The sequence below is a fragment of the Pseudomonas sp. LBUM1640 genome (assembly GCF_059716225.1).
Genome location: NZ_CP166816.1, coordinates 2,924,116 through 2,980,472, shown reverse-complemented (window position 1 = coordinate 2,980,472; position 56,357 = coordinate 2,924,116). Strand labels below are relative to the sequence as shown.

The following is a 56,357-nucleotide window of genomic DNA, read 5'->3' as shown; positions in this document are numbered from 1 at the left end:
TGAATGTTCTTCTGGTCGGTAGTGATCGCCTTTGTGCCAGCCATTGCGGATCCGGCGCGCTCTTTACGCACCTGCTCGACCCAGCGGCGCAAAGCCGTAGGGCCGATATCCAAACTCGCGCAAATTTCGGGAACAGGCAGGTTTTGATCAAGCACCATGCTTGCGGCGTTGACTTTGAACTCGCTGGAATAGGACTTTCGCATCATCTGCACACCCAAGGTTTGGGCGCCATCATATATGCGTGCGATCGACCCAATGCCACTCGCCGGCGTATTGGCCGACGCGTGAGCGTGTCCTTCAAATAAGCTTATGGATCATCCAGCCGTGCATCGCATGCAGGGAAACTGCGGTTTCTCTGCGCCGTACAGGCTTACGAATGTCAGGTTCACACTCACGGACTCCACCCTCAAGCTCGTACGCAGTGATGTCGTGCTGCGCCTTTTCGATGACCCAAGACACTCATAGCTGTACGAAAAAACAGCATTGGACATTTTGTCTTGCAGTGGATTGGCGATCAATTGCGGCATCTCGTACCAAACATAACTGCCAGGTACGGAACACATGCCAATTTTTTTGAAAAAAGAAAGTCAAGAATGATGCAGCCGGCATCGGTTTTACGTGGTCATTCAGCGATCAGCATGCCAATCGATACTGAAAGCCCATGGTTTTAGCGGCCTGCGCAGGGCTACTGCATGCCCGGATAAATTGTTTGAGTGCGACCCCAGCTTTGCGCAGGCGCTGCGCGCAAAGGCGCCATCACGACCGCCCCACACCTCAATCTTTAGGAAAGTTCTTACAACAAAAATAGACAAAACCCGCATCTAAATTATTTGCTCACCCAAACACAGTGATAATTGTTACAGGAATATACCCAGCCATTGAGTCACTCCCGAACCTGAAACTAATATCCACCGTCGTAATTAACTTCTACCGTCGCACCGATGGCAAAACATCAACGCCCCCTCACTGACGCCTCAGGAGTTCGACAATGCGAACACATATTCTTGCCTTTACTGGCGTGTTTCTTATAAGTGCACTCAGCTCGTCTGCAAGTTACGCCAAACCCGTTGAGCCTGTATCGGACGCTCACGCGCTGGCCACCTCGCCTCAATGGTTGACCACCAAGGTCTATATCGAGGGCGAGCCGGAACGGGACGTCAAGGCCAATTACCCCGGCGTGGTGGGGATATCGATGTGGGACCCGCAGCGCAACCGTTATGAATTCTTTTATACCGACACAGGCCGGTCAAAACACGCCGATGGCGGTGGCGGTTACTTCCTGGTCACCGGCGACAAGAAGACCCATATTCTGGTCCCTGACCTTGGACCGAACAGAACCATCGTGCGAAGGTTGGAAAAACTTGATGACCATGAATTCACTTACTCCCGCGAAGTGCCTCGCGACATGGTGGCCACCAACCCCTCCGTTCGAATTTATGTGGTTCACGCCCCTTACAATGGCCCGATAAAGACGGCAATGTCGAACTAGTCAAACATTCAATACGTCCTAAACGCAACTTGGCCATCCTCCAACAATAACAAGCGAGTTACTCAAGATGACTATAAGTAGCCCAATCAAGTCGCTGTTCATTCCTGCACTGCTGGCGGCCACCCTGCTACCAGGCGCGGTCACCGTACAGGCCAACCCCGCCCCTTCCGCAAATACTATTGCTGTCACACCCGATAACGCCGTCATGTTGACCGTGTTCCTCAAGCACGACCAGTCACGACCGTTAAGCGCGTTGAAAACACAACTTGCCGAGCAGGCATTTCATAAAGTTTTCCCGCCCGCCGGGGTGGAGGTTGTCAGTTGGAATGTAACCATGGGCATTGGCCAGGTGATCGTGCTGCGCCTGCCGGCGCGACGTCTTGCCGAAGTTAATCTGGCGATTGAAAACTCCGCCTGGGGTGTTTACACAACGGAGTTCTTTCCGACATACGACTTCATGCCCATCGCACAGCGAGAGCAAACCAAGGCGCGACAGGTTGGCGCTACGCAGGAGTGATAGCCCGGCGGCTGCAAGATTAGGCCGGTCAGCGCCCCTCTATCGCCATGGACGGCGCTTTTACAGACTTCAGCACCCCCTGAATAATACATTCCCCAACAAATCTATTTTAGACCGGCTGTTATTCCTGTACTTTCAGACAGCACCCGTATTTACCCTGAGAGCCCCGCCATGCCTCGCGTTTCCCGCAAACAAGCCGAACTCAACCGTGAAATCATCGTCGAGGCTGCCACGCACCTGTTTCGTGAGCGCGGGCTGCACGGTATCAGCCTGTCGGATGTGATGGCCGCCGCCGGCCTGACCCACGGAGGTTTCTACGGGCACTTTGCGTCCAAGGAAGCCTTGGCCACCGAGGCCTGCCAGAAGGCATTCGAGCAATCGAACCTGGGCTGGCAGGAAAAACTCGAGCGCAGTGAGGGCCCGCAGTTCGCACGCGAAGCGATTCTGGGCCATTATTTTTCAGCCACCCACCGCGACAATCCCGGCGACGGCTGCCCCATATCGGCCTTCACCCCGGACATGTGCCATGAGCCTGCTGACACGGCGTTACACCGCGCGTTTGTCGATGGCGTTGAACAGTCACTGGATATCTTTGCGCAGGTTCAGAATGAAGACCGCCAGGCCATGCTGGCCAAGTACGCGATGATGATCGGCGCCGTCACTCTGGCGCGTGCGACACGCGGCAGCAGCCTGTCAGACGAATTCCTGGAGGCCGCGCGAAACACACTGTTGCCCGAGAAGAAACCGGATGCACCCGTTGACAGCCGCGCGCCCAGCCCAGCATGATCGGGGCATGAACCTTATTCAGCTGCACCTCACCCGCACCACCACCACGACCGCTTATGGCGGGTCGTGCGGTTGCTGTGGGGGCTTGAACTAGAAACACCCCGGATTCAACCCAAGGCCCCGCCAGCAATGGACGGGGCCTTTTTTATGGCCCTCCGGCCCCTTCAGAGCCTCGGCGACGGGCGCTTGGCGCCACGCGGCAAACCGGCGCCGGCACGCGGGTCAGAGGGGCTCGTTGGTTCCTGCGGCCTTGCCAGCCACCCTGCGGTCTTTTGTGCCTGCTCCACGTAGCGCTCAAACAAGCGCTTCATCCCGTGGATGTCGAGCATCAGGAAAGGCTGACGGGTCCACACAATGATCTTCTTCTGCTCCACAATCGCGCCGGTCAGAATCGGCGGGTGATCCAGCCCCAGCAGGTTGGTCTGCAGGAGGATCGCCAAGGTCTGCGGATCGTCGAAGCGCTCGGCGGAAATCGGCAGCAAACAACTGACGGTGAGAAAGTCGGGGGGCGATTCGCGCAGCTCAACCTTCAGGCCGCCTTCCAGGGTCATGACATAGTCGGGGCTTTCCTCCAGCCCACTGGCGTCGATTTTCATCAGTTGGAAAACCGGCTGCAGGATTTGTTTCAAGCGGCTTTGCATGGGGCAGGCTCCTGGGTTGCGACAACGGCCTGTAACGGCGTATTTCGATAGGCAGTGAGTGGTTAAAGGACCGGTTGGGTTCCCGCTTTCCAGGGCTGCTCCCTTGCAGGCATACCTTTCAACGCCCAGATGACCTCTTGGCCCTCGCCCCCTTGCGCGCCGAAAATGCAATTACAGAATAATCAATCAACATATAATCAAATATTTTAATAATTAACATATAACCAAAAAGAACTTCACAGCCGGTTTTTATGAGCATAACGTGAACCTCTCACCGACCCCTTCTCCAGGCAGAGGTAGCCAAACCCTCATTCGATCTGCCTGGAGCCTGCATCCCATGGTTTTTGTTTCCCCCTTCAAACGCCTGCTCCTGGGCACCGCCGAGTCTGTAAACTTCATTCCTTGAAGAAGCTCAAAGATGGCTTCTGGTGCCTCTGTGTAATCTTCTAAAATCCGTGCGACCTCCTCGGCCGAGAGCTCTGCGCGCTCAAGGCACTGCTGTAGGGGGATAACCGCGCGTCCTCGGTTTTTGCGCCGCTCGATTTTTTCCAAATTTTCAATAACGTCTGGTTTCTTGCTTGCTGCCACCCCAAGGAAAAAGTGGACGTGAGCTGGCTCGAACACGGTCGCTGACTTTTGAAGGTTCGCTCCCGGACGACATGGCACACGACCATCGGGTATGGGGCCTGATCGGCATGTTGCGCGGTGCGGAGTTTTCCCAAGGTTTTGAACGGGCGCCCGATGGCGGCCTGGTGGACGAAGGCAAACCGGTCCAACTGCTGCCCGGCCAGGTTGAGGCGGTGTCGCCCAAGGTCGGGGATATCCATCAGGTCAGCAATGCCCACAGCGACCAGGTGTCGATCAGCATTCACGTGTACGGCGCCAATATTGGTGCCGTGCGCCGTGCGGTGTATCAGCCCGACGGCAGCGAGAAACTGTTTATCTGCGGTTATTCCAACGCCTACCTCCCGAACATCTGGGATTTGTCCAAAGAAAAGAGCTCTGCCCTATGACCACCGTATCGAACCGCAGCTTCGCCCAGATTCGCCAGGCCCTGTTGGACCGTGAAGAAGTCGCCTTGGTCGACGTGCGCAAAGAAGCGCCCTTTGCCGAGTCGCACCCGCTGTTCGCTGCGAATATCCCACTGTCCAAGCTGGAGCTGGAGGTGTATTCGCGCATTCCCCGTCGCGATACCCAAGTGACGGTCTACGACAATGGCGAAGGGTTGGCCAAACGCGCCGCCGCACGCCTGGTTGCGTTGGGCTACACCCAGGTCAGCCTGCTCGAAGGTGGCCTGGACGGCTGGCGGCGCGCCGGTGGCGAGTTGTTTATCGACGTCAACGTACCGAGCAAGGCCTTCGGCGAGTTGGTTGAGAGCGAGCGCCACACGCCCTCGTTGGCCGCCGAAGAAGTGCTGGCGCGCGACGGCACCCACGGTTTCTACGTGATCTGAGCCGCCCACGCCTGCCTGCATCCCTAATAGGGTGCAGGCTAGCTCTTCGCGATGGTGGTTTCGATCAGCGGTTTATTATCAAGCGAGCGCATCCGACTCTGCCCCAGGGCCAGAGCGTCCTTTTCACCTTCGAAGGCAAATCCCATCACCGGCCCAGGACGCATGTCACTGGGCCCATTTGCATCGCCTGTTCGAAAGTGAGTCGCGCCGCCCCACACAATCGCCTTGCTCATGGATGCGCTTGACAGCTCTCGGACAAGCGCCATGTCCCACGCACCATTCAACGCCAGCCTTTTTCTCATGTAGGCCAATGACTCACGCAGATTGGTAGGTGCCGGCCCCGCAACAGCGCGGTCGATGCCGACTACTTTTATGCCGGCATTCTTTAAGTCACAGATCGCCTTGGCCACGCGACCGGTCCATTCGTAACCATGCTTGCCCCAGTCCTTATTCAAAAAATCCTGAACGGCGCCCTCGCCATGGGCCAAGGCAGCTTGAAAGGCAGCATTCTCTGAATACTTGACGAACTCAACCCCGGCCATTTCGACCCCAGCCTCTTTGAGTTTACTGGCCGCCCCGCTGACGAATGCTGGAATCCCAAGTTTGCCGTGGGTGTCAGCCAGGTAAGTCACCTCATTCTTCGCGCACAGGCTCGCCAATATTTCCTGGGCGGGCATATCGATATGCCCGCTTCTATCGACTGGAAACTGCGGAACAACAACCTTGGAAGCAACGGGTGATGCCTTGGGTGTGCCAACGCTTTGCGATGCAATCGCAGGCTGCCTAAAAACGTGGTTTACAGGACCAACAGGGTTCATCGAATTGCCTCACTAGGTGGGAACATCGGGAGCGCTTCGCCGCACAGTTTTTTCAAGCATTTCCGTGAGTGGGTAACCACGCAGATGGGTTCCCTGAGACTTGCGCCAGAACGCAGGCATCACTGCGCAGTGGCGCCGCGCCTATTTCGCCCGCAGCCAGGAACCTGACCCCGGTTTTCCCCACTCATTTAGATTTGAATGGCTGAAAACTGAAGGTAAGCAATGAACTACCAAGACTCGTTTCAAAAACTGGTCAATCACCTGTTCCTGATGATGCGCCGCCCTGCACCGACGCTTGAGCATGGCGCGTGCGTTGACCTCGTTTTGGCCAACGGCGCAACGATCCAGATCCACCTCGCCGACGCCAACGTCACACTCAGCACATCAACCCCGCTTCACCGTGGCTACAGCGCTGACTTCCTCCTTGAACTGCTGCAGATCAACCTCAACGTGGACGCCGCACACAGCATTGTTGTGAGCGCACTGGCTGCCGAGGAGCTGATTGTGGTGTGGGGCAAAGAGTCGCTCTCGGCACTCACCCCGGAAGGTTTCGTGGAGTACTTCGACCGGTTCTGCCATCACGTCGACGTCATCACCCGGCACAACGTTGCAAAACCACGGGACAAACAGACCTCCGCGGCCAGCGACCTGAACAAAAGTCTGTTGACCCAGCAAAGCATCACACTCAAGTAAACACGCCACAGGACCTCTGCAATGAGAATTCAAAACAGCGTCATCGCCCCACACATCCTCATCAAGGCTCATGACCAGGATGACTACAACAAAGCCGAGTCAGCCCTTACCAAGCTCGCGAGCAGGCCCAACGGTAGAAGCCTGATTGCTGAAATTGGCAAGCTCAGCACCAACGGCAGAGCCATGACGATCAGCGTGGTTGATGCCCATACCAATACCACCGCACGGCCCAAGCTCACCACGCAACAGGCCGCTGCCAACGGTGTACCAGACTCAGAGTTCAGCCAGGAGAACAACGCCATAGCCTCAAAGCTTGCGTTTAAAAGCGGAATGCAAAAAGGCACTGGCACGAGCACCAACGTGGACTTCAACCATAAGCAATATGTGGCCGTCGACGAGGCAGGCATGCCGTTCCTGGACTCCAACAAAAAACTCTCATTCGTCTCCCTGGCCCACGAAATGGTGCACGGCTATCGGATCATGAAAGGTACTTACACCGGCGGTGTGGGCGACCGCTATACCGCAGGTACCCCGGCTGCGAATGAGGAAGAACGCGCCGTCGGCCTGGGCAAGTACAAGAACGAAGCGTTTACCGAAAACAGCATACGGACAGAACATGGACTTCCCCTGCGCAACCAATACGCGGCCGACAGCTCTCGCGGCTGATACACAAGCAAAAAAAAGCCCCGGGAGCGAACCCTCGGGGCTTTTTTGAACTCGCCGATCAGACCTCGGAGCCACCTTGCGGATCAACCCCCCGCGCCGGGCGCTGGCGTAACCGGTTCGCCAACCCGGCGACTGTATTGGCACCCGCCTCGGCGGCCGACGACAGACCTTCGGCCACAGCGGTTGCCGCACTCATCGCCTTGGCTGGCACGTCTTCTTGCAACGTCTTGGTCGCAGCCTTGCTGGCCGGATCAGTCAACACACCCAACGCTCCGTAAGCACCAAACGTCATCGCCGACATGCCAACGTTGGTGGCGCCGTCTGCGGCAGCGATGGCCGCTGGCGAGAACCCCGCCTTGGCCGCAGCGCCCTTGACCAGGCTACGGGCTACGGTTGCCAAGGCTCCGCCACCGCCCAGCGCCAAACCGTTAGCCGTTGCACTGCTGGCTGAAATGACGCCCCTCAGGGACTTGGCCGTATCCGTCATGATGTCCAGCGGCAGTTTGGCCAAGCGCTTGCCACTGTTGATCAACGGGTCGCGCGTGGGGCTGCAATCCCTGAGGGTTTCATACTGCTTTTTCCAATCCTGGCGCCCGAACAGGTATTCGGGGCCGGCGCGGTGGGCGTGCAGGTCACTGCGGCGCGTGGCCACCGCATACCCGGCGCCAGCCGCCATGCCGCCGGCCGAACCAAACACCGTATTCGCCGCCGCAGCCGCCTTGGGGTGGCCGGTGCCCATCAATGCCGTTGCCACCAGGCCCCGGGCGACGTTACTCAAACTGAACGTCTGATTCGCCAGCGCCGAATCCAGCGCATGTCGGCCCAGGTTCTCCGACCCCCTGGCCTCCTGTGCGTGCTGCATCACCGGCTCAAGCACCTCTGCCGGCGCTTTGAGCCACATTGAATCATGGGTAGTACGCCCCAGCACGCCATTGGCTGCGGTGTCGATCGCGCCCGAAAACGCACCCGCAATAAACCCGGTATAGGACGGGTTTCCAGCAGCCTTTTCAGTGATGTCCGGCACCTTGTCGAGCAGCACCGAGGCCACTGCAAAAGGTGCCGAACCCATCGCCCCCAATGCCGGCAATGTTACCCGATCCATACGCGTGGCCTTGTCGAGCAAACGCTCCACATCGGCCGCCGTCTGCCCCATCGCCTGCAATTGCCCGGCGCGGTCCTTGACCAATGCGCCAAGAGCCTGCTTGTTGTCGGGCGTTTCATGCGGGGCAAAAATATCCGCCATCTTTTGCTCCAGGTCCAACAGCACCTGGGGATCATTGACGCTACTGACCGGCGCGGCGCCGGCTGTCGCGCTATGGCCCAGCGGCTGCATCTGGATGCCCTGGTTGCGTCGCTCTACTTCAAATGCCAACTCTGGCAATACCGGTGGATGAGAACTGATTCTTGGGGGATTACTCATAGTTACAGCCTCCTGCCAAATCGGGTAGCAAAGTACTGCCTACACGGGTGAATAATGTTTTTAAGCCGGTAATTGCCCCTGGCCGCTGCCGATGATCTGGGCGAAGTTCTGCACGTTTTTCACGTAGTCCGGGTCGCCCACGCCGCCGACGTCCGCCAGGTTATTGCGGTTGACCTTGTCCGGCCCCGAGTTGTACGCACGCAGCGCCGCACCGATATCACCGCCAAACGCCTTGCTCTGGTCACGCAGATAGAGCGCGCCGGCCATGATGTTGTCGTGGATCGCGTTGCCGTTGAATTTGTCCGGGTTCTCGCTCTTCATTTGCGCAGCAGTGTCGGCGTTGACCTGCATCAAGCCGCCATCGGTCTTGCCGTTGACGTTGGTGCTGGACGCATTCGAATCGCCACGGGATTCGGCCCAGATCTGCCCGGCGATAACGCTGGCGGGCATCCCGGTTTTCTGTGCGGCTTCCTGGATGTCGGCGCGATACGGTTCCAGTGCCGGCGGCAGGTGCAAGTCACCGCTGCCAGTCACGCTGGTGTTGCCCGACGCAGCGCTCGCAGGCGCGTTGCCGGCCGCCGGGGCAGCTTGCGCTGGAGCAGCAGCGCCACCGCCCTGGTTAGCCACGCCGCTACTTGGAATTTGCGGGGCAGGCTTGGACGAGCCAGAATCGCCGCTATCGGACCCCGAGTCGCCATTTTTTTGCATCAGTGACTGCAGGAACTGCATCACCACCTTGAGGATGTCTTCGATCATCTGATTGAGCGAACCACTCTGGTCCGCGTCACTTTTCTGATCAGCCGACTTGGGCTGTGTGGTGGTCGAGGAAGGGTCTGAAGGCGTGCCGAAGTCGATAGGTTTATCCGGGCGTGCAGCAGTCAGCTCCTTGGCCCCGGCAGGCGCGCCCTGCCCAGCTTGCCCATGCTGCGCTGAGGCAGGCTGGGCACCCTGGCCCAGCACTTTCTCAAGGTCTTTCTCAATGTCTTGAATCGCGGTCCGCAGCGACGCAGGGGAAATATTCAAAGCAGTACTCCTTGGTGACTAATCTCAGGAACGAGGTGTGTTGATCAATGCGGTTTGGGGATGCCGAACTGGTTGAGCGTCGGGTCGACGTTATGGTCGAACGCCTTGGCTTCTGCGTGCTTCTTCACCGCCGCAATGATCGCGGCGATGGCCAGGCCAATACTGGCAAGGGCATCCACAGCCCAGCCGATAGGGCCGGCAGCGGCGCCGATAACGCTGGCAGCCATGGCCCCGGCAGCTTCTGCACCCACTGCCACCCCCACGCGAATCGCCGCACCGGCCGCCATGCGGCCCAGGCCCACGGTGGCTTCGTGGCCCGCCATCGAGCGCACCGCGTCCACACCGTCCTTGACGCCGCTGATGCCCTTCTTGACGTCATCCACGTCGTCTTTGACGTTCTGCGCCTTTTGCGTGGCCGTCATCGCCAGGGTCGCGGTGGCAGTTGCATCCCCATTAGCCGCGCTGTTGAGGAAGCTGCGACCGGCCTTGGACTGCTGCAAGGCATCGAGGGTAGAACTCTGGAAGCCCGCCTGCTGGCCGCCGACAAACGCGGGCGGCAATACGCTTTCATAGGCCGCGCGGTGATCGTTCACGGTTTGCAGCGCCTGGGTGGCGTCGGGTTTCTTGCCACTCAGGCCCTGCTGCAACTCGCCGCCCTGGGTGAAGTTGGCCTGGTAAGCGTCCTGCATTTTCCATTGCAGCGCAGGCTGGTTGCCCAGCACCTGCTGCGCCGTCGGCACCTTGGCGTTGGGGCCAAGCAAATCCTGCTGCAACTGCAACTGGGCCGACAGGCCGTTGGCCGCGCCGCTGTAGTCGGGCGCCGCGGCACCCTTTTTCATGTTCTTCTCGGCCGTTCCCATATCCGCGCTCAGGGCCGAGCCGTTGTTGACGTTCTTCATCTGGTCGTAAACCGCCTTGGTCAGCGAGGGGTCGCTGGCTACCAGGGCTTTTTCCTGTTCCGGCACGGCTTTTTGCAGATAGGCCTGCACGTCCGGGTCGTTTTGCAATTGGCTGATATCGTCGGACAGGGCTTTTTCGGTATCGCCGGTTTTGCGCAGGTCGCTGCCTGCATCGACGCTCAGTTTGGTCTGTTGCAACTTGACCATCACCGCCGCTTTTTGCGCGCCGGAGTAATTCTGCGGGTTCTTGAAAACGTCGGCGCCCAGCTTGCTGATATCGACGTTGGCCGCCGCATTGATGGTCGCGGCATCGCTGACCATGCTGGCGAATTCGCCGCCATTTTTTGGCGCCTGGTTTTTAATCCAGCCACTGATATTTGCCGCGTTGAACAAGCCATCCGGGCTATGGGCCGCCAGCGCGTGACCCGACAGCCCGCCTTGATCGAGCAGGTTGAAAAAGCCCGGTTGCGACCAGGTCTTGGCGGCTTGACGTGTCACACCCGCCAGCCCCGGGTTGCTGTTTTGCAACGCGGCCAGGCCGGCCTGATCGGTGAGGCCATCAACCTTGGTCTGGCCGTTGGCACCTGCGGCGTGCGCCGGGTCCGCAGCGGCAGTCAAGGGTTCGTTGGCGCGCATCACCGACGCGGAGATCACCATTTGCAGCGATTGCTCGTCGGCGTTCGGGTTGGCCTTCTGGTACGCCGCCAGGTCCTTGCTGGCGCCGTCGGCGGAGCTTTGCATCTGGCTGACGAACTTGCTGAGGTCTTTGTTGTTGATGATCCCGTCGGCCTTGGGGTTGATCGCGGTATCGATGGCATTTTTCAGCGCCGGGTTGGCCTTGATGAACGCCATGGCCTGCGCACCATTGGCCCCGCCTTCCTGGGCCATCTGCGCGGCGGCGATGGGTCGGTTGAGTTCTTTTTCGGCTTGCAACTGCTGGTCGGGCGGCAGGTTCGCGACCATCGGCGCCCAGCGCTTCAAGGCATCCGGGGTGTTGTATTTGGAGTCGTCCAGGAACTTGCCGCTGTCACTGGCAGGCGCTACCGAGCTGGTCGCTGGTGCCGCGGGTGGTGCTGCCGGGGCCGCGCCTTGCACGGGCGCTGCCGCCGTTGTCGGCGCAGATGCTGTTGCAGGCGCAGCGCCTGAAGCTGCGCCTGCCCCTGGCGCCGACGCAGGGCCGGGTGCCGACTGCGGGTCAGCCGGCGGGTTGAACAAGTTCTTCATGAACTGATCAATCTGATTTTTGAACGAGTTCAACTCAGTGCCCAGCTGCTTCTCGAAATCCGCGATCTGGGCGTTGCCCGCATTCAGCGTATCTTGCGTTTGCTTCAGGAACTCCAGCGGCTGAGCCTGGGAGCCGAACTGCACGCCGCCGCTTTTGGCAGGCCCAGCATCGCCCTGAGCGTCCGACGCTGCGGGCGACGCCTGGGAATCTGCGACAGAGCTGCTACTGGAAAACGGGGAATTGGAAATGCGCATAGGGGCCGCCACTTTCTGTTGGACATTTGTAATGCGTGGGACCAGAGCCACAAGAGGTTCCCTCCTCCTGTGTAATTAATTGGCCATCTGTGCCGCGCAGATCAAAATCCGCTGGAGACTCGCCGCTTGAGTTGCTCACGCGCCCGCGACAGCCGCGAGCGCACCGTCCCCACCGGCACCCCGAGTTGCGAGGCGGTGTCCAGGTAGTTGCCCTCCATTTCCATTGAGACGTGGATGATCTCCTGCATGTTCAGCGGCAAGGTGGCGATGGCACCCACCACCCGCACCAGTTGACGGCTGCCGTTGACCTCGCTGAAGACATCGCTCTGATCGGTAATATCCAGCACTTCACGCTCCTCCAGGCAGGCCTGGAATGGCTGGTTGTAGAGCTGGCGAAAATGGCTGCGAATCAGGTTCATCGCGATACCGCACAGCCAGGTCAGCAGCAGCGATTCATTGCGAAATTTATGCTCGTTTCGCAACGCTTCAAGAAAGGTGCCTTGCAGCAGGTCCTCGACATCATCGGGGTTCATCACCTTCTTTCTGATGAACAACCGAACCTTCTGCAACAGCGTCTCATCGAGTTGGCGAAGCGCGGAGATATGAGTGGAAAACGTCAGCGAATCGATCACACACATGGACAAATACCATTTCAAGATATGTCCGGCTTATAGAGCGATATACATGCCATAAATACACAAGGCCTATCTGGCTGTTTTATAAGCATATTTTTTCTAAGGCTTTTGAAAAAATGCAAGATTCTGCACAAACGTATCTTGATCAATACATATTTATGCACACTTTTTCTATTGCCTTATTAAGTGGAACCTGTTTTCAAAAACTCCCACTCACTACGCATGATCCCTTGCGTTCAGTGCCGCGCCATGAAAATTTCCGCGTTCAACCCCATCGTCGCGATCCAGCCTGTTTTCCCGGTTACGCCAAGGCCCGAAGCCACGTCTGCGGCGATGGCGCCGACGATCGCCAAAGACCAGGGCAGCACGCCGCAGCAAGTTGCCCGATTCACCTCGGCACTGATCCAGCAAAGCCAGTCACTGAGCCAGCGCGACCTGGTGATCAGCAGCACGGCGCTGCAGTCCAAAGCGATGAAACTGGGTGAGCTGTACCAGTTGCTGATGGGCACCCAAGACTTGAACCTCGATTCCGTGGTGCGCAATTTGCGCAAGGAACTCAAGCGCAAGGTGATCGACAACAGCATCCTCGATGAGGTGCTGCGCTCGGCCGGCGGCGATGCGGCAAAAGCCCATGTGATGCTGCAAGCCGCCGCGCGCCAAGCCTTTAACGAAGGTGCCAGCGAGGAGCACGTGCTGCTGTCACAGCAACTGCGGGTGCTGCGTCACCAACACGGTAACCGCGCACGCGCGGGCATCAACACGGCCCGCGCCTTTGCCCGCTCCAGCCTTAACCCACGCCGCCGGCAAACCCTGCGCGACCTTTACTACAACGGCGTAGTGGGCCAACCCACGATTTCCAGCCTGATCGACACCCTCCTCGGCCAGGAAGAAGGCGAGCACCACTTCGAGCCGACCCTGCGCGACCTGCGCAGCGCGATCGCCGACGACATGGCCGCCTTCACCCCGTCCAGCACCCGCCAGCAACTGCGCACGCTGATGCACGGCCTTAATACCGCCCGTCATGTATCCACCTTGTTGCACAACTGCGAACACTTGCTGGGGCGCATGCGCGGCAAGAACCCGGCGTTGCAGCTCAACGCACCGACCTTTCTCAAGCACCTGCTGGTGTTGTCGGGCAAGGGCATGAACGTGCATGAAACCCTGCAGCTGACGCAATTTATTGGTGGCTCACAACTCAAGCATCAGCTGTCGTTTCTCAATGGCCTGCGTCCGATGCTGCAACAGTTGCCGATCCTGTTGTGGAAAGACCTCAAGGCCCGTCAGAACGCCCTGGGCAACTTGCTGATGCTGATGGCCGAGTTGACCCAGCAAGAGCAAAAACTGGCCAAGGGGCGACCTGTCTGATGCACAAGATCGTCAACCTGCTGAACCAGATCGCCCTGGCGGCCATGCGCCGCTCCGAGATCGTGGGGGCATTTGTGGTGCTGGCCATCGTGTTCATGATGATCACGCCGCTGCCGACCTGGCTGGTTGATATCCTGATTGCGGTCAACATCTGCATCTCCTGCCTGCTGATCATGCTGGCCATGCACCTGCCCCGGCCCCTGGCTTTCTCGACGTTTCCGTCGGTGCTGCTGATCACCACCATGTTTCGCCTGGCGCTGTCGATTTCGACCACGCGCCTGATCCTGCTGAACCAGGATGCCGGCCACATCGTCCAGGCCTTCGGCCAGTTCGTGGTGGGCGGCAACCTGGCGGTGGGCATGGTGATCTTCATGATCCTCACGGTGGTCAACTTTCTGGTGATCACCAAGGGCTCGGAACGGGTTGCCGAAGTGGGCGCACGCTTTACCCTCGATGCGATGCCCGGCAAGCAAATGTCCATCGACAGCGACCTGCGCGCCAACCTGATCAACGTGCAGGAAGCCAAGCGCCGGCGCTCTGAGCTGGGCAAGGAAAGCCAGCTGTTCGGGGCCATGGACGGAGCGATGAAGTTCGTCAATGGCGACGCCATCGCCAGCCTGATCATCGTGGCCATCAACATGATTGGCGGCATCTCCATCGGCGTTATCCAACATGGCATGAGCGCCGGCGATGCGGTGCAGCTCTACACCGTGCTGACCATCGGCGACGGCCTGATCGCGCAGATTCCGGCCCTGCTGATCTCCGTGACCTCGGGCATGATCATCACGCGCGTGAGCAACGACAACGCGGCGGCCGACGCCAACATCGGCCGCGAAATTGCCGAACAGATCACCAGCCAGCCCAAAGCGTGGATCATCGCCTCGGTGGCCATGCTCGGCTTTGCCGCCATGCCGGGAATGCCCACCGCCGTATTTATCACCATCGCCATCATTTGCAGCCTTGGCGGTTTCCTGCAATTGCAGCGGGCCAAACCCAAGGTGGTGACCGAACAACCGGTACACGTCGCCCCCGAGAACAATGGCAAGGAAGACTTGCGGATGTTCCTGCCCAGCCGGCAGTTTGTGCTGCAATTTCACCCCTCACAGAACCGTGCACTGGTGGAATCACTGGTCAGCGAGATCCGTCAGCGTCGCAACCGCCTGGTGGTCAATTACGGCCTGACGTTGCCCTCGTTCATCATCGAATACCTGTCCCATCTCGAGCAGGACGAGTTCCGCTTCGTGGTCTACGAAGTGCCGATGTTCAAGGCCACCCTGAGCCAGACCCATGTCGCCATTGACGGCCAGGCACAAGTCGTCGATCAGCTGGAACAGGCCATCACCGGCACCGTGGACCGCCAGGAAAGCCAATGGCTGTGGATGCCCGTCGACGCGCCACAGTTGCAGAGCCTGCCGGTGGTGACCGCCAGCACATTGATCATCGAGCGCATGGAGCGCGCCTTGCAGGTATGTGGGCCACAATTTATCGGTTTGCAGGAAACCAAGGCGATCCTCGGCTGGCTGGAGTCGGAACAACCGGAAGTGGCCCAGGAGCTGCAGCGCGTGGTGCCGCTGGCGCGTTTTTCCCAGGTGCTGCAACGCCTGGCATCGGAATGCGTACCGCTGCGCGGCGTACGGGTGATTGCCGAAACGCTGATCGAACACGGCCAGCACGAACGCGACGTCACCGCCCTAAACGACTATGTGCGCATCGCCCTCAAATCCCTGATCTACAACCAGTATTGCAGCGCGGTTGGCCTGCAAGTGTGGCTGCTGACCCCGGAAAGCGAAGGCATCCTGCGCGACAGCTTGCGCCAGACCCAGACCGAAACCTTTTTTGCCCTCAACAGCGAGTCCAGCCTGTTGCTGGTACAGCAACTGCGCATGGCGTTCCCGCTGCGCTCCACCGAGCGCGCGGTGATGTTGGTGGCCCAGGATTTGCGCAGCCCGCTACGCACGCTGCTGCAAGATGAATTCCACCATGTGCCGGTGCTGTCCTTCGCCGAAATCAGCAATGCCGCCGAAGTCAAAGTGCTGGGTCGCTTCGACCTGGAAGACGAGTATTCCCCACAGGAAGAAGACGACTATGCCGCCTGACACCTGGAGCCTCTGCGATGTTTGAACTGCGCGTACTCAATGGCCTGCACCAGGGCGCCGCACTGCCGCTGATCGGCGAGCAATGGCTGATCGGCGCCCATGCCGACCATGACCTGGCGCTGTACGACCCAGGCATCGCTGCGCTGCATTGTCGCCTGAGCCGTACCGAAGCGGGCTGGGCGCTGGACGCCGAACAAAGCCTGATCAACGACGCCGAAGGGCATGCCCTCGCCACCACCGTGCTGACCCCCAACCAGACCTTTGTGCTCGGCAATGTGTGGTTGTGCCTGGCGCCTGCCGAAGAGGCGTGGCCACAAGTGCCAATGCTGGTGGCGCCGACCCGGCCGCCGGTGCACGAGCCGATCGCCGCACCGCGCCCGCTGCCGCCGCCGCGCGTGTCGCGGCTAAAGCTGGCGTGCGGGGTGCTGGCCGGTTTGGTCGTCGGTGCGGCAGGCGCCTCTTGGGGCTTGAGCCGCACTGTGGCCGCACCGGCGCCAGCGGCCGTCGCGCAACAGCGCCCGCCCGCCGCAGCACCCGCCAAACCCGTGCAGGCGCCAGCATCGGACAAGATCAACCTGACCAGCCGTGATGAAGTACGGCGCCGCCTCAGCACCTTGCTCAGTGATCGCCTGCTGACCGAGGTCAGTGTGGAGGACAGCGACGACGGCCTGGTCCTCCAGGGGCACCTTAAAGACGACGCGCTGCCGATCTACACGCGCATGCTCAAGGGCTTCAACGAACGCTTTGCATCGGCTGTGCCGGTGCTCGACAAAGTCACCGCCGTGGGCACCGGCCTGCCGTTTGCCATTGTGCAAATCATCTCGGGCAACAACGCGCACTTGGTAACGGCCGACGGCCACCGGATGTACATCGGCGACCAGTTAAAGGGGCTGCGCCTCACGCGCCTGGATGAGCAGCACATCGAGTTCGACGGCGACCAGCACATCGAGATGCACTGGTGAACCCCGCCCTCGCCCGCTGGACCGAGGAGCAGCGCACACGCCTGGCCCACTGCTCGGCCGTGCGCATCAGCGGGCGGGTGTCGGCGGTCAGCGGGATCTTGCTGGAGTGCCAGGTACCGGCGGCCAAAATCGGCGACCTGTGCCAGGTCAGCAAGGGCGACGGCAGCACCATGCTCGCGGAAATCGTCGGCTTTACCCCCCAATGCACCTTGCTCAGCGCCCTTGGCACGCCCGAAGGCATCCAGGTCGGGGCGCGCATAGAACCGCTGGGCATGGCCCATCGCATTGGCGTGGATGACCAACTGTTGGGGCGCGTGCTCGATGGTTTCGGCCGACCGCTGTTGGGCGATGGCGACGGCGCCTTCGCCGGCTTGCACGACCCGCGCACCACCACCCCGGTGATTGCCGCCGCGTTGCCGCCGATGCAGAAACCACGTATCAGCAATGCGCTGCCTACCGGCATTCGCGCGATTGACAGTGCCATTCTGATCGGTGAAGGGCAGCGCGTCGGCCTCTTCGCCGGCGCCGGTTGCGGCAAAACCACGCTGCTGGCGGAGATGGCCCGCAACATCGACTGCGACGTGATTGTTTTCGGCCTGATTGGTGAGCGCGGGCGCGAACTGCGTGAATTCCTCGACCATGAACTGGATGACGAACTGCGCCAGCGCTCGGTGCTGATCTGCGCCACTTCCGACCGTTCGAGCATGGAGCGTGCCCGCGCGGCCTTCACCGCCACGGCCATTGCCGAAGCCTACCGCCAGCGCGGCCTGAAAGTGCTGTTACTGATCGACTCGCTGACGCGTTTTGCCCGCGCCCAACGGGAAATCGGGATTGCCGCCGGTGAGCCCCTGGGGCGCGGCGGCCTGCCGCCGTCGGTGTACACCTTGCTGCCGCAGCTGGTGGAGCGCGCCGGCATGAGTGAAAACGGCTCGATTACCGCGATTTATACGGTGCTGATCGAGGCCGACTCGATGAACGACCCGGTGGCCGACGAAGTGCGCTCGCTGCTGGACGGGCACATTGTGTTGTCGCGCAAGTTGGCCGAACGCGGGCACTACCCCGCCATCGACGTGCCGGCCAGCATCAGCCGGATCCTGGGCAATATCACCAGCCGCGAACACGTGCGCAACAACAACCGCCTGCGCCAGTTAATGGCCGCCTACCGACAAGTGGAAATGCTCCTGCGCCTGGGGGAATACCAGGCTGGGACGGATCCGGTCACCGACTGCGCGGTGCACCTGCACGAAACCATCAACCAGTTCCTGCGCCAGGACCTGCGGGAGCCTGTGAGCCTTGACGACACCCTGGCGCGCCTCGATTACATCACCTCGCAATTACCGGATTGAACATGGACGAAGACCTGGAAGTAGAGCTGGACCGCGCTGCATTGGAGCACGCTATCGGCGTCCTGAAACCGTTGCGACAACACCGTCAGGCAAGCGCCGAGCGTGCTCGCCGGCAAATCGATCAGGAGCTGCACCAGCTCCACGAGCAGTTGCTGATCAGCACGGCTTCGCTCAATCAGGAACGCGATAACCAGAAGCTGCGCCGCCGACAGCTGTCGGACACGCACCTGGAAAGAACCATGGAGCTGAGCGACATCGACCGTTGGCACGAAAAGGAGCGACGCATGCTCGACCGCCTTGCGCACATCCGTCAGAGCGTCAGCCAGTTGCGCGGGCGCATCGAGGAGCAGGAACACCAACTGCAGCAGGCGCAGCAAGCCGTCAAGGCGCGCCAGCGTGCGGTGGAAAAACTCGCCTGCATGAGTGAGAGCCTTGATGAGAACTGAGCCGATCAAGCACCTGGCACCGCCCCCGGCGCCGGCAAAAACCGCCGCCGTGCCCGCCACGCCTTATCCGCCCGGCAACCCGCCGCCCAAGCGCAGTGACGCTCTGCGCAACCGTCAGGCCGACAGCCGAGTGCTGAGTGACAGCAGCCCGCAGCTGGACGCCGACGGTGTGCTCTTTGAGCAATTGATCGCGCCGCTGCCGGGCGAGCAGGACGATCAGTCCGGCTCACAGGACGGTGGGAGCAGCCATTTTTCAATGTTCACGCCCATCGAGGGCGTCCCGACACAGCTGGTCGATGAACTGGCACTGCGGCTGCCAGACGTGGGCAATCGCCCGTTCAGCGCCACCCTGCTGATGCCCAACCTGGGCAAGGTGCAGATCCAGGCGCAAAAAAATCCCGGCCATTGGGCGATCCGCCTGAGCTTCTCGCGTCGCGATGTGCTGGAGCGCCTGGGCCGCCATCAGCCCGCCTGCGAGGAGGCGTTTTCCCAGGCCCTGGGCCATGCCGTGGAGCTGTCTCTACAGCCGGCGGGTGATGCATGAAAGCCCTGGTACTGCGGCGCATGTCATCGACGATGGCGAACGCGTGCCAGGCGCTGGGGCGCGGACGCTGGCTGGCGTATGGCAGCGGCGAAACGTCCGGGTACCTGACCCTGGGCCCTTTGCTGCCGCCTGGCAGCTACCCCGATGACCTGCGCCTGAACCTGTCGAGCAAACACGGCCCGCTGCAACTGAGCAACGCCGACGCGCTGTTGAGCCTGCTGGGGGAAACCCCGGTCATTGCCGCTGGAGAACTGCAAGCGTGGTACTGGCAGTTGATCAATCAACAGTTTCCAGACGCTATTTACGACCTGCTTTCGCCTCTCGAACCCTTACCGCAGGCTCGCCCACCGCTGGCCGAGTGCCTGGAGTGCCGCATCAGTGTCGAGCGCGGCGGCGAGCGGGTCCACGGAGTAGTGAAGTGCAGCGCCGACACCCTGCTACAGCTGTTCGATGCCGCCCCTTGGCACTACCTCGAACAGCAATGGCCGCAGGACTGGCCCTTGCACTACCCGCTGGAACTCGGCCGCTTGCAGCTGAGCGTCAATGAACTGCGCTCATTACGCCCCGGCGATGTGTTGCTGCCCGCCACCCCGCGCTTCGACCCCCAGGGCCAGGGCCGATTGCAGTTGGGTGAGCGCCTGTGGCGCGTACACAGCGAAACCTTGAACGACCATTTGCAGCTGCGGCTGATTCACGAGGAAGACCTGCACCATGAATGAGCCACACTTTGGGGCCGACAGCGACGTGGGCGAGGAAGAAGCCAGTGTCCCGTTCGACGAAGAACCTGGGCAACCCTGGGACGACCACGCCCCGACAGACATGCCAGCTCACGACGCCGCGCCCGCCTCGGCGCTGAACGGTTTGAGCCTTGAACTGACGGTACGCGCAGGCGCTGTCAGCCTTACCCTCGACGCGCTGCAACGCCTGGCGCCGGGTTCGGTGGTGGGTATTACCGGCATCGCGCCAGGTGAAGCCACCTTGTGCCATGGCGAACGTGTGGTTGCCCACGGTGAGCTGGTAGACGTAGATGGGCGCCTGGGCCTGCGGATTACCCGTGTGGTGTTTGATCGATGATTCTGGACGGCATGAACCCGATCATGCTCGCGCTGTTTTTGGGCGCGCTGTCGTTGATCCCGCTGTTTCTGATCGTCTGCACGGCGTTCCTGAAGATCTCCATGGTGCTGCTGATCACCCGCAACGCCATCGGCGTGCAACAGGTGCCGCCGAACATCGCGATGTATGGCATTGCCCTGGCCGCGACGCTGTTCGTCATGGCCCCGGTGGCCCATGAGATTCAGCAACGGATCAACGACAACCCGCTGCAGATCGGCACCACCGAAAAGCTCGAGGCCAGCGCCAACACGGTCATCCAGCCGTTGTTGCACTTCATGACCCGCAATACAGACCCGGATGTGCAGGCCCATCTGCTGGAAAACACCCACCGCATGTGGCCGGCCGAGATGGCCGATAAAGCCACCAGCAACGACCTGCTGCTGGCGATCCCGGCGTTCGTGCTCTCGGAGCTGCAGGCCGGGTTTCAGATCGGCTTTCTGATCTACATCCCGTTCATTGTGATTGACCTGATCGTTTCCAACCTGCTGCTGGCGCTGGGCATGCAAATGGTGTCGCCGATGACCATTTCGCTGCCCCTCAAGCTGCTGCTGTTCGTGCTCGTGCAAGGCTGGTCACGCTTGCTCGACAGCCTGTTCTATTCCTATCTGTGAGTGTGGCCGTGGAAGCGTTGGAGCTGTTCAAGCAAGGCATGTATCTGGTGGTGATCCTTACCGCCCCGCCGTTGCTGGTGGCGGTATTGGTGGGCGTGCTGACCTCGCTGTTGCAGGCCCTGACGCAGATTCAGGACCAGACCCTGCCCTTCGGCGTCAAGCTGGCCGCCGTGGGCCTGACCCTGGCCGCCACCGGGCGCTGGATCGGCGTGGAGCTGATCTCGTTCATCAACCTGGCGTTCGACCTGATCGCACGCACCGGTGGCGCGCATTGATTCCGTTTGACGGCGAGCATCTGTTCGAGCTGATGCTCGGCACGGGGCTGGCCATGGCGCGGATTCTGCCGTGCATGATCCTGGTGCCGGCGTTCTGCTTCAAATACTTGAAGGGGCCGCTGCGCTACGGCGTGACCATTGCTGTCTCACTGATCCCGGCGCCGAGCATCGGCCGGGTGCTGGCGGCACAGAACGACGACTGGTTTTTAATCGCCGGCCTGCTGGTCAAGGAGTCGGTGCTGGGCATCTTCCTGGGCCTGTTGCTGTACGCGCCGTTCTGGATGTTTGCCACCGCCGGCGCCCTGCTGGACAGCCAGCGCGGCGCCCTGAGTGGCGGCCAGCTCAACCCGTCCCTGGGGCCGGACGCCACGCCCCTGGGTGAGTTGTTCCAGGAAATGCTGATCATGCTGGTGATCCTGTCGGGTGGCCTGTCGCTGATCACCCAAGTGATCTGGGACAGCTACGTGATCTGGCCGCCCACCGCCTGGTTGCCCGGCATGGATATCCAGGGCCTCGACGTGTTTCTCGGGGAGCTGAACCGCACCCTGCAGCACGCCCTGCTGTACGCCGCGCCGTTCATTGGCTTGCTGCTGCTGATCGAAGCGGCCTTCGCCATCGTAGGCCTGTATGCCCAGCAACTCAACGTGTCGGTGTTGGCGATGCCGGCCAAGAGCATGGCCGGTCTGCTGTTTTTGCTGGTGTACCTGCCGACCTTGCTGGATTTTGGTAACGGCGAACTCAAGCACTGGCTGGACCTGAAGTTCATCCTCGGCCAGATCGTGCACGTGCCATGAGTGAAAAAACCGAAAAGGCCACGCCCAAGGCCGAACGCGATGCGCGGGAAAAAGGCCAGGTCGGGCAGAGCCAGGACCTGACCAAGCTGTTGGTGCTGCTGGGCGTCAGCGAGGTGTGCCTGGGGGCCGCCGATGACAGCGTGAACCGCCTGCAAACGCTGATCGCGCTGCCCTTGCAACGGTTGCGCGAACCGTTCATGCACACCTTGGTGGAGTTGGGTGGCGAAGCCGTGTGGACACTTGTCTCCTTCACCTTGATGACCATTGGCGTGGCGATCCTGATGCGCCTGGTGGGCAGCTGGCTGCAAATCGGGTTCCTGTTTGCGCCCAAGGCATTGAAAATCGACCTGGGCAAAATAAACCCCATCTCGCACCTCAAGCAGATGTTTTCCGGGCAAAGCCTGATGAACCTGCTAATGAGTATCCTCAAGGCCTTGGTGATCGCCATCACCCTCTACGTCTCCATCAAGCCGCTACTGGGCAAGCTGGTGTTGCTGGCCGACACCGACCTGACCACCTACTGGCATGCGTTGCTCGCGGTGTTTCGCAGTGTGCTGCACGCCACCCTGGGCTTGTTGCTGGTCATGGCGATGGTCGACTTCGCCATGCAGAAGTACTTCCACGCGAAAAAACTGCGCATGAGCCACGAGGACATCAAGACCGAATACAAGCAGTCCGAGGGCGACCCGCATGTCAAAGGCCATCGCAAACACCTGGCTCAGGAACTGCTCAACGGCGCGCCGCCACCGCCGCGCAAACCCGTCGAAGAGGCCGATGTGCTGCTGGTCAACCCCACGCACTATGCGGTGGCGCTGTACTACCGGCCCGGGCAGACGCCGCTGCCGGTGATTCATTGCAAGGGCGAGGACGAGGACGCTTTGGCGCTGATCAAGCGCGCGCAAAAAGCCAAGATCCCGGTAGTGCAATGCGTGTGGCTGGCACGGGCGTTGTACAAGGTCAGAACCGGCCGCCATATCCCGCGGCCCACGCTGTTGGAAGTGGCGCATATCTATCAGGTGATCAAGCAATTGGACGAGGTCACGGCAGACATCATTCAGCTCGAAGAACCCTGATCCAGAGCGGTTAATTCACGAAACTGCAATATTAAAAGGTTTCAATACGAGTCAAAACTTTCGGAAGTCTGACCGATGAAATCCGCACCTTCATTGCCCCTCGAAAAAACCGTCGGCGCCTGGTTGCTCGAGGCTGGCGAACGCCTCGGCGTGCCCCCTGCCCTGGCCCGGGATTTTGCCCGGGATGCCGTGCTGAATTTGCCCGGCATGACCTTGCAACTTTCTCCCTGGCAAACTCTACCGGTACCGCAATGGGTCGCCTTGGGACTGCTGCGACGTCCCAACGGATTGCCTGTCGAAACCTGGAGCGAACTGTTGTTGCGGGCCAACTGCGGGGTGTCGGCGATGAGCAGTTGCAGCCTGGCCATGAGCGAAACCGGCGAAGGCTTGCTGGTGCAACGCCTGACCTCGCGCCCCGATGCAGACGGCGCACAACTGAGCGACGAGTTGGGCCACCTGCTGGCGCTGGGCGAAAGCCTGGTAGCCGCCGCCACAGCACTCAACGCCGGGCCGGGAAGCGCCGGTACACCCGCCGGCCCCGTACCGGCCCAGGCCGCACCCAGCCTTGAATCGGCCCACGCCGCCCTGCACCAGGACTGGCACCGGCCATTGCTGCTAAGCGCCCTGCAGCGCCTGGGCGTCAGCGCACCAGTGCCGGAGCAGATCCACACCGTGGGCGTGATCCAAGCCAACGGACGCAGCTTCGAAGTGATCGCCGACGGCGACCGCTGCCACTTGCTGGTCAGCACGCCGATCGAGACCGCCCTGCGCACCCCAAGCCAACGCGAACGCTGCCTGCGGGCCAACCTGCAATTGATCCTGTTGACCCACAGCGCCGTAGCCCTTGCGCCACACGGCAGCACACTGCAAGCGCGCTGGAACAGCACCGCGCTGAACGGCGAAGACTTCGCCGACTGGCTGCTGGATTTCGGCGTGCTGGCCGACAGTTTTGCCACCCCACCTTCACCCGCTGCCACCACACCAAGGAACCCTGCATGGACATGAGAAGACCTGCCCCGGCAGGTGGCATGGCGCCGCCAAACCCGGCCATCGCGTTGCAACCCCTGCGCCGCACGCGTACGCCTGACGAGCTGGAACGCGGCGAACCGGCAGCCCCACCACCCGGCTATACCGCACGCGCAGCGGCGCAAGTCAGCGGGTTGGGGCAAGCCTTCCATCGCAGCTACCTGGCGCCCGGCTGGAAAGCCGCCGGCAGTGCCTGGACCAGCGTCAGCGGCTATGGCGTAGCCGCAGGCCACAACCTCAAGCAGGGCGCAGTGCAAGTCTGGAGCGACAGCGCCGCCAACCTGCCGTCCGGGCGCACCACCCTGGCCGCCGCCGGGCAGACCTTGCAGCAAATGGCGACCTGCGGCGTGCCCACCTACCTGCGCGAAGTGGCGTTCATGCACACCTATAGCGCGCTGGCCGACGGGCTGGCGAAAAAAAGCCCGGGGGGTGCGCTGGCCTTGCAGGCGGCGATTTCCCTGGCCTCGGTCGCCACCCAAATCTACGTGCGTCAGCCGCGCCTGGATCGGTTGGGCAACGAGTCCAGTGTGGCGGTGCGCGGCCACTTTGCCCTCAGCGAACGGAAATGGAACGCCCTGCTGCCGGCCAAACAAGACGCGCTACGCCAGCAAATGCAGCGGGATTCGCGCAACGTCACGCGTAACCAGATCATTGCCGAAGCGGTCTACCTGGGCATGGGCGCATTGGGTGCTTCACGGGGTGACGGCGCGCTGAGTGCGCGGGTGCTGGCGACGCAACTGCGCAATGTGATCTATGCGATTACCCGCGAGTCGATGCAAGCCAGCCTGAGCATGACCGGCAAGCATGGCCCGACCAAGACCCATGGCATCCACCAGGACGATATGTCGGTGTTGGGCTGGGCCTACGGGACCATGACGCTGAGCATGGGCTTTGTGCAGGATTCCATCAGCCCGAAAGTGCTGCCGCCCGGGCAGACACTCACCAGCCCGGCGTTGCTGGATGATCATCATCAACCGCTGCGCGGGGATGCGCTGGCCGAATCGATCCAATCGTTGGCGGGTACGCGTGCGGCGTTCAATACGGTGATTGCGGTGCTCGACAATCACCTGCAAAAGCACTTCGATACCCAGCGTGCGGGGACCACCCAGCAGTGGAAGCCGAGCTTGCCACTGGAGGATTATGGGCGGGTGCTGGACCAATCGCCGGCGCGGGTGGCTTGGACGAGCCTGGCCAGTGCGATCAACATGGCGACCGGCGAATTATTGCGCGGTAAATTGCCGCCGGCATTGGCGGGGTTTCTGGGTAATGCCAGCAGTGCGGCGGTGATGGGGTTGGCTTATCGCACTACCAACCAGACGTTTCAGGCGCATGCGAGTGTGCGTAAGGCGGTGGCTGCGGGGTTGGCTTGAATGGCTGAGTACATATCCGTTATTTGGGTAACGGCTGATATTGGTTCCGCTTTTACAGCGGGTCACTTTTGCAAGGACCGGAATGCCGGCCCAGTCAAAAGTAACCAAAAGGTCCTCGCCCCAACACTCGGTGCCTCGCTATGGCTCGGCATGCCCGCAATCCGCCAAAGACCGCTAACTTCGTCATCGAAAAGGATGTAAGGGCCAGAGCAACAGCAACAGCAGAGCCATACTCGGTCAAAGGTGGGAGCTGACTTGTCGAATCGTCGCACCGCTGCGATAGCATCAACTTGGTGTACCTGATGTACCGAGGTGTCTGCATCGCAGGCAAGCCCGCTCCCACATTTAGACCCATGCCTTTCAAGGTCTTGGTTTAAAATCCCCCCCAAACTTCAGTCAGGATGACGAAACCATGTGGGAAAAGGTTCTAGAGCGGTTCGAAAAACAAGCACCGGCCAGTGTCATGACCAAGCTGGTATTAGAGCAGGCCGTACCTGCCGAATGGGTTGATAAGGTGTTCAATGATCACCGCCAACGTCAGTACTCCCGTGAGCTTTTATTTTCAACCGTTGTAGAGCTGATGTCCCTAGTTTCATTGGGCCTGAGACCCTCTCTACACGCGGCAGCGCGCAAGATGGAGGGGCTTTCAGTCACCCTTTCGGCGCTCTATGACAAGATTAATCGGACCGAGCCCGAGCTGCTTCGAGCCCTGATTTCGGGTAGCGCAGAGCGTTTAGAGCCGACCATAAAAACGCTCGGCCATTCATCGATCCTACCCGGCTGGCAATTGCGTATTGTTGACGGCAACCACCTGCCCTCCACTGAAAAACGTCTTGGTGCTTTGCGCGCTGAACGAGCTGCGGCTCGCCCGGGCTTTTCCGTAGTGGCCTACGACCCTGATCTGGATTTAGTCGTTGATCTTCAGCCTTGTGAAGACGCCCATGCCAGCGAGCGGGTCAGTGTTTTACCGCTGTTGGCCCGCGCAAGCGCGGGCCAACTGTGGGTGGCTGACCGGCTCTACTGCACGCTGCCGGTCCTACAAGCCTGCGAAGACACGGGGGCTTCGTTCATCGTTCGCGAACACAGCAAACATCCTCGCATAATTCAGGAAAGCGACTGGCAAGAGTCAGGGATCGTCGACAGCGGAAGCGTTCGTGAGCAAATCATTGAAGTAAAAGGTGGCCGCCGCTGGCGACGCGTTGAGTTGAGCCTGCAAACGGCAAATGATTCAGGCGATTCGGTGATGCGGTTCTGGAGCAACTTGCCCGACACCATTAGCGCTCGGCAAATAGCCGATTTGTACCGCCGCCGCTGGAGTATTGAGGGAATGTTCCAACGCCTTGAATCGGTGCTGGACAGTGAGATTAAGAGCCTTGGTAGCCCTAAAGCCGCGCTGCTGGGCTTTGCCTCAGCGGTTCTGGCTTACAACGTTTTGTCGGTTCTCAAACGCAGTGTTGATCAGGCCCACCGCGAAACGCAGCCAGCGGGTTGGGAGGCCTCGATTTACCATTTGGCGGTGCATGTTCGCAGTGATTATCAGGGAATGCAGATCGCATTGCCTGCGGAGAATTTCCCTATTGAAAAGACCTCGCAAGGGCTGGCAGAGCGGTTGTTGGCCCTGGCGAGGTTGATCAAACCCAAGGCCGTCGCGAAAAGTCCTCGTGGTCCTAAAGTCGCCAAACCTAAGGAGTGGCTGGAAGGTAAAGCTGCACGGGCCCATGTCTCAACAGCTCGGGTGCTCAAGGCTGCCAAGTCGGATAAACAAACTTAAACATGACTTTAAACGGATCTTTAAACGCAGACCTTGAAAGGCATGACATTTAGACCGCGTTGCATCAGGTAGATAGGCTTTGGATTTGCACTTGACCTGGCTTTTGCTTTAACCACTCAGGTCGGCGTTCAGGCCGCCGTGCTGTAGATCTTGATCTTGATCTGAGGCACCCCGTTAACCACGATGGCCGGAGAGGGCACACCGAGCAATAGCGAGGTGCCAAGTGGTGGGGCGTGACTTTTTGGTTACTTTTGACTGGGCCGGCATTCCGGTCTTTACAAAAGTGACCCGCCGTCAGGGCGGAACCCTAAGCAGCCGTTACCGCACCAACGGATATACACACCATCACCCCACCCCCCCAACCCCCGCCAACATCAACTGATGCTCGCAAATATCATCCAGCGCCCCGCCACCCTGAAACGTCAGCGGCGCCGCATGCCACACCACAAAATCCCGCTGCGAATCAAGCGACAAAAAATAATCCGGAAACAGGTGCGACTGGGTAAACCGCCGCTCCAGCGCCCCACGCAATTGCTGCGGCTGCAGCGTGCGGCTGTCGATATGCAACGCAATCCCCCAGTCATGATGCTCACGACGACTCACAAAGGACACCCCGTGAGCTACCGGCCAAACCGCAGCTTGCCCAGCCGCTACCCGCTCATAGAATTCCGCTTTCTCTGACACTCGGATCATGATGCTCAATCTCTCAATGGCACGACTGTAAAGTCTTGGGTCCTTTGTGGGGTATCCAGTCCCGGTCGCATATCCTCGGGCCACCAGATCACCAGCTCGCGATCGTTCGAATCAGGCCGCTCGCAAGCAGCCCCGGTGCAACCCGCCGGGTGCATCGCACACCCCGCCAAGGTCGCGCACAGTAGGCAAAAACCGATCAACACGAAGGGCTTCATGGCTTCGCCTCCCGCAGTAATGAGACACGCGTGGTAGCCGTGGCCTTCAGTGCCTGAGGCTGACGCACCGCCACAAACACTTCACTTTCCGCACCGGGTTGCAACCAGGCATGCGGCCAGGCACTCACCCCCAGCACCCAGCGTCCGCCGCAGGTGCTTTCATCCAGGCGTACCGGTTGCGCACTGGTGTTGCGGGCAACCACCACGCCAACACTCCAGGTGGTGCGCTCGTACCACTGGGTACGTTTGCCATCGATCACAATACCCGGCTGTTGGTCGCACAGGCTTTGCGGCACAAACAACGGCACCTTGCTCTCGCTGAAACCCGCCGGCTGCACGTTGTTGAGCAGCTGTGTGAACGCACGCTGCACATCGATGCGGGTTGGCTGCACGCCGTCGTGCCGGTCATCGATGCGCTTCATGGCCGCGTCTACGTCGTTGGGGTCGCCACTTTCCACGTAGCGCGCCGGGTCAACCTGGTCGCCAATCAAGCGCGGCGTGAGGATGAACAGACGCTCACGCTTGCTGGTGTGATGGCTGTTGGAGGTGAACAGCAGTTTGCCGATCCAGGGGATGTCGCCGAGCCAGGGGATCTTGCGAACTTTGTCATCGGTTTCCTGTACGTGGAAACCACCCACCACCAGCGATCCATGCTCGGCGATAACCGCCTGGGTGCTGACGTTGCCCGTGCGCACACTCGGCTTGGTGTCGTCCAGCACCGACTGCTCTATCTGCCCGTCCTCAATGTCGAGGATCAACTGCACTTCGGATTTGCCGCCGTGGGATAACGAACGCGGAATCACCTGCAAGCTGGTGCCCGCCGTGATCGGTTGAATATCGGCCACCCGCTCACCCGTGGCGGTGAGGTATTCGGTACGGCTGAAATCAATCACCGCCGGCTGGTTCTCAAGCGTCAGGATCGACGGATTCCCCACCACCGTGGCCGCGCCCTTGCCTTCCAGGGCATGGATGGCCAGGGCAAAACGCCCGGAGTTTTCCGCCGACAAGGTCGAGTTGGAGCCTGAGTCCAGCAGCGAAGAAGTCACATTGGTGCCGCCAAACCACACGTTCCAGTTGCTTGACAGCTCCGCAAGGTCATCGCGGTTGATATCCAGAATCACCGCATCGATTTCAATCAGGTTGCGCGGGATGTCCAGCTGTTTGACCAGCCGTTCATACAACGCCTTGCGCTTGGGCGAGTCGTAGATCAGCACCGCGTTGTTACGCACATCGGCGGTCACGCGGATTTTCGATTTGCTCGAGCCGCTGCCGCCTTTCGGGTTGAGCAGGCCGGATCCCGACAACACCCGGTCCAGGCCTTGTTGCAGGTTTTCGGTGTCGACGTTGCCGAGCAACGACGCCCCGCCGCCATACGGGGTGCTGCCGTAGTTGTTGCTGGTGCCCGAGGAGCCGGTGCCCAGCGCCGTGCCCAGACCACCACCCAACCCGGCGCCTTGCAGCAGGTTGAGGTTATTGATCGAGTCGCCACGTGAGCGGCTGTCGAGCAAATCCTGGAGGATGCTCGCCACACCGGCAACCGTCAGTGTCTCGTCGCGGTACTTGATGCTGCGGTCGGCGGCGTTGGCGTAACGCAGCGGCAGCACCACCACGTCTTGCTTTTCATCCGGCTTGTCGACGGTCTTGCTGTACTCGCGCACAAACTGCACGTAACGCGGTGGGCCGCTGACCAGCACCACACCGTCGTCCGACAGCGCGCCCCAGCCGAACCTTGGGTCCAGCAAACCGACATCGCTCAACGCGGTCTTGAGGTCATCCACCGCATCCGGGGAAACCTCGATGCGCGCCGAGGTCTGCTCGCTGGTATTGCTGACATACAAGGTGTCGTTGTAGACGAACCACTGGAAGTGATGTTCCTGGCCCAGGCGATCCAGAAACGCTTCGGGGCTGGCGGCACGGATACGGCCATCGACTACGCCGGCAATCGGCGCCATCTCAAGGCCGATGCCGAACTCCTTGGCGAAGGCTTGCAACGTGGTGGACAGGTCGGTTTGCTGCGCATCATAGGAATACGCCACGTGCTTCCAGTTCGGCGGCACGGCCGCGAACGCCGAGGCGCTCAAGCACATCAATAGCCACGGCAACCAGCGGTAGGCCTTCTGCATTTCACACTCCAGGGAGCCAGTTGGGGGTTACGGCACGGGACTCGGCAGGGTGCGAATCAAGCACGCTTTGGTGCATCTGGCTGAGCATCGCCCCACGCTGGTTGGCCAGGCTTTGCAGAATGCCCAGCACTGCGTCAACCGTGCACGGCAACGCCAGCCAGTACACCAGCACCAGGCATTTGCTTTCGGGGTCAATGGCCAAGCCACCGTCGCAGTGGCAGGCCACACTTGCGCCGCCCAGGCTGAGGATGGCCATCAGGCGCTCCGGGGCGCTGGCGTCATAGGGGTCGAGCACGTCGATACTGCAGCGCAAACCGCCTTCCACAGGCGACAACCGGGCGTTGGCATCATCGATCCAGCAATCGAGCGGCGCGCCGCCCGGCTGCTCGAACCATTGGCTCAGGACCGCGACAAAATCACTGAATTCCATCGATGATCGACTTGGTGATGCCGTGCTCGGCACGCAGTCCTTCGTTCATCACCGAGGTGGTGGTGGCCATCTTCTGCGCCGCGTCGGCGAAGGCCCGGAAGTCTTCAGGTGAGGCGGTGTCTTCAGCGTCCAGGGCCGCCGTGTCAGTGCTGCCCTGATTGCGGGTGAAGTTGTGCTCAAGGTGGGTTTGCAGGGACTTGAAGCTGATCATGCGGAGGGCTCCATGAATTTTGTTACAAAGTGAGTGGAACAAACCCCGACACAGGTTCCACGCTTTCTATCAATTCACAGGAGAAATAATCGCGATTTTTGATCAGCCACCCGGAGCAAGCATGCAGCGTTGCAAGCCGGCCCAGTCGAGGTCGAACTCCCCGGCTTCATTGCTCAAGCGCAACGCATCGATGGGCATCGAGCCGTCTTCGCGCAATTGCCACAACGCGGCAAAGCGACTGCTGGCGACCCACGCTTGCACCTGCGCAAACACCTGTGGGTGGCAGCTCAGCGTGGCACCGGTGGCGTGGCTTTGGCCAGCAGCCAGATGAGTGATCAAGACCTGGGCGCGTTCGCCGAGGGTACATTCGCCGAACAAGCGCTCAATCGCCTGGTTAAGCAATTGCCGGGCGGCCTGCACCACATTGTCATGCGCCGCCTGGGCCTGGGTTTCGATACCTTGCAAAAAGGCCCCGGCGTCTTCCCAGAATTGCGCGCTGGCCTGATCAATCACCTGTTGGCGCTGATGCTGGACCTCAAGCAGCAGCGCCTCTGCCTGCTCGCGCGCCCGCGCCAGCAGGTCGACGGCCGCCTGGGAATCACGAAATTGTTCATGGCGCACAATGCCCACGGGGGCTGCGTACTGATCGCCGAGCGATAATGTTCTACGCACTAACATGCTGGATTACGCCTCACGTCAACACCTTCCACAACACTGCGTGCCACAAGGCATCGAGTTTGCGCGCCGGCACATTCAACGCCGGCACCAGAACGTCATCCGGTGCCCAGGCCAAACGCAGGCGCGACCAGCAGCCCTCCCCCAACCAGGCACCGAGCAAGCACCGTGCATCAAACACCTCGGCCCCCAGCCAAAGCCCGGGGCGCAGCGCCTTGGCCAAGCCCCGGCACCATGACCATTGCTCATCCGAAACCTGTGCCTGCAACGCTGGGTTGGCAAAACAGATTGCCGCCACCAGCGCCAAGGCCTGGGTTTGCTGTTGCTCAGTGAGCGACAGCCAATGCATGGCATCAACCTGAGGCACGGGCGGTTGGGAGGGCGTAACGCCCAGGCAATTCAACAGGTCAGTGTGCCGGCTGCGCGACACCGGGGTGAACGGCGCCAGTTGGGGTTGCCAACCTGGATGCATCCAGCGCCAGGTGCAGCACCACCAGTTGGCCCAGTCGGCCTCGGTCACAGACGCGCCGGGTAGTTGGCGCCGGAACGGCCAGGGCGCAAGCGCCCGAGCAACCCGGCACGCCAGTCAGGTCGCAGCAGTAGCGCAAGCACAAGCAACACCACTAACCCGCCCAGCGCCAGCGCGATAACCAGCATGCTCCAGAAACCGGCGTCGTCGCTGTTGATCAGGAATGGCCCGAAATTGACCAGGGTCTGCTTGTCTTTGAATTCCACCGCCGGCACAAAAATGATCGAGAATTTTTTCGAGTTGGCCGAGTCCTGGCTCATCCCCGGAATGCTGCTGGCGACCATCTGCTGGATACGCCCGCGCACACTGTCGGGGTCGAGCACCGACGCGGCATACTTGATAAACACCGCGGCCGACGCCGGCTGCACCGGTTCGCCCGGCGCAATGCGCTCCGGCAGCACCACATGTACCCGTGCCACAATCACCCCGTCGATTTGCGACAAGGTCGACTCAAGCTCCTGGGACAACGCATAGATATAGCGGGCGCGCTCTTCCAGCGGGGTAGAGATCACCCCTTCCTTCTTGAAGATTTCGCCCAGGCTCGCGCGGGCGTGGTGAGGCAAGCCTGCGGCATCGAGCACCCGCACTGCACGGTTGATATCGCCAGCCGCCACCAGCACGGTCACGCCGAGCTTCTCCATCTGCTTGTGGGCCGTGATGTGTTCGTCGGCCAGTTTAGCGATCACGTCGTTGGAGTCCTGCTCGGTCAGGCCACCGAACAGTACGGTGTCGTCGCTGCAACCGGCCAGCAACAACAGGCATACAACCACCAATAAACGAGGGAATTTCACGCCGGGCCTACTGCAGGTTGGTCAGTTTATCGAGGGCCTGAGCACTCTTGTTCACCACTTTGGTGGTCATCGCCATTTGCAGGGAGTACTGCGACAGCGCCTGGCTCATTTTCACCATGTCCATCGGCTCGCTGGTGCCGGAGGCCGCCTTCATCGAGCGCATGGCCTGTTGCGACAGGTGCTGCTGGGTGCCGATGCGCTCGGAAAGCGCGCCCATCAGGCCATCGGCCAGCCCGGCAGGCTCGTGATCGCTGCGCATCGCGCTATTGAATAGATCGACATCCGCCTGGGAAGGCCCGGAAACCATCTCGTGTTCGTGATCCAGAGCGAGGCTCTTGAAGGAATTGACGCTGGAAATGGTCACGGGGGGGGTTCTCCGGAAAACGGTGTCGAAAGGTGCAATTAACAGTACAAGCCCTGGGTTCAGGAAACGCCTGCACTCATCACGGATAGAATGCTTTGCGCCGCCTGCGCCGCAGAAGCCTGCTGGTTCTGGTCCTGCATTTGAGGGCTTTGCGCGTCGTGGTGATGGTGGTGGCCACCCTGCTGGGCGCCTTGCATGCCGGAGGCGGCACCCAACAATTGTTCAAGCTGCTGCAGTATTTGCTGGAGCTGCTGCTGCTGCGAATTAGCCGCAGGTGCGTCAGCCGAATCTGCCGAGTCATCACTGCCCGAATCATCCGCGCTTGCTTGTGGCGTGCCGAGGCCGCCCTGTGTGGTGGTGCCGCTGTCATCCGACGCATCGTCGTCCGAAGCGTCGCTCTGCAGATCGTTTTGCGGGCTGCCCAAACCGCCCGCGGTGCTTTGCGGGGCTGCTGAGCCGCTGACGCTGTCGGAGCCGTCCATCTGTTGCGAAATCTGCTCAAGCGCAGCACGAAATTTCGAGGTTTCGTCTTTGTTGAGGTAGTTGTCTTCGTTGAGTTCCTTGCGCCACGAACCCGAATCCGGCGTACCAAAGGCGGCCTTGTTCTGGTCCATGAAGTCAGCCACTTTACGCAGCAGCGGCTTGTCCGCATTCGAGAAGGTCGAACCATCACCTTCAGGGGTCAGTGCCTGGTTGAGCCCCGCCTTGCCCAGCCCCTTCATGACCTGCGACATCAGGTCCTGGCCGCCACCCATTCCGGCGCTGGCCGAGGCGCCAAAATTATTGCCCAGCGTGTTTTTGATCAGGTCCGACACCGCTTTTTTGACGCTATCGGCGTTTTGCCCGATACCGAGCGCGGCGAAGGGATTGTCTTTTTTAAGCTGCTGCTCAACCATTTTCCCAAGCGGCGTATCGGTATCCAGGTGTCCGCTGGACGTCAACGCGTTGGTAATGTGGTCCACCACCCCGTTGAGGGCTTGTGGTGTCTTGGAACCGGCCAGATCCTGGAGCGCGCCATCGCGTGGAATGACGGTTCCGATATGCAGGGCGGCTGAATTGACGAAGCCAGAATTTGCCATGAGGAGATCTCGCTAAGGATCAAAATAGCCCTCCGAAGACTCGGAGGGCTCAGAAATGATTAGTAGCTGATGGCTTTGGCGAGCTGAGCGGTGCCGGAGATTTCTTTCTCCGCGGAGTCAGTCTTGGCGTTGGCGATGGCCTGCAGGGTGTTCAATTGCTGGGTCTGCATGGCTTGCTGGCCTTGGGCAATGATCAGCTGGGCGGACTGGGCGTCCTGCTGCTTCATCATCATTTCCTGAGCGCTGGCAGCCTGGCTGTTGGTCTGGTCAGTCATGCCCTGTTGCAGGCTGGCGTTGCCGCTTACAGTGCCGGCTGCTTGTGCCGCGCCCTGTAACGCATTGATACCGGTGTTGGCTGCGTTTGCTGCGGCGTTAGCAAAGCCACCTGTAGGACGGATAGGGTTTGTCATGGTCATCACTCCCAATATTCACTCGCGTCAGTACGAGGTAATAATTTGTGGAGAATTCGTGGATACAGGTTCCACATTTTTTTCAAGAGCCGAACTTTTTCCGAATATGTCCAAGCATTTGATGCGGTGATACAGCGTCCGGCGCGGTATACCCAGCTCCACGCACGCCGCGTCGATGCTGTGGTCGTGCCGCTTGAGCGCCTCCCGGATCAGCACCCGTTCGATCACCCGCATTTGCGCCTTGAGGGTCTGGCCTTCGTGCTCGCCAGGCGTGTCCGGCCCCAGGAATGGAAACCCTAGGGCAAAGCGCTTGGCGGCCGATTTGAGCTCGCGGATATTGCCCGGCCAGGAGTGGCTGAGCAGCACCTGAATGATCGAGGGGCACAATGTCTTGTGAGTGGCCCCCAGGCCTTGGGCGGCGGCGTCCACGAACTTGGAAAAAAGCGGAATGATCTGCTCCCGACGCTCACGCAGCGCCGGCAACTGGATGGTCAACACGTTGAGACGAAAATAAAGGTCACGGCGAAACCGGCCCTGCTCCACCAGCTCCGACAACGAACGCTGCGCCGAGGCGATCACGCAGATATCCAGCGCAATGGTGGTGGTCGACCCCAAACGTTCGATGGCCCGCACCTCCAACACGCGCAAGAGCTTGGCTTGCAGGCTCAAGGGCATGCTGTCAATTTCATCCAGGTACAAGGTGCCACCTTGCGCCGCCTCTATGTAGCCTTTGCGTGAGCGATTGGCACCGGTAAAGGCGCCGTTAACCACTCCGAACAATTCACTCTCAGCCAGTGATTCCGGGATCGCCGCACAGTTCATCGCCACAAAACTGCCTTTGCGCCCCGACAGCGTATGGATGCGCTCTGCAAGGGTGTCCTTACCCGTCCCAGTCTCGCCAGACAACAGCAAATCAATGCCCAGCAACGAAGTACTTTGCGCAATGACTTTAAGGTCGGGAAAATCGTTGATGCCGTCATGCTCGCCATGGAAATAATCGCGCACAGTCATATAAACAACCTCCCAATCGGCTTACTCAATCCAGTCCCCGATCCTTAAGACTGCGATATAGATTCAATGTAACTGCCCCATGACATTTCGATGGGTGACGAATGCACTTGCTACTTACGGCAATTGTTTTCGTTGCAGGTTTGACAGCAAGAAGCAAGTAAATAAACCGAACGCTTATTCTAATTTCAGGCATCGCTATAACACTCAACCTGAATGAGAGCCGAACGAGCGCTCACCCAACGTGCCTGGCGGCAGCCATCCTTACAGAACCGACAAGTCTTGATAGGACTCAAGAAACCGCAAGCGGCACCTCACGGCGCGTTTGCACGCGAGGCATTACATGTTTTTTATTATCTAAAGGCGCAACAAACATTAGCCGCCATATGTTTGACAGACTAAATATCTTCGACACTAAAAGGTTCAAAAAATTGACTCAACAGCGTCGAACACGCCTTTTTCAATTCACTACTAAGCCGCTGCCTCCTTGGATCCCGCTGCTTGTAGCGCCAGAGAATACATTTGAATCAAAACATGTCAATCGCCATATAAAATCTGGAATGTTGAGTTTCTCTCAACAAGGCTGAAAAATAAGCGCCTTGCCCACCCGTGTATAAAAATACTTTAAGTGCCACTACTGGAAGCAACTCCAGCAAACATTGAAGGTCCGCCGTTATTAACGGTAGTTGAGTTTTATTGGCACACGACATTGTTAAAAAAACTCGGAACCTGAATGCACTTATTCCCCACTCACCTTGCGGGCCGCTGCGTAATTTTTACGCAGCGCCCAAAAAAAGCCTCAAAGGCAACGTGTGCGCCTGGAGAATAAAAATATGGCTAACGAACACTTTCGCCAGTGGGTAGATGAGATCTGCCAACTGACCCAGATCCCCCGTGCGTCCGTGTTGTACGAATCCCCCCAACTGACTGTTCGCGGCGTTGATTTTTCTCTGCGCCCGCTCGAGAACGCCGAGGCGGAAACGGTACTCATGCATGCTGACTTCGGCCCCCTGCCCGCGCGCCAACGGGAGGCAATTTTATTGCGCCTGCTGGACACCAACTTCCACCTGATAGATGGCATACGCCACAGCAGTTTTTCGCATAACGAACACACCGGCCACGTGATGTTCGGCAGTGCCCTGGCACTGGAAAGCACCACGGCGGCGCAGGTTCTGCTGCTGATGGGGCATATTGCCGAGTATGCCCAAGCGTGGCGCCAACATTACTTTCTCGACGACCAGCGCACGCGCGCGAGGGCTTTTTGATGCGCACTCCCGGGATCAACCAAGGCCCCACGCCGGCCATCGTCCATAGCGAAGTTCACGAAACACCCAGCGGCGATATTGGCTTGGTGCGCCTGGCCTCCAGGCCACCCAGCGACCTTGCGCCCACGCCCAGCGCCGCGTCCAGCGCCACCCTCAAAAGCTATGCGCAGCGCCAGCGCCCTTCTACGTCTTTGGCCAGGGAAGCCGCCGCGCTGGCCCAATCCATCAAGGCCGGCGCCGGCAGCCCACTGGAAACTGCCCAGAAAATGATGGTGCTCGAGGGCAAATATTTGCTCGAACAGTCCCATGCCGCCTTCCAGACCATTGCCGAGAAGCTCTTCCCGGAAGTGGACGAACACCTGAGCCCGGTGATCAACGATGAGTTGCTCAGCCATGCGCAAACGTCCCGCCTGGAGCTGCACAAGGCACTGGCCAAGCTGAGCAAAATGCCGGGCGATACCCCAGACGTTGCTGCTTACGGGCGCGTACTCAAACAGGCCGTGCAGGCTCAGACCGAACTGTTTGCCGGCAAAGTCGCGCTCTACCAGGAAGTGCTGGCGCAGCCCGAACTGTCGGCCACCGACCGTGCCCACATCGAGCGTAGCGAGCACGCCTTCGCCCGTTATGCGCAACAGGTCGCCACGCAAATCCCCGGTGCGTTGAAACAGGCATCAGCCAAGGCTGAAGCGACGGTCAAGGCTCTGCATCACCTGCACCAACCGGCCAAGGAATGGGAGGACATCAGCCATCAGCTCAAGGCTCTGGTCCGCCAGACCAGCGCCGAAGGCGAGTTCAAGGATGCCTTGGACAACGCCCGCTTGCCCGATGTGCTGGAGGAGCTGCACCAACATAACGACGGTTGGGCCGCGACCACTAAAGCGTTCGTCGCCGGTGCCGTGCCGCAAATGCTCGCCTCGGGCCTGGCCTTTGGCTTTGCCCGTGCGGTGGTGGAGTCGGCGATCCCCCACGACTTGCCCAAGCAGGTATTTGCCGCCGGCGTGACCATGGCCGCCGCCCATGAAGTGGGTACCAACCTGCTCAAGCCGATCGGGCAGGAGTTGGTCGGCCCGTGGAACCTCAAGCCGATCAAAGCCTCGGAAGTCATCCCCAACCCCAACCCACGGGTCAGTATCCTGGGGCAGATCCAGCCGCTGAGCGATGCAGCCAAAACCCAGGCCAAGCAAGCCGTGGACGATTTACGCAGCCGCCATTTGAACGCCCAGCAAGCGAATAAAAACGGTACCGGTATCGGCGAGGCCCAAGCCTTTGGCGCGTTCGGCCTGGCACAAGGTATTCGCCGCGCCATTGGCTTTGCCGCGCCGCAACTGCACGTCAACGATTACGGCCCGCGAACACTCACCTCCATGGGCGGCGGGCTGCTGATGGGTGGGGTGCAATCGAGCAGTCAATTGCGCAGCACCACGCCCGACCAACGCGGCCGTGAACTGCCGACTCACACCTTCAAGAGCACCGATAAACCCTTGGCCCAGCGCATTGCCAAGGCCACCAGCGATGCGGTGCTGGCCAGTGACCCGAGTGAAAGCGAGGTGCGCCAGAGCCTGCTGAGCAAGACCTTCGGTTCGCTGATCGGCCTGGGTAATGCGGCAGCGGTGAGTACCGTGGCCCGCACTCTCGGCTCCGACACCTTGGCGCAGAAATTCGGCCAGGTGGTGATGGCTGCACTGGGGTCGCCGGCGCTGTTGATTCCCGCGTATGCCGCCTTCCAATCCGGGCCGGAAACCAAGGCACACACTGCTGCGCTCAAGGCTGCGCAGTTGCCGGGCACCGCGGCGCAGGCCAGTGCGCCAAACTTTCCGCGCACCCGCACGGCCTTGCAGAACATGCGGGCGCCGGATCGCGCCGATTTACCCCACGGTTCATTGCCTGGCACCTGGGGGCGCACCGCAGAAAACACCTACCACCGGGTGCGTGGTGGGTTGCAGATTGCATCGCAACTGCCTACTGAAACTCTTGAGCATGCGCCACAACTGCTCAAGGCCGCACCAGCTGCTCTGGCCAGTGCCGCAGGTTCGATGGGCAAGGCTTTGAGTGGTTCGCACAGCGTCGTCGAGACAGACATTCCTGACCCGCAGCCACCTGGGGCATTTCCTCTGGGATAAATTTCTACCTGGCAGTGGGCCTGGGTGATATAGAGCGAAATCAGATCCCGCGTACGCTGTGGATCTGCTTTTCTGTGGGGGCTGGCTGCTGTGTTGAAACTGGTTTTTGTGTGGGAGCTGGCTTGCCTGCGATAGCGGTTTGTTGGTGTACCCCGACCTACCCAGCCCATAGACCCGCTATCACAGGCAAACCACCCCCCCACATTTGAATGCGTTCAGCTTCCAGGATCAAGCCAGACACCAACGCCAAGCTAAACGCGGCCAGCTGTTTTCAATCACCGCAACAAGGAACCGGATGCCCCAAACCCCCACTCATTGATTTGGCCTGCGATTCCTGAGAACACCCTATGCCATTAGCCCCGCCTGGCGCCCGGTTCCGTGCAGATCCGGCGCTGTTCAACACCCCCAACTCCGCCCATCGAGTATCGACAAACCAGGTATTGGTGCCCCAGACCAGCCAACACGGGGGTTATACGACACGCGTGTCGAACCAGGAAATGGACATGCTGCTCGCAGCCAACCGGGCGGTTTCCGACACCTGGCAAGTGTTGAACAAAGGCTCGGGCAACCAGGAAAAGCACCTGGGCATGCAATACGAGGCATACGACAGCCAACGCAACACCCGCCGAGCGGACCTCAACCTCACCCAATACGAGTTCAAGCAACGCCTGGTCCAGTTGGGCCTGCACCCAGTCACCATCGTCGCCCACCCACCTCTGCGCCTTGAGTACACGGAGTTTCCATGCCCATAACCCCAAGCAGTTTCCCGCTCACTGGCAGCCCCGCGCTGTACAACACCGATAACCCGCACCACCGCGTGCCGATCAACCAGGTACTCGCCGACTCCACCGACGCCATCCTCGGTCGGCACCAGGTCACCGTGCAACGCGTCTCCAAAGGAGAAATGAAAGCGCTGACAGTGGGAAACCAGGCGATCGATGACACCTGGCGGATACTGAATAAAGGCTCGGGCAACCAGCAACGGCATATCGTGCGCACCCACGGCGACTCCTTCAAACGCACGGGCCTGGCACAGACAGAGTTCAAACAAATGGGGCGTGACGGTTGGGACCGTGCGCGCATCGCCGCGCGCTTCCAGGCAGGTAACTGCTCGGAAATGGCCTCGGTCTGCGCCGCCCTCTGCGCCACCTCGGGCCTGAACAAGCCGGTTTCGGTGCTGTACTCAACCCAGCGCGACCACGCCGTAACCGAAATAGGCGACCACCGCATGCCCGAAGGCAGTGTGATCGTCGATGCCTGGCCGGACTTTGGACGCGCCATGCGCAGGCAGGATTTCGCCCTGATCGACCAGCAGCCCATGGTGTTGAACCACTTCGAGCCGCGTCACGACCCGGATTTACGCAACCGCTTGCTGTACGACGCGAAGGCGAGCCAGGCCGAGGTCGACAACAATTTCAGGCTCATCGCCCCGGACCTACCCTCCGACGGCGACAAGCTGGTCAAGCACGCCTTGAACCAAGGTGGGGTTTACGCCCAGCGCCACACCGCAAAAAACCTGGGCATGCATTACCAATACAAAAGCAGCAAGGGCGAGTCCCAGTACTTGGACCTCAACCTTTCGCAGGCACAGTTCAAGGATCGCCTGATCCAGTTGGGGCTCGACCCCAAGACCGGCAAAGTCCCGAGCAAATCACTGTTTGCGCCCTTGATGCGCGCCATTGGCATTGCCCGCGCACGCACGCCCTCCGTCAGCGCCGCCGCCGCGCCCGTCATCTTGCCCTGGGAGGCTCCGGCTGTGCGCCCACGCCATGCCTCAACAGCAGCCGCAGAACGCCCGCACGCCCCGCGTGAAGAACGGCGCCGTGCGCCCTCGGCAGAGCCGCGCAGCCGGGCCACCGCCACCGCCGACACCCGTGCGCCGCGCGCAGAACGCCATCGCTCGGCCTCGGTTGACCCACGCGGACGTGCCCCCGCCCCAGCGTCACGCGCGCCTCGGGAAAGCCGTCGCGAGCCAGAAATAGACTCACGGAGCAGACGCACCACCGAAGCCCCTCGCACCTCCCGTTCTGAGCGTCACCGCGAGCCTTCGGCGGATGTCCGATCGCGGCCAGCCGAAAGCTCACGCGCCCACCGCCACACCTCGCACGACCGCCACCCGATGATGACACCGGCCAGACGCGAGCGCGCCGATACGTTCATTGCCACGCTCAATCGCCGACCTGTGAGTTAACCCACAAACGTTGGCTCCCACACCCAAAAGCGGAGTGACTTTATGGCCTTAACCACGCAACTTCTTCCATTGGCCGGCAGCCCGAGTCTTTACAACACCGGCGACTCCAACCACCGTGTGCCAATTCACAAAATGCTCACCCACTCCGCTATCGCGTCCGTGAGCACCCGGCATCGGGACAGTGTAAAAAACGTTTCCCACCGGGAGATGGATGCGCTGCTGGTGGCCAACCAGGCGATCGACGACACCTGGCAAATCCTCAATCGCGGCTCTGCCAACCAGCAGCGGCACCTGCTCAGCACCGCCGCGCGTTTTGCCGCCGGTGGGGAAATGGCGGCCGTATGCGCCCTGCTCGCCACCAGTACGGGGATCAACCAACCCGTCTCGTTGCTCAGTTCAACGGTGCACGACCATGCCGTCGCAGAAATCGGTGACCATCGCATCACCGATAAAACCATCATCATCGATGCCTGGCCGGAATTCGGCCGCGCCATCCGCAGAAAAGACTTCACCCTGCTGGGTGAGCGCCCGAACATTCAGCACACCTACGCGCCGCAGCCCGCACAACCACAGGAGCGCATGCGGTTGCTGTATGACAACAAAGTGTCCCAGAAGCAGATCGACACCGACTTCGCCACGCTTTATCCGAGGATGCCCAAGGACGGTAAAAAACTGCTGCAGGAACTGCAGCGCACCGCGCCCGGCTATGCGCAGCAACACGGGGCGAAAAACCTGAACGTGCGTTACCAGGGTGAAAACAGCCAGGGGATTTTCCGCCAGGTTGACCTTAACCTCACGTAAGGCTCGACGCTCCAGCAACCGAACGGTCTCCCAGTGCAGCCCAAACAGTTGAGCCACGTGCAGTGTGGGAAGGCGCTCGCAGGCTTGAATGACCGCCTCGGCCAAACGCCGCGTCATGCGGGCATAGCGGTCCAGCCAACTGACGGCCTCCATACGTTTACCGCAGTCACGACAGCCAACACGCCTGAGCAACACGCTGAGGCGCACCGCACGGCCGAGAATCGGCAAATCGCGGACAGTTCGCTCGCAATACTGATGCGTGGTTGAACAGGTTTTTTGGCAGCCGCTACAGGAAGGGAATCGGGTGGCGTGGGGAATCAGGTCGATCTGAAGTGCGTCGCCATCAGGCTTGATCGTGACGACAGAAAAGCCCTCCCAAAAAGGAAGGAAAGTATTAATATCGCGCATAAGAACGCCGGTTTGTTAGATGTGTTTGCTCGCACGAACATCATCAATCAAATCGGCGTTCTTGTTTCTATGTTTCCCGGGATTCCGTGAAGAACCTTTTTTATGGCCCCGCCACCTGGCCACTGCAAGGAGCAAGACCATGGCAAACGCCCTGCTGATCATCGATATGCAAAACGGTTTATACGATGGCCCGGAAAAACCCTTCGAGCGCGAACGTGTGCTGGATACCATCAACCAGCTGATTCAGCGCGCCCGCGCCGCTAAGGCGCCCATCTTCGTTGCCCGCCACACCGGTCCGGCGGGCTCGCCAATAGAAGCTGGGAGCCCCCTTTGGCAACTGTGGCCCGGCCTGGATGTCGACGAAACCTGTGACCACCTGTTCAATAAAACCCGCCCCAGCTGCTTTTTGGGCACTGACCTCGCACAGCAGTTGGCGGCGGCGCAGGTCGATGAACTGGTGATTGTGGGGATGAAAACTCAGTTCTGCATCGACACCACCTGCCGAGTTGCCGTGGAACTTGGGTTTTCGGTGATCTTGCCGGAGGACGGCCATACCTGCATGGACACCCCGGCGTTATCGGCCGAGGCGATCATCGAGCATCACAATGCGACCCTGGCTGGGGCGTTTGTGAAGCGGGTGGAAGCGCAAAATATTGAGTTCTAGCGCCACCCAGGCGGGATTTTTATGACTGAACAAAACGTTCCGTCTTACAAATCCCGCATACTCCCCCCTCAAACCCTTCAGGAAGAGCCTTCCGATGCCCACCACTGTTCTGGTTCTGGTTGAAACCATCAACGAATACCTGCAAATCATCGAGAGCAACGACTTTCACGTGATTCTGGCCCCGACACCGGCCGAACGCGCCCAGGCGATCAAAGCCCACGGTGGGCAGATCAAGGCCGTGCTGACGCGTGGCCCGCTGGGGCTGTATGCCGAGGAAATCGCCGCGTTGCCGTTGCTGGAGATCATCTGCGTGATCGGCGCCGGCTACGAACATGTGGACCTGCAGGCGGCAGCCAATCGCGGCATCGTCGTCACCAACGGCGCCGGCGTGAATGCACCGTCAGTGGCCGACCACGCCATGGCGCTGCTGCTGTCGCTGGTGCGCGGCATTCCCCAGACCGACGCGGCGGTGCGGCGCAGTGAGTGGCCGAAGGTGATGCGCCCGTCCCTGGGCGGCAAGCAACTGGGGATTCTCGGGCTTGGCGCGGTGGGCATGGAGATCGCCAAGCGCGCCGCCCTCGGCTTCGGCATGGAGGTGAGCTATCACAACCGCCAGCCCCGCGATGATGTGGATTACACCTATTGCGCAACCGCCGTGGAACTGGCGCGTACCTCGGACTTCCTGATCCTGGCCACACCTGGCGGTGCGAGCACCCGTCACCTGATCGATCGCCACGCCCTGGATGCGCTTGGGCCGAACGGTTACCTGGTGAACATCGGGCGCGGCAGCGTGGTGGTCACCGCCGACCTGGTGGCCGCCCTTGAGCAGCGGCGTATTGGCGGTGCGGCACTGGATGTGTTCGACGATGAGCCCAAAGTGCCGGACGCCCTCAAGCGTCTGAGCAATACCGTGCTTACCTCCCACGTGGCCGGCCTGTCGCCCGAAGCCGCCCACGACACCGTGCAGCGCGTGGCCGACAACCTGGTTGAATACTTTGCCGGCCGCGCTGTTCTTACACCCGTGACATTGCCGCCACGCAACTAGTAGCGAATAGCCAGCGCCGACGTAAAACTTGACTACACTGCTCTGCGGGGATGCTCAGGACGTCGGTGCATGACCGGCGAAGGAACGCACAATGTTTGGCCATGGACTCGGCCCGGCCCGCCAACGCGGGGCTATCGGCTTGATGGGCGCGGTTACCCTTGGGGTCGCGTTGTTGTTTCTGCTGCTGGTGGTCGACAGTGGCCGCCTGTACCTGGAGAAGCGCAAGTTGCAGCGTGTGGTTGACACCGCGGCGCTGGAAGCGGTGAGCCGCAGCGGCAAGTGTGTGGCGCCCACTAACACTGCCGCACAATTCGCGGCTGAAAGCGCGGCGCGCAACACCTTCAAAATCGATGCAAACCGCACGCTGGCCATTGCCTGCGGCACCCTGGCCACCGGCGCTGATTTTATGCGCACCTTCAGCGCCGACCCCGCCAAAGCCGACGCCATCCAGGTGATTGCCACCCATCGGGTGCACACCAGCATCGCCCACGGCCTGCTCACGCTGTTCTCGGCACAACCGGTCAACCTGACCACGCTCCTGAGCGCCACAGCCGTGGCCGCGGCACCCGCGCCTACGGTCGCGTCACTCACCGTTCGCAGCACGTTATTGACCGTGGACAGCACCAAGTCTGCAGCACTCAATGCGCTGATCGGCGGTTTGCTGGGCGGCAAATTGCAGCTCGACGCGGTGGGCTGGAATGGCTTGATCAATACCGATATCAGCTTGCTCAAGTACCTGGATGCCTTGGCTATCCAACTGAACGTCAGCGCGGGTCACTACGACCAGTTGCTCAAGACCGATGCGACGGTTGGCCAATTGATTCAAGCCGCCATCGATGTGCTCAAGCTGGGCGGTGATGCAGTCAAGGTGGTGATCAACAACCTTGAAGCCATCAAGCTGATCGCGCCGGGTACGCAGATCCTGCACCTGGGCGACTTGATCAATATCCAGAACGGCACGGACAAGAGTGCGCTGGACGTGAACCTGCAACTGTTCAACCTGATCCAGGGCTTTGTGCAGTTGTCGAACAAGGCCAGCGCGGTCGCCGTGGAGTTGCCGGTGGATGTGCTGGGCCTGATCGGTGTCACCGTCTCAACCAAAGTGATCGAACCCGCGCAGGTCTCCAGCATTGGCAACCCGAAGGACATCGGCAAGCAACCCATCTATGTGCGAACCGCCCAGGTGCGCACCTTGATTTCGGTAAAACTGCCGATTGTCACGCAGGTCAATAACGTACTGGGTGGTCTGGTGCAGACACTCAATGACCTGCTGGGCGGCCTGCTTGGGTTGCTCGACCCCAATTGCTGCCTGGTCGCCAGCCTTGAAATCGGCGACAAACTCGACATCGCCCTGGAAGCTGCCGGTGGCAGTGCCAAGGTCACGGATTACAGTTGCGACAGCGGTAAAAAATCATTGTCGGTGCTCGGCGAAACTTCTGCATTACACGTGGTGATTGGTCAGGTCGATCCGAAGAATCTGTATTCATCCCAAGACGAGCTCAGCGCCGACGAGTACCCGGTGGTGGATATCGGCACAAAAACCTGCAAGCGCGGCACGGGAGTCTGTGGCGACAGGCAGGCGTTTGCGGCAGGCGGCCTGGGCATCCGCGTCGACAGCAAAGTCTCGAGGACCGAGCGCGCGCACACCTACACCGAGCCGCCCGCCGTTAACCAGCCACCGACCTATTATCAGTTCGCCGCCTCGAATGTGGTCAGCAGCCTCAAGGAAACACTCACCGGCGTCCAACTGATCAACCATCCGCCGAAAATGGCCAGCCTGCTGGGCGCCGTACTTGGCCTGGTCACAGGCCTGGTCAACGGCTTGCTTTCAACGCTCGGCGGGTTGATTGCCGGGCTGCTCGGCCCCCTGCTCGACCCGATCGTCAACAACCTGCTCGCCGGCCTTGGCATCGACCTGGCAAAAGTCGAAATCGGTGCCAACCTGTCCTGCAACCCCGGTGGCCGGGCCATGCTGGTGATTTGAGCGCATCAGGCCCGCTGATCATCGGCCAACACGCTAACCTATTAAGCCGCCCCGACCTTGTCGCTGGGCGGCGGCGCGCATTAGATTAGCCAATAGTCCAAGGCCTTTAAAATAAGCAGAAGGGATAAGCATGGCGCTTAACGACCAATCGACCCAGATTCGCCCAGGCGAAGAACTTGATGCCAGCCTCATCGATCCCTACCTCAAGGCCCATATTCCGGGCCTGAGCGGCACGGTCACGATCAGCCAGTTCCCCGGTGGCGCGTCCAACCTGACCTACCTGCTGGAATACCCGGGCCAGGAATTCGTGCTGCGCCGCCCGCCCTTTGGCCATAAAGCCAAGTCCGCCCATGACATGGGCCGCGAGTACCGCATTCTCAACCAGCTCAAGGACGGCTTCCCGTATTGCCCCAAGGCCTACGTGCACTGCACTGACGAGTCAGTGATCGGCGCCGAGTTCTATGTGATGGAGCGGGTCAACGGCATCATTCTGCGTTCCGACCTGCCGGCCGAACTGGGCCTGGACACAGCCAAGACCGAAGCCCTGTGCAAAAGCTTTATCGACAAGTTCGTCGAGCTGCACCAAGTGGATTACGCCGCCTGCGGCCTGGCCGACCTGGGCAAGCCCGAAGGCTATGTAGCACGGCAGATTCGCGGCTGGAGCGACCGTTACGAAAAAGCCCTGACCCCGGACGCCCCCAGCTGGGAAGCAGTGCGCGCCTGGCTCAATGACAAGATGCCGGCCGACCACCCGACCTCCAGCATCGTGCACAACGACTACCGCTTCGACAACGTGATCCTGGACCCCAACAACCCGATGCAGATCATCGGCGTGCTGGACTGGGAACTCACCACCCTGGGCGACCCGCTGATGGATTTGGGCAACACCCTCGCCTACTGGATCGAAGCCGCCGACCCGGCACCGGTGCAACTGATGCGCCGCCAGCCGAGCAATGCCCCCGGCATGCTCACCCGCCGCCAGTTCGTGGACTACTACGCCGAGCGCTCCGGCATCCAGATCGACAATTTCGACTTCTACTACACCTATGGCCTGTTCCGTTTGGCCGGCATCGTGCAGCAGATCTACTACCGCTTCTTCCACGGCCAGACCCAGGACAAACGCTTTGCGCAGTTCATCCACATGAACAAGCTGCTGGAGCAAATGAGCCTGAACGTGATCGGCAAATCCACCCTTTAAGGAGTTGTTATGTCCAAGACCCACCTGTTCGACCTCGATGGCAAGATTGCCTTTGTGTCCGGCGCCAGCCGCGGTATCGGTGAAGCCATTGCCAAACTCCTGGCCCAGCAAGGCGCCCACGTGATCGTCTCCAGCCGTAAGCTGGAAGGCTGCCAGCACGTAGCCGACGCGATCATCGCCGACGGCGGCAAAGCCACCGCCGTGGCCTGCCACATTGGTGAAATGGAGCAGATCACCCAAGTGTTCGCCGGCATCCGTGAACAGTTCGGGCGCCTGGATATCCTGGTCAACAACGCCGCGACCAACCCGCAATTCTGCAATGTGCTGGACACCGACCTGGGCGCGTTCCAGAAGACCGTGGACGTGAACATTCGCGGCTACTTCTTCATGTCGGTGGAAGCCGGCAAGCTGATGCGTGACAACGGCGGCGGCAGCATCATCAACGTGGCGTCGATCAACGGGATTTCTCCGGGCGTATTCCAGGGCATCTACTCGGTGACCAAGGCCGCCGTGATCAACATGACCAAGGTATTCGCCAAGGAATGCGCGGCATTCGGCATTCGTTGCAACGCGCTGCTGCCGGGCCTGACCGACACCAAGTTCGCCTCGGCGCTGGTGAAGAACGATGCGATCCTGAAAATGGCCCTGGCGCAGATCCCGCTCAAGCGCGTGGCCGACCCCAGCGAAATGGCCGGCGCGGTGTTGTTCCTGGCCAGCGATGCGTCCAGCTACACCACCGGTGTGTCGCTGAATGTGGACGGCGGTTTCCTGTCCTGATCACGCGTTCGGCGGTTGCTGGCGAAAGCTCACCGCCAGGCGGTTCCAGCCACTGATGCTGGACACCGCCATGGTCAGGTCGACCAGCTCCTGCTCGCTGAACTCCACGCGGACCGCGCTGTAGAGCTCATCCGAGACACTGCAAGTCGGCAGCGTCGCCACCGACTCGCTCCAGGCCAATGCGGCCTTCTCCCGCGCGTTAAAAAACGGTGAATCACGCCACACACACAGCGCAAACAAGCGTCGCTCGCTCTCGCCCCGCTGGCGCGCCGCCATTGAGTGCATATCGGTGCAGAACCCGCAGTGGTTGAGCTGCGAGACGCGGATCTTGATCAATTCCAGCAGTGGTTTTTCGATGGACAGCTCAAAGGTCGCCGCCTCAAGCATCAACATGCCTTTAAGCGCTTGCGGTGAGGCGGTGTAGTAATCCAGACGGGGTTCCATGGGCGGCTCTCGGGCAGGGCAAGTCATCACGTCCCAGCCTAGAGGCCTCACGCCATAAGCTCTATAGCCAATCGAGCGGTTTATGTGCAGACCATTTTGAGTGCGCCACACGAGCGCGTAATCTGGGGCGCAGAGTGTGTGCCTCAGGAAAAAACATGGAACTGCACGTAGTCATCAACGGCCGCAAAGACCTGGCCGAACAACTGTACCGGCAGTTGCGTGAAGCCATCGCATCCGGGCGCCTGGCTGCCGGTGCGCAACTGCCGCCCAGCCGTTTGCTGGCCGAGCAAATCGGCGTATCGCGCAAAACCGTGTCGGACACCTACGCCACCCTGACCTACGAAGGCCTGCTGGTGGGCAAGACCGGGCGTGGCACCTTCGTCAACGCCCATGCGGTGCAGACCGAGCGCGTGCAAACCGCCGCCGACCTGGCCTGTGCCGCCAACCTGAGCAAATGGGCGGCGCTGCCCTCGCCCATGCGCCACCCCACACGCGACAGTACCCTGCGTTATGAGTTTATTGGTGGCGCCACCACCCGTAATCAATTCCCCCAGGATGAATGGCGACGGTGTACCCAGGATGCTTTACGGCGTATCGCCCGGGACAGCGGCTTCTACAGCCAGCCTGAAGGGGTGCCGGCACTGCGCGAGGCCATTGCCGGGCATATCGCCTTTTCCCGTGGGGTGAAATGCCGCGCCGACGACATCGTGGTCACCAATGGCGCGCAACAGGCGCTGGACCTGATCGCACGCGTGGTGCTGGAACCGGGCATCACCGTCGCCATGGAAGACCCCGGCTACAGCCCGGCGCGCCAGTTGTTCATGGCCATGGGCGCCAACGTCGCCGGGGTGCCGGTCGACGAGCAAGGCATTCAGGTCGATAAAATCCCCGAGGGTACGCGGCTGATCTACGTGACGCCGTCCCACCAGTTCCCGCTCGGCATGCCCATGAGCGTGGCGCGCCGCGAAGCCTTGCTGGCGCGTGCATTCGAGCTGGGGGCGATCATTATCGAGGACGACTACGACAGCGAATTCCGCTACGAGGGCCGCCCCACCGACTCGCTGCAAAGCATGGACACCCGCGGCGTCGTCACGTATGTCGGGACCTTCTCGAAAACCTTGCTGCCAGAGTTACGCCTGGGCTACGCGGTGCTGCCACCGGCCATTTACCCGGCGGTGCTCAAGGCCAAGCAACTGACCGATCAACACAGCTCAACACTGCCGCAGTGGGCACTGGCCAAGTTCATCAGCGAAGGCTACCTGCTCAAGCATATCCGCCGCTGCCACACGGTGTATGCCGGGCGCCGCGAGCGCATCCTGCAGCGCCTGGCGGGTGATTTGTCGCCGTGGTTCGACGCCGTGCCCACCGAAGCGGGGTTTCATATGGCGGCGCTGTGCAAGGTGGCGGTGAATATCCCGTTGCTGATGGAGTTGGCGCGGCGGGTTGAAGTGGGGTTGTACCCGGTGGACGTGTTCTTCCATGACACACCCGTGCGGCCTGGCTTGATTATTGGCTTTGGTGCCATCGAGCTGCTGGACATCGACCCGGCGCTGGACAGGGTGCGCGATATTCTGCAGCAGATTGGCTAGCGGGTTTTTCGCTGGATTGGTCATTGGTCCCCTGCTCTCTGCGGCGTAGGGTGAAGAGGTCTCGAACTTCTCGGAAACCTCATCATGAAACGACTGCTCGCTGCCACCCTGATGCTCGCCTCGCTCAGCGCCTTCGCCCACGAGCCGGTGTACAACCAGGAATCGATCAAGGTGCTGCAGGAGCACGCCTTGAGCAATGTGCCCGGCAAGAAAACCATCATGCTCACCGTCGATTACGCGCCGGGCCAGGCCACTGTGCCGCACAGCCACACCGGCACCGCCGTAGCGTATGTGCTGCAAGGCGAGATCACCTCGCGGGTCAACGATGAGAAGGCGATTACCTACAAGGTCGGTGAGTCGTTCTATGAACCGGCCGGTTCGCGGCACTTTGAATCGAGCAATGCCAGCCAGACAAAGCCCGCCAAGCTGCTGGTGGTGATGGTGCTGGATGACAAGGCTGAGGTGCTGACGCCGCTTGCGCAGTAACTGGCCACACAGTTGGGGTTGGGGCTGATGGGTGTATATCCGTTATTGGGTGATGGCTTGTATTGGTTCCGCCCTTACGGCGGGTCACTTTTGAAAAGAGCCCAAAAGTAACCAAAAGGCTCTTGCCCCACCACTCGGCACCTCGCTTAGGCTCGGTGTGCCCTCACGCAGGCTTTGGAGCGGGGGCCGCCGCGATGGGCCATCCTTGGCCCAGCGCGGCTAAACCGGCGTCCTGCCGGTTTACCCCCGCTCCAAAGCCTGCGTTCGGCCAGCGTGGTTGACGGGGCGCCTAAGATCAAAATCAAGATCAAGATCTACAGCACGGCGGCCTAGTAGCCGACCTGAGTGGTTGAATCAAAAGCGAAAGCGAGGCGGCCTGACAGCCGACCTGTTTACTGAAGCTGTTCTCGGTCTAATTGTGGGAGCGGGCTTGCTCGCGAATGCGGTGTGTCAGTCAGTTTATTTGTAACTGGCCCACCGCATTCGCGAGCAAGCCCGCTCCCACATTTTGAGCTCAGTACATCAGGTAGATGTGTGTACTCGGTCAAAGGTGGGAGCTGGCTTGCCTGCGAAGGCATCAACTGGGTTTGCCTGATGTACCGAGGTGTCTGCATCGCAGGCAAGCCAGCTCCCACAGAAAAGCAGCTCTGCTTTTGATCTGTTCTTGCCCTGCTTTTGCTTCAACCACTCAGGTCGGCTACTAGGCCGCCGTGCTGTAGATTTTGATCTGACAGGCCCCGTTAACCACGATGGCCGAACGCAGGCTTGAATCCGTGGGTAACCCGGCAGGACGCCGGGTTAGCCGCGCTGGGCCAAGGATGGCCCATCGCGGCGGCCCACGGATTCAAGCCGGAGTGAGGGCATGCCGAGCCTAGGCGACAGGTACCTTGACACGTACCGCGTTTGTAAAAAAGTGACTCGCTGTAAGAGCGAAACCCTAAGCGGCCGTTACCGCAGCAACGGATATACACTCAGCCTGCCAAAAAAAATCGCCCCCTATGTTGATCACACCAAGACAAAAGACTCAGGGCCGCTTGAACTCCCGCCGCAGTTGCTCAATCTGCGCCCGGCAAGCACAGCCCTCCAAGTGGTCATTGACCATGCCCATCGCCTGCATCAACGCATACATCGTGGTCGGGCCGACAAAGGTCCAGCCGCGCTTCTTCAACGCCTTCGACAACCGCACCGACGCCGGTGACGTCGGGTTGCCTGTCCAATAAGCCAGGTCCACCACGGCCGGGCGCTCCTGCTCCGTCGGCTCAAACGCCCATATCCACCGCGCCAGCGACCCGGTTTCGTCCACCAACTCGCAGGCCTTGCGCGCATTGTTGATGGTCGACACGATCTTGGCCCGATTACGCACGATGCCAGGATCATTCATCAGGCGGTCTATGTCGGCCTCGCCGTACTGCGCCACGCGGCGAAAATCAAAGCCCTCGAACGCCACCCGAAACTGCTCGCGCTTGCGCAAGATGGTGATCCACGCCATGCCCGCCTGAAACCCTTCCAGGCAAATCTTCTCGTACAGCTGGATATCATCCGCCACCGGCACGCCCCACTCGTGGTCGTGGTAACGCGGGTACTGCGCCGCCGCTGTGCGCCAGGTGCAGTGGGTCAGCCCTGTGGCGTCCGTGGTCAGTCCTGGTTTGTCCATCGATCACCTCGCGTATCAAGGCGCGGATCATAAGCGAATTTTTTTCCACGCCGCCAACCGCTCAAGCATCGCGCTTGCCGACCAACTGGTCAGACCGGGACCTGCAAACCGCCGAATATTTACTTGTGGTTTGAAAAAAACCCAGCGTAGACTGGCCGCGCACTGGACTTACCGGTAAGACCACAACAATTAAGCCCTGGAACCACCAGGGCACCGAATAGAGATCCCTCCCATGCTCAGATGGTGCTCGCGTTCGATTTTCCTGCAAGTCGTGATTGGTCTGATGCTCGGCATCGCCTGCGGCCTGGCCCTTCCCGAATTCTCCACACAACTCAAACCCCTGGGTGACGGCTTCATCAAGCTGATCAAGATGCTGATTGGCCTGATCGTATTCTGTGTGGTGGTCAGCGGTATTTCCGGTGCCGGCGACTTGAAGAAAGTCGGGCGCATCGGCCTCAAGTCGGTGATCTACTTTGAAGTGTTGACCACCGTCGCCCTGGTGATCGGCCTCATCATGGCCTTCAGTACCGGCATCGGCACCGGCGCCAATATCCACCTGGAGCAGTTGTCCTCCGCCGGCCTCACTGAGTTGGCCGACAAGGGCCAACATATTCGCGGCACCAGCCAGTTCCTGATGGACCTGATACCCAACTCGGTGATCGGCGCCTTCGCCGACAACAATGTGCTGCAAGTGCTGCTGTTCTCGGTGCTGTTCGGCAGCGCGCTGAACCTGGTGGGCGAAGCGGCTTCGGGTATCTCGCGGTTGATCAACGAGCTGAGCCACGTGATCTTCCGCATCATGGGCATGATCGTGCGCCTGGCGCCGATTGGCGTGTTCGGCGCCATCGCTTTCACCACCAGCACCTACGGCCTGGATTCGCTGCAACACCTGGGCAGCCTGGTGGGCTTGTTCTACCTGACCTGCTTTGCCTTTGTCGGCCTGGTGCTTGGCCTGGTGATGCGCCTGTCCGGCCTGCGCATGCTGGCGCTGCTCAAGTACCTGCGCGAAGAACTGCTGATCGTGATGGGCACCGCTTCGTCCGACGCGGTGCTGCCACAGATCATGCGTAAACTCGAGCACTTGGGCATCGGCAGCTCAACGGTAGGCCTGGTGATTCCGACGGGTTACTCGTTCAACCTCGACGGCTTCTCCATCTACCTGACCCTGGCCATCGTGTTTATCGCCAACGCCACCGGCACGCCACTGTCGATGACCGACTTGCTGACGATCCTGCTGGTGTCGCTGATCACCTCCAAAGGCGCGCATGGGATACCGGGCTCGGCGCTGGTGATTCTGGCGGCCACGCTCACCGCCATCCCGGCGATTCCGGTGGTGGGCCTGGTGCTGGTATTGGCGGTGGACTGGTTCATGGGCATTGGCCGTGCGCTAACCAACCTGATCGGCAACTGTGTCGCCACCGTGGCCATTGCCCGCTGGGAAAAAGACATCGACATCCAGCGCGCCAACAAGGTGCTCGACGGCCAGCAGGGCTATGCCTTCCAGGCCAAGAAGCCGGTGCTGCCGGCGCATCAGGAGTTCTGATCAGCGCTCAAGCACGACACAAATAAAGGGTGGGAGCTGGCTTGCCTGCGATAACGGTGGGTCAGCAATAGAGATGTTGACTGACCGTCAGTCATCGCAGGCAAGCCAGCTCCCACACTGGATCGTCACAAGACTCACCAATGTATTTACACCATCAAGGAGACGTAGAAGTGATCAGCACCTCAACCGTCGTCAATTCAGTCGTAGAAAAACTGCGCGCCGCACTCAAGCGTGGCCAGTGGCGGCGTGGCGAAATGCTGCCCGGCCAACGGGAGCTGGCCGAACAAATGGGCATCAGCCGCCCCAGCCTGCGCGAAGCGGTGATCGTGCTGGAAACCCTCGGCCTGGTGCGCTCGATGCCCGGCAAAGGCGTGGTGGTACTCGAAACCAGCGTCAGCGACCCGCACGCCAGCGATGCGGTGGCGGATGCCACGCTCGAAGACATCCTGCAACTGCGCTACACCCTCGAGCCGTTTATCGTCGGCCTGGTCGCTCAATCCATCAGCAGCAAGGAAGTCGGGCAACTGCGCCTCACGCTGATGGATATGCGCGAGGCCCTCGACGCCGGCGATGCCGAGGCGGGGATGAACGCCTACATCGGCTTTCATGAAGAACTGTTTGCACTCACCTCCAACCCGATCTTCCAGAACGTGGTGCAACAGACCAGCAACGCGCTCAAGCAAAGCGCCCAGGTGCTGCGCAACTCGCCCGAACACCTGGCCGAACGCCTGCAGGAAAACGAAGCCGTGGTGCGCGCCATCCGCAACAAAAACAGCGCCCTGGCCAGTGCCGAGATGCGTCGGCATATCCTCCAGGAAGGCTTGCGCATGGGCATTCGCTTGAACATCCCGGACGACCATCTGGGCAGCTGATTTTTTGGAGACCGGCCATGACCGCCCACGCCCTGCAACGCCACCCTACCCTCCCGGCCCTGCGCCTAGTGGCAGGCAAAAAGCCCTCGGTGGATGACATCTACCCGCGCTTGTTCGATGCCATCCTCGAACAACGCATCGCGCCTTCCAGCCGCTTCACTGAGGAAGGCCTGGGCGATATCTTTGGGGTGAGCCGCAGCGTGATTCGCCGGGTGCTGGCCAAGCTGTCCCATCAGCAAGTGATCATCCTGCGCCCCAACCAGCGCGCCCAGGTCGCCGCGCCGGATGCCCAGCAGACGCAGCAAATTCTGGAAGCGCGGCGGCTGACGGAAATCACCGTGGTTCAGCTGGCCTGCGCCCAGGCCACGCCAACGCAAATCCGCCAGTTACGCGAGTTGATCGCCCGGGAACGTGAGTGCATCGAGCGCGACCAGCGCGGGCCGGCGATTCGCCTGTCCGGGGAATTTCACCTGCAACTGGCCGCGATGGCGCGTAACGCGCCCTTGGCGCAGTTCCTCAACAGCCTGGTGCCGTTGACGTCGTTGATCATTGCCCAATACGAGGCGCAAGCCTGCACGTATTGCGCGTGGCAGGAACATGTGGCGATTGTTGACGCGGTCGAACAACGCGACGTGAAGCGCGCGGTCAGCCTGATGACCCAGCATTTGGATCATCTGGAAGCGAAACTGCTGACACTCAACTGACAGCCACAACCGAACCGGTTTGTTGCGCCATCAGGTGTCCTCTCGCTTGATCCACTTGGGCACGGTGGGCGCCTGATAACTCAGCAACGCAGCCAGCAAACGCTCTACGTTCGGCTCAACAATGAGCATGTCACGGTGCACCGGCTTGAGAAACGCCTCGGCGACCACATTGTCGAGGAACGCGGCCAGGCCGTCATAGAAACCGTTGATGTTCAGCAATGCGCAAGGTTTGGCATGCTGACCCAATTGCGCCCACGTCCACACCTCGAACAACTCCTCAAACGTGCCGATACCGCCGGGCAGCGCGATAAAGCCGTCGGACAGTTCGGCCATCAGTGCTTTGCGCTCGTGCATGGAGCCGACGATTCGCAGGTCTTGAAGGCCGGTGTGGGCCAGCTCTTTCTCGGCCAGAAACCCCGGCATCACACCGATCACTTCACCGCCACTCGCCAGCGCGGCATCGGCAACCGCCCCCATCAAGCCCACCGAGGCGCCACCGTAGACCAGGCCGATGCCCGCCTTGGCCAGCGCATGCCCCAGTTGAGCCGCCATTTCCGAATACACCGGCAACCGGCCCGGGCTTGAACCCGAAAAAATACAAAGTCGCATACAGCCTCACTTGATCTGGTTGTGTTGGAGTACAACCCTCATTTAACGACGCTGATGAATCAGCGCCGAGCCTATCCGCACACGGCAGGCTACCGCATACATGACGTAATCGCACAACAGGGTTTATACGATAGAAAGGTTTTTTGCGTATTTACTGACAGCAC

The 56,357-nt window shown here is 60.5% G+C and carries 57 protein-coding genes and 3 pseudogenes (1 of these 60 running past the window's edge); 37 read left to right on the top strand and 23 right to left on the bottom strand.

Annotated features, from left to right (window positions below; genetic code table 11):
• Positions 1–206 carry the 5' portion of a transposase gene (locus tag ACA065_RS13405; RefSeq protein WP_497694924.1) on the bottom strand. 100 nt of this gene lie to the left of the window's left edge, so 206 of the gene's 306 nt are visible here — the first part of the coding sequence; its start codon is at positions 204–206; its stop codon lies beyond the left edge, outside the window.
• A gap of 782 nt (positions 207–988) precedes the next feature.
• Here ACA065_RS13405 and ACA065_RS13400 point away from each other — a divergent pair.
• The 3 genes from ACA065_RS13400 (at position 989) to ACA065_RS13390 (ending at position 2,792) form a co-directional block, all read left to right on the top strand.
• Positions 989–1,489: a DUF4822 domain-containing protein gene (locus tag ACA065_RS13400; protein WP_497694923.1), complete on the top strand. Its 501-nt coding sequence runs from the start codon at positions 989–991 to the stop codon at positions 1,487–1,489.
• Positions 1,490–1,556: 67 nt separating this feature from the next.
• Positions 1,557–2,006 (top strand): hypothetical protein, encoded by a 450-nt coding sequence (locus ACA065_RS13395; RefSeq protein ID WP_497694922.1) that lies wholly within the window; start codon positions 1,557–1,559, stop codon positions 2,004–2,006.
• Between the two features lie 171 nt (positions 2,007–2,177).
• Positions 2,178–2,792, top strand: a complete 615-nt coding sequence (locus tag ACA065_RS13390) for a TetR/AcrR family transcriptional regulator (protein WP_497694921.1) — start codon at positions 2,178–2,180, stop codon at positions 2,790–2,792.
• Between the two features lie 164 nt (positions 2,793–2,956).
• Here the strand turns inward: ACA065_RS13390 and ACA065_RS13385 are convergent, their stop codons facing one another.
• Positions 2,957–3,433: a hypothetical protein gene (locus tag ACA065_RS13385; protein ID WP_497694920.1), complete on the bottom strand. Its 477-nt coding sequence runs from the start codon at positions 3,431–3,433 to the stop codon at positions 2,957–2,959.
• 665 nt (positions 3,434–4,098) lie between these two features.
• Here ACA065_RS13385 and ACA065_RS13380 point away from each other — a divergent pair.
• Positions 4,099–4,446: pseudogene (locus tag ACA065_RS13380) on the top strand (cysteine dioxygenase family protein); the annotation flags it as partial.
• Positions 4,443–4,853, top strand: a pseudogene (locus ACA065_RS13375) (rhodanese-like domain-containing protein); the annotation flags it as partial. The pseudogenes ACA065_RS13380 and ACA065_RS13375, both read left to right, overlap by 4 nt.
• A 71-nt stretch (positions 4,854–4,924) precedes the next feature.
• Here the strand turns inward: ACA065_RS13375 and ACA065_RS13370 are convergent.
• Complete coding sequence (locus ACA065_RS13370; protein WP_497694919.1) at positions 4,925–5,704, bottom strand: Type III secretion system effector HopBA1; 780 nt, start codon at positions 5,702–5,704, stop codon at positions 4,925–4,927.
• A gap of 222 nt (positions 5,705–5,926) precedes the next feature.
• Here ACA065_RS13370 and ACA065_RS13365 point away from each other — a divergent pair, with 222 nt between their 5' ends.
• Both ACA065_RS13365 and xopG read left to right on the top strand, forming a co-directional pair.
• Complete coding sequence (locus ACA065_RS13365; protein WP_497694918.1) at positions 5,927–6,397, top strand: type III secretion system chaperone family protein; 471 nt, start codon at positions 5,927–5,929, stop codon at positions 6,395–6,397.
• A 21-nt stretch (positions 6,398–6,418) separates the two neighbouring features.
• The gene (gene xopG / locus ACA065_RS13360) at positions 6,419–7,063 is read left to right on the top strand and encodes a XopG/HopH/AvrPtoH family type III secretion system effector (protein ID WP_497694917.1); all 645 of its coding nucleotides are present in this window, start codon (positions 6,419–6,421) and stop codon (positions 7,061–7,063) included.
• A 58-nt stretch (positions 7,064–7,121) separates the two neighbouring features.
• Here xopG and ACA065_RS13355 read toward each other — a convergent pair whose 3' ends face one another.
• From ACA065_RS13355 to ACA065_RS13340, 4 genes are all read right to left on the bottom strand, one after another.
• Positions 7,122–8,483 (bottom strand): hypothetical protein, encoded by a 1,362-nt coding sequence (locus ACA065_RS13355; RefSeq protein ID WP_497694916.1) that lies wholly within the window; start codon positions 8,481–8,483, stop codon positions 7,122–7,124.
• Positions 8,484–8,543: 60 nt separating this feature from the next.
• Positions 8,544–9,506 carry a lytic transglycosylase domain-containing protein gene (locus tag ACA065_RS13350; protein ID WP_497694915.1) on the bottom strand — a complete coding sequence of 321 codons (963 nt, stop codon included), beginning with the start codon at positions 9,504–9,506 and terminating at the stop codon, positions 8,544–8,546.
• A gap of 44 nt (positions 9,507–9,550) precedes the next feature.
• On the bottom strand, positions 9,551–11,884 hold the full coding sequence (locus ACA065_RS13345; RefSeq protein ID WP_497694914.1) for a type III effector HrpK domain-containing protein: 2,334 nt from the start codon (positions 11,882–11,884) through the stop codon (positions 9,551–9,553).
• Positions 11,885–11,985: 101 nt separating this feature from the next.
• Positions 11,986–12,522, bottom strand: a complete 537-nt coding sequence (locus tag ACA065_RS13340; protein WP_438869574.1) for an RNA polymerase sigma factor — start codon at positions 12,520–12,522, stop codon at positions 11,986–11,988.
• 246 nt (positions 12,523–12,768) lie between these two features.
• Here ACA065_RS13340 and sctW point away from each other — a divergent pair, with 246 nt between their 5' ends.
• The 15 genes from sctW (at position 12,769) to ACA065_RS13265 (ending at position 27,311) form a co-directional block, all read left to right on the top strand.
• Positions 12,769–13,884 (top strand): type III secretion system gatekeeper subunit SctW, encoded by a 1,116-nt coding sequence (gene sctW, locus ACA065_RS13335; protein ID WP_497694913.1) that lies wholly within the window; start codon positions 12,769–12,771, stop codon positions 13,882–13,884.
• On the top strand, positions 13,884–15,980 hold the full coding sequence (gene sctV, locus ACA065_RS13330) for a type III secretion system export apparatus subunit SctV (protein ID WP_200434310.1): 2,097 nt from the start codon (positions 13,884–13,886) through the stop codon (positions 15,978–15,980). The genes sctW and sctV overlap by 1 nt, the downstream gene beginning before the upstream one ends.
• A 17-nt stretch (positions 15,981–15,997) precedes the next feature.
• Complete coding sequence (locus ACA065_RS13325; protein ID WP_497694912.1) at positions 15,998–16,942, top strand: FHA domain-containing protein; 945 nt, start codon at positions 15,998–16,000, stop codon at positions 16,940–16,942.
• Entirely contained in the window at positions 16,939–18,288 is a 1,350-nt protein-coding gene (locus ACA065_RS13320) for a FliI/YscN family ATPase (RefSeq protein WP_497694911.1), read from the top strand. The genes ACA065_RS13325 and ACA065_RS13320 overlap by 4 nt, the downstream gene beginning before the upstream one ends.
• A gap of 2 nt (positions 18,289–18,290) precedes the next feature.
• Complete coding sequence (locus ACA065_RS13315) at positions 18,291–18,734, top strand: type III secretion protein (protein ID WP_497694910.1); 444 nt, start codon at positions 18,291–18,293, stop codon at positions 18,732–18,734.
• Positions 18,724–19,278 (top strand): type III secretion system HrpP C-terminal domain-containing protein, encoded by a 555-nt coding sequence (locus ACA065_RS13310; protein ID WP_497694909.1) that lies wholly within the window; start codon positions 18,724–18,726, stop codon positions 19,276–19,278. The genes ACA065_RS13315 and ACA065_RS13310 overlap by 11 nt, the downstream gene beginning before the upstream one ends.
• Positions 19,275–19,997, top strand: coding sequence for a type III secretion system protein (locus ACA065_RS13305; RefSeq protein WP_497694908.1), 723 nt, complete (start codon positions 19,275–19,277; stop codon positions 19,995–19,997). Before ACA065_RS13310 ends, ACA065_RS13305 begins: the two co-directional genes overlap by 4 nt.
• Entirely contained in the window at positions 19,990–20,352 is a 363-nt protein-coding gene (locus tag ACA065_RS13300) for a FliM/FliN family flagellar motor switch protein (protein WP_497694907.1), read from the top strand. Before ACA065_RS13305 ends, ACA065_RS13300 begins: the two co-directional genes overlap by 8 nt.
• Positions 20,349–21,002, top strand: a complete 654-nt coding sequence (gene sctR / locus ACA065_RS13295) for a type III secretion system export apparatus subunit SctR (protein WP_200434317.1) — start codon at positions 20,349–20,351, stop codon at positions 21,000–21,002. The genes ACA065_RS13300 and sctR overlap by 4 nt, the downstream gene beginning before the upstream one ends.
• A gap of 8 nt (positions 21,003–21,010) precedes the next feature.
• Positions 21,011–21,277, top strand: a complete 267-nt coding sequence (sctS, locus tag ACA065_RS13290) for a type III secretion system export apparatus subunit SctS (RefSeq protein WP_200434318.1) — start codon at positions 21,011–21,013, stop codon at positions 21,275–21,277.
• A 32-nt stretch (positions 21,278–21,309) separates the two neighbouring features.
• A complete protein-coding gene (sctT, locus tag ACA065_RS13285; protein WP_497695344.1) occupies positions 21,310–22,071 on the top strand; it encodes a type III secretion system export apparatus subunit SctT in 762 nt (253 codons plus the stop codon).
• Positions 22,068–23,144, top strand: a complete 1,077-nt coding sequence (sctU, locus tag ACA065_RS13280; RefSeq protein WP_497694906.1) for a type III secretion system export apparatus subunit SctU — start codon at positions 22,068–22,070, stop codon at positions 23,142–23,144. The genes sctT and sctU overlap by 4 nt, the downstream gene beginning before the upstream one ends.
• Before the next feature lie 75 nt (positions 23,145–23,219).
• A complete protein-coding gene (locus ACA065_RS13275; RefSeq protein ID WP_497694905.1) occupies positions 23,220–24,149 on the top strand; it encodes a hypothetical protein in 930 nt (309 codons plus the stop codon).
• Entirely contained in the window at positions 24,146–25,540 is a 1,395-nt protein-coding gene (locus tag ACA065_RS13270; protein ID WP_497694904.1) for a hypothetical protein, read from the top strand. The genes ACA065_RS13275 and ACA065_RS13270 overlap by 4 nt, the downstream gene beginning before the upstream one ends.
• Positions 25,541–26,003: 463 nt before the next feature.
• Positions 26,004–27,311, top strand: coding sequence for an IS4 family transposase (locus ACA065_RS13265; RefSeq protein ID WP_497695326.1), 1,308 nt, complete (start codon positions 26,004–26,006; stop codon positions 27,309–27,311).
• 345 nt (positions 27,312–27,656) lie between these two features.
• Here the strand turns inward: ACA065_RS13265 and ACA065_RS13260 are convergent, their stop codons facing one another.
• From ACA065_RS13260 to ACA065_RS13205, 12 genes are all read right to left on the bottom strand, one after another.
• Positions 27,657–28,004 carry a type III secretion protein HrpV gene (locus ACA065_RS13260; RefSeq protein WP_285682785.1) on the bottom strand — a complete coding sequence of 116 codons (348 nt, stop codon included), beginning with the start codon at positions 28,002–28,004 and terminating at the stop codon, positions 27,657–27,659.
• A gap of 5 nt (positions 28,005–28,009) precedes the next feature.
• Complete coding sequence (gene hrpT, locus ACA065_RS13255; protein WP_497694903.1) at positions 28,010–28,219, bottom strand: HrpT family type III secretion system protein; 210 nt, start codon at positions 28,217–28,219, stop codon at positions 28,010–28,012.
• Positions 28,216–30,342 (bottom strand): type III secretion system outer membrane ring subunit SctC, encoded by a 2,127-nt coding sequence (gene sctC / locus ACA065_RS13250; RefSeq protein WP_497694902.1) that lies wholly within the window; start codon positions 30,340–30,342, stop codon positions 28,216–28,218. Before sctC ends, hrpT begins: the two co-directional genes overlap by 4 nt.
• A gap of 1 nt (position 30,343) precedes the next feature.
• Complete coding sequence (locus ACA065_RS13245; RefSeq protein WP_497694901.1) at positions 30,344–30,772, bottom strand: type III secretion protein; 429 nt, start codon at positions 30,770–30,772, stop codon at positions 30,344–30,346.
• On the bottom strand, positions 30,759–30,983 hold the full coding sequence (locus ACA065_RS13240) for a type III secretion protein (RefSeq protein ID WP_064455080.1): 225 nt from the start codon (positions 30,981–30,983) through the stop codon (positions 30,759–30,761). Before ACA065_RS13240 ends, ACA065_RS13245 begins: the two co-directional genes overlap by 14 nt.
• A 102-nt stretch (positions 30,984–31,085) precedes the next feature.
• Entirely contained in the window at positions 31,086–31,661 is a 576-nt protein-coding gene (gene sctL / locus ACA065_RS13235; protein ID WP_497694900.1) for a type III secretion system stator protein SctL, read from the bottom strand.
• Between the two features lie 13 nt (positions 31,662–31,674).
• The gene (locus tag ACA065_RS13230; protein WP_497694899.1) at positions 31,675–32,178 is read right to left on the bottom strand and encodes a type III secretion protein; all 504 of its coding nucleotides are present in this window, start codon (positions 32,176–32,178) and stop codon (positions 31,675–31,677) included.
• A complete protein-coding gene (gene sctJ / locus ACA065_RS13225) occupies positions 32,175–32,978 on the bottom strand; it encodes a type III secretion system inner membrane ring lipoprotein SctJ (protein WP_497694898.1) in 804 nt (267 codons plus the stop codon). The genes ACA065_RS13230 and sctJ overlap by 4 nt, the downstream gene beginning before the upstream one ends.
• A 7-nt stretch (positions 32,979–32,985) precedes the next feature.
• Positions 32,986–33,342 (bottom strand): type III secretion system inner rod subunit SctI, encoded by a 357-nt coding sequence (gene sctI, locus ACA065_RS13220; RefSeq protein ID WP_497694897.1) that lies wholly within the window; start codon positions 33,340–33,342, stop codon positions 32,986–32,988.
• Positions 33,343–33,401: 59 nt separating this feature from the next.
• Positions 33,402–34,421: a hypothetical protein gene (locus tag ACA065_RS13215; protein WP_497694896.1), complete on the bottom strand. Its 1,020-nt coding sequence runs from the start codon at positions 34,419–34,421 to the stop codon at positions 33,402–33,404.
• 59 nt (positions 34,422–34,480) lie between these two features.
• A complete protein-coding gene (locus ACA065_RS13210; protein ID WP_497694895.1) occupies positions 34,481–34,831 on the bottom strand; it encodes a type III secretion system major pilin HrpA in 351 nt (116 codons plus the stop codon).
• Positions 34,832–34,858: 27 nt separating this feature from the next.
• Positions 34,859–35,842, bottom strand: a complete 984-nt coding sequence (locus tag ACA065_RS13205) for a sigma 54-interacting transcriptional regulator (protein WP_497694894.1) — start codon at positions 35,840–35,842, stop codon at positions 34,859–34,861.
• 830 nt (positions 35,843–36,672) lie between these two features.
• Between ACA065_RS13205 and ACA065_RS13200 the strand changes: the two genes are divergently transcribed.
• From ACA065_RS13200 to ACA065_RS13180, 5 genes are all read left to right on the top strand, one after another.
• The gene (locus tag ACA065_RS13200; protein WP_497694893.1) at positions 36,673–37,104 is read left to right on the top strand and encodes a CesT family type III secretion system chaperone; all 432 of its coding nucleotides are present in this window, start codon (positions 36,673–36,675) and stop codon (positions 37,102–37,104) included.
• Entirely contained in the window at positions 37,104–39,224 is a 2,121-nt protein-coding gene (locus tag ACA065_RS13195) for a hypothetical protein (protein WP_497694892.1), read from the top strand. The genes ACA065_RS13200 and ACA065_RS13195 overlap by 1 nt, the downstream gene beginning before the upstream one ends.
• Positions 39,225–39,571: 347 nt before the next feature.
• The gene (locus ACA065_RS13190; protein ID WP_497694891.1) at positions 39,572–39,976 is read left to right on the top strand and encodes a hypothetical protein; all 405 of its coding nucleotides are present in this window, start codon (positions 39,572–39,574) and stop codon (positions 39,974–39,976) included.
• A complete protein-coding gene (locus ACA065_RS13185; RefSeq protein WP_497694890.1) occupies positions 39,967–41,415 on the top strand; it encodes a hypothetical protein in 1,449 nt (482 codons plus the stop codon). Before ACA065_RS13190 ends, ACA065_RS13185 begins: the two co-directional genes overlap by 10 nt.
• A gap of 42 nt (positions 41,416–41,457) precedes the next feature.
• Positions 41,458–42,216, top strand: coding sequence for a hypothetical protein (locus tag ACA065_RS13180; protein ID WP_497695449.1), 759 nt, complete (start codon positions 41,458–41,460; stop codon positions 42,214–42,216).
• On the opposite strand, the pseudogene ACA065_RS13175 reads toward ACA065_RS13180, so the two are convergent.
• Positions 42,211–42,624, bottom strand: a pseudogene (locus tag ACA065_RS13175) (helix-turn-helix domain-containing protein); the annotation flags it as partial. The gene ACA065_RS13180 and the pseudogene ACA065_RS13175 sit on opposite strands and share 6 nt — an antisense overlap.
• A 139-nt stretch (positions 42,625–42,763) precedes the next feature.
• Between ACA065_RS13175 and ACA065_RS13170 the strand changes: the two are divergent.
• The 5 genes from ACA065_RS13170 to ACA065_RS13150 all read left to right on the top strand — a co-directional run bounded on the left by ACA065_RS13170 (position 42,764) and on the right by ACA065_RS13150 (position 48,292).
• A complete protein-coding gene (locus ACA065_RS13170; protein WP_497694889.1) occupies positions 42,764–43,288 on the top strand; it encodes a cysteine hydrolase family protein in 525 nt (174 codons plus the stop codon).
• Between the two features lie 94 nt (positions 43,289–43,382).
• Entirely contained in the window at positions 43,383–44,333 is a 951-nt protein-coding gene (locus ACA065_RS13165; RefSeq protein WP_497694888.1) for a 2-hydroxyacid dehydrogenase, read from the top strand.
• A gap of 91 nt (positions 44,334–44,424) precedes the next feature.
• Entirely contained in the window at positions 44,425–46,317 is a 1,893-nt protein-coding gene (locus ACA065_RS13160; RefSeq protein WP_497694887.1) for a pilus assembly protein TadG-related protein, read from the top strand.
• 130 nt (positions 46,318–46,447) lie between these two features.
• Entirely contained in the window at positions 46,448–47,515 is a 1,068-nt protein-coding gene (locus tag ACA065_RS13155) for a phosphotransferase family protein (protein ID WP_497694886.1), read from the top strand.
• 9 nt (positions 47,516–47,524) lie between these two features.
• Positions 47,525–48,292, top strand: coding sequence for an SDR family oxidoreductase (locus tag ACA065_RS13150; RefSeq protein ID WP_016980158.1), 768 nt, complete (start codon positions 47,525–47,527; stop codon positions 48,290–48,292).
• Here the strand turns inward: ACA065_RS13150 and ACA065_RS13145 are convergent, their stop codons facing one another.
• Entirely contained in the window at positions 48,293–48,736 is a 444-nt protein-coding gene (locus tag ACA065_RS13145; RefSeq protein WP_497694885.1) for a carboxymuconolactone decarboxylase family protein, read from the bottom strand.
• 155 nt (positions 48,737–48,891) lie between these two features.
• On the opposite strand from ACA065_RS13145, the gene pdxR reads away from it, so the two are divergent.
• Positions 48,892–50,325: a MocR-like pyridoxine biosynthesis transcription factor PdxR gene (gene pdxR / locus ACA065_RS13140; RefSeq protein WP_497694884.1), complete on the top strand. Its 1,434-nt coding sequence runs from the start codon at positions 48,892–48,894 to the stop codon at positions 50,323–50,325.
• 84 nt (positions 50,326–50,409) lie between these two features.
• The gene (locus tag ACA065_RS13135) at positions 50,410–50,811 is read left to right on the top strand and encodes a cupin domain-containing protein (RefSeq protein ID WP_497694883.1); all 402 of its coding nucleotides are present in this window, start codon (positions 50,410–50,412) and stop codon (positions 50,809–50,811) included.
• Between the two features lie 1,024 nt (positions 50,812–51,835).
• On the opposite strand, the gene ACA065_RS13130 is transcribed toward ACA065_RS13135, so the two are convergent.
• Entirely contained in the window at positions 51,836–52,465 is a 630-nt protein-coding gene (locus ACA065_RS13130) for a DNA-3-methyladenine glycosylase I (protein ID WP_497694882.1), read from the bottom strand.
• Positions 52,466–52,682: 217 nt separating this feature from the next.
• Between ACA065_RS13130 and ACA065_RS13125 the strand changes: the two genes are divergently transcribed.
• The 3 genes from ACA065_RS13125 (at position 52,683) to ACA065_RS13115 (ending at position 55,584) form a co-directional block, all read left to right on the top strand.
• The gene (locus tag ACA065_RS13125; RefSeq protein ID WP_497695343.1) at positions 52,683–54,008 is read left to right on the top strand and encodes a C4-dicarboxylate transporter DctA; all 1,326 of its coding nucleotides are present in this window, start codon (positions 52,683–52,685) and stop codon (positions 54,006–54,008) included.
• Positions 54,009–54,178: 170 nt separating this feature from the next.
• Complete coding sequence (locus ACA065_RS13120) at positions 54,179–54,880, top strand: FadR/GntR family transcriptional regulator (RefSeq protein WP_497694881.1); 702 nt, start codon at positions 54,179–54,181, stop codon at positions 54,878–54,880.
• Between the two features lie 17 nt (positions 54,881–54,897).
• Positions 54,898–55,584, top strand: coding sequence for a GntR family transcriptional regulator (locus ACA065_RS13115; RefSeq protein WP_497694880.1), 687 nt, complete (start codon positions 54,898–54,900; stop codon positions 55,582–55,584).
• Between the two features lie 30 nt (positions 55,585–55,614).
• On the opposite strand, the gene ACA065_RS13110 is transcribed toward ACA065_RS13115, so the two are convergent.
• Positions 55,615–56,193: an LOG family protein gene (locus ACA065_RS13110; protein WP_497694879.1), complete on the bottom strand. Its 579-nt coding sequence runs from the start codon at positions 56,191–56,193 to the stop codon at positions 55,615–55,617.
• Between the last annotated feature and the right edge of the window lie 164 nt (positions 56,194–56,357).

Bases quoted from the DNA above. Each gene is read 5' to 3' on its own strand.
- ACA065_RS13130 (WP_497694882.1), bottom strand. From the start codon at position 52,465: ATGGACAAACCAGGACTGACCACGGACGCCACAGGGCTGACCCACTGC.
- ACA065_RS13170 (WP_497694889.1), top strand. From the start codon at position 42,764: ATGGCAAACGCCCTGCTGATCATCGATATGCAAAACGGTTTATACGAT.
- sctV (WP_200434310.1), top strand. From the start codon at position 13,884: ATGCACAAGATCGTCAACCTGCTGAACCAGATCGCCCTGGCGGCCATG.
- ACA065_RS13195 (WP_497694892.1), top strand. From the start codon at position 37,104: ATGCGCACTCCCGGGATCAACCAAGGCCCCACGCCGGCCATCGTCCAT.
- ACA065_RS13275 (WP_497694905.1), top strand. From the start codon at position 23,220: ATGAAATCCGCACCTTCATTGCCCCTCGAAAAAACCGTCGGCGCCTGG.
- sctU (WP_497694906.1), top strand. From the start codon at position 22,068: ATGAGTGAAAAAACCGAAAAGGCCACGCCCAAGGCCGAACGCGATGCG.
- sctC (WP_497694902.1), bottom strand. From the start codon at position 30,342: ATGCAGAAGGCCTACCGCTGGTTGCCGTGGCTATTGATGTGCTTGAGC.
- ACA065_RS13340 (WP_438869574.1), bottom strand. From the start codon at position 12,522: ATGTGTGTGATCGATTCGCTGACGTTTTCCACTCATATCTCCGCGCTT.
- ACA065_RS13145 (WP_497694885.1), bottom strand. From the start codon at position 48,736: ATGGAACCCCGTCTGGATTACTACACCGCCTCACCGCAAGCGCTTAAA.
- ACA065_RS13390 (WP_497694921.1), top strand. From the start codon at position 2,178: ATGCCTCGCGTTTCCCGCAAACAAGCCGAACTCAACCGTGAAATCATC.
- ACA065_RS13115 (WP_497694880.1), top strand. From the start codon at position 54,898: ATGACCGCCCACGCCCTGCAACGCCACCCTACCCTCCCGGCCCTGCGC.
- ACA065_RS13200 (WP_497694893.1), top strand. From the start codon at position 36,673: ATGGCTAACGAACACTTTCGCCAGTGGGTAGATGAGATCTGCCAACTG.
- xopG (WP_497694917.1), top strand. From the start codon at position 6,419: ATGAGAATTCAAAACAGCGTCATCGCCCCACACATCCTCATCAAGGCT.
- sctW (WP_497694913.1), top strand. From the start codon at position 12,769: ATGAAAATTTCCGCGTTCAACCCCATCGTCGCGATCCAGCCTGTTTTC.
- ACA065_RS13150 (WP_016980158.1), top strand. From the start codon at position 47,525: ATGTCCAAGACCCACCTGTTCGACCTCGATGGCAAGATTGCCTTTGTG.
- sctR (WP_200434317.1), top strand. From the start codon at position 20,349: ATGATTCTGGACGGCATGAACCCGATCATGCTCGCGCTGTTTTTGGGC.
- ACA065_RS13245 (WP_497694901.1), bottom strand. From the start codon at position 30,772: ATGGAATTCAGTGATTTTGTCGCGGTCCTGAGCCAATGGTTCGAGCAG.
- ACA065_RS13165 (WP_497694888.1), top strand. From the start codon at position 43,383: ATGCCCACCACTGTTCTGGTTCTGGTTGAAACCATCAACGAATACCTG.
- ACA065_RS13110 (WP_497694879.1), bottom strand. From the start codon at position 56,193: ATGCGACTTTGTATTTTTTCGGGTTCAAGCCCGGGCCGGTTGCCGGTG.
- ACA065_RS13160 (WP_497694887.1), top strand. From the start codon at position 44,425: ATGTTTGGCCATGGACTCGGCCCGGCCCGCCAACGCGGGGCTATCGGC.
- ACA065_RS13300 (WP_497694907.1), top strand. From the start codon at position 19,990: ATGAATGAGCCACACTTTGGGGCCGACAGCGACGTGGGCGAGGAAGAA.
- ACA065_RS13205 (WP_497694894.1), bottom strand. From the start codon at position 35,842: ATGACTGTGCGCGATTATTTCCATGGCGAGCATGACGGCATCAACGAT.
- sctT (WP_497695344.1), top strand. From the start codon at position 21,310: ATGCTCGGCACGGGGCTGGCCATGGCGCGGATTCTGCCGTGCATGATC.
- ACA065_RS13370 (WP_497694919.1), bottom strand. From the start codon at position 5,704: ATGAACCCTGTTGGTCCTGTAAACCACGTTTTTAGGCAGCCTGCGATT.
- ACA065_RS13215 (WP_497694896.1), bottom strand. From the start codon at position 34,421: ATGGCAAATTCTGGCTTCGTCAATTCAGCCGCCCTGCATATCGGAACC.
- ACA065_RS13265 (WP_497695326.1), top strand. From the start codon at position 26,004: ATGACCAAGCTGGTATTAGAGCAGGCCGTACCTGCCGAATGGGTTGAT.
- pdxR (WP_497694884.1), top strand. From the start codon at position 48,892: ATGGAACTGCACGTAGTCATCAACGGCCGCAAAGACCTGGCCGAACAA.
- ACA065_RS13345 (WP_497694914.1), bottom strand. From the start codon at position 11,884: ATGCGCATTTCCAATTCCCCGTTTTCCAGTAGCAGCTCTGTCGCAGAT.
- hrpT (WP_497694903.1), bottom strand. From the start codon at position 28,219: ATGAAGCCCTTCGTGTTGATCGGTTTTTGCCTACTGTGCGCGACCTTG.
- ACA065_RS13365 (WP_497694918.1), top strand. From the start codon at position 5,927: ATGAACTACCAAGACTCGTTTCAAAAACTGGTCAATCACCTGTTCCTG.
- ACA065_RS13385 (WP_497694920.1), bottom strand. From the start codon at position 3,433: ATGCAAAGCCGCTTGAAACAAATCCTGCAGCCGGTTTTCCAACTGATG.
- ACA065_RS13305 (WP_497694908.1), top strand. From the start codon at position 19,275: ATGAAAGCCCTGGTACTGCGGCGCATGTCATCGACGATGGCGAACGCG.
- ACA065_RS13355 (WP_497694916.1), bottom strand. From the start codon at position 8,483: ATGAGTAATCCCCCAAGAATCAGTTCTCATCCACCGGTATTGCCAGAG.
- ACA065_RS13135 (WP_497694883.1), top strand. From the start codon at position 50,410: ATGAAACGACTGCTCGCTGCCACCCTGATGCTCGCCTCGCTCAGCGCC.
- ACA065_RS13180 (WP_497695449.1), top strand. From the start codon at position 41,458: ATGGCCTTAACCACGCAACTTCTTCCATTGGCCGGCAGCCCGAGTCTT.
- ACA065_RS13400 (WP_497694923.1), top strand. From the start codon at position 989: ATGCGAACACATATTCTTGCCTTTACTGGCGTGTTTCTTATAAGTGCA.
- ACA065_RS13325 (WP_497694912.1), top strand. From the start codon at position 15,998: ATGTTTGAACTGCGCGTACTCAATGGCCTGCACCAGGGCGCCGCACTG.
- ACA065_RS13260 (WP_285682785.1), bottom strand. From the start codon at position 28,004: ATGATCCGAGTGTCAGAGAAAGCGGAATTCTATGAGCGGGTAGCGGCT.
- ACA065_RS13185 (WP_497694890.1), top strand. From the start codon at position 39,967: ATGCCCATAACCCCAAGCAGTTTCCCGCTCACTGGCAGCCCCGCGCTG.
- ACA065_RS13155 (WP_497694886.1), top strand. From the start codon at position 46,448: ATGGCGCTTAACGACCAATCGACCCAGATTCGCCCAGGCGAAGAACTT.
- ACA065_RS13240 (WP_064455080.1), bottom strand. From the start codon at position 30,983: ATGATCAGCTTCAAGTCCCTGCAAACCCACCTTGAGCACAACTTCACC.
- ACA065_RS13310 (WP_497694909.1), top strand. From the start codon at position 18,724: ATGAGAACTGAGCCGATCAAGCACCTGGCACCGCCCCCGGCGCCGGCA.
- ACA065_RS13315 (WP_497694910.1), top strand. From the start codon at position 18,291: ATGGACGAAGACCTGGAAGTAGAGCTGGACCGCGCTGCATTGGAGCAC.
- ACA065_RS13270 (WP_497694904.1), top strand. From the start codon at position 24,146: ATGAGAAGACCTGCCCCGGCAGGTGGCATGGCGCCGCCAAACCCGGCC.
- ACA065_RS13395 (WP_497694922.1), top strand. From the start codon at position 1,557: ATGACTATAAGTAGCCCAATCAAGTCGCTGTTCATTCCTGCACTGCTG.
- sctL (WP_497694900.1), bottom strand. From the start codon at position 31,661: ATGTTAGTGCGTAGAACATTATCGCTCGGCGATCAGTACGCAGCCCCC.
- ACA065_RS13210 (WP_497694895.1), bottom strand. From the start codon at position 34,831: ATGACAAACCCTATCCGTCCTACAGGTGGCTTTGCTAACGCCGCAGCA.
- ACA065_RS13190 (WP_497694891.1), top strand. From the start codon at position 39,572: ATGCCATTAGCCCCGCCTGGCGCCCGGTTCCGTGCAGATCCGGCGCTG.